General features: G+C 45.9%; 49 protein-coding genes (2 of these 49 cut by a window edge). 25 read left to right on the top strand and 24 right to left on the bottom strand.

What is annotated here, in order from left to right; genetic code table 11:
* Nucleotides 1-1610: the 3' portion of an FAD-dependent 5-carboxymethylaminomethyl-2-thiouridine(34) oxidoreductase MnmC gene (gene mnmC / locus KO531_RS14400; RefSeq protein ID WP_219251518.1), read on the top strand. The gene continues 433 nt to the left of window position 1, outside the view; the window shows 1610 of its 2043 coding nt (coding positions 434-2043); its start codon lies off the left edge, out of view; the stop codon is at nt 1608-1610.
* A 96-nt stretch (nt 1611-1706) separates the two neighbouring features.
* Here mnmC and KO531_RS14405 read toward each other — a convergent pair whose 3' ends face one another.
* From KO531_RS14405 to prmB, 6 genes are all read right to left on the bottom strand, one after another.
* Entirely contained in the window at nt 1707-2465 is a 759-nt protein-coding gene (locus tag KO531_RS14405) for an RNA methyltransferase (protein WP_219251519.1), read from the bottom strand.
* Nucleotides 2455-2739, bottom strand: a complete 285-nt coding sequence (locus tag KO531_RS14410) for a YfcL family protein (protein ID WP_006085468.1) — start codon at nt 2737-2739, stop codon at nt 2455-2457. The genes KO531_RS14405 and KO531_RS14410 overlap by 11 nt, the downstream gene beginning before the upstream one ends.
* Nucleotides 2740-2743: 4 nt before the next feature.
* The gene (locus KO531_RS14415) at nt 2744-3922 is read right to left on the bottom strand and encodes an ATP-NAD kinase family protein (RefSeq protein ID WP_219251520.1); all 1179 of its coding nucleotides are present in this window, start codon (nt 3920-3922) and stop codon (nt 2744-2746) included.
* A 59-nt stretch (nt 3923-3981) separates the two neighbouring features.
* Nucleotides 3982-5157 (bottom strand): MFS transporter, encoded by a 1176-nt coding sequence (locus KO531_RS14420; protein WP_219251521.1) that lies wholly within the window; start codon nt 5155-5157, stop codon nt 3982-3984.
* 78 nt (nt 5158-5235) lie between these two features.
* Nucleotides 5236-6330: a chorismate synthase gene (gene aroC, locus KO531_RS14425; protein WP_028761043.1), complete on the bottom strand. Its 1095-nt coding sequence runs from the start codon at nt 6328-6330 to the stop codon at nt 5236-5238.
* 124 nt (nt 6331-6454) lie between these two features.
* Entirely contained in the window at nt 6455-7399 is a 945-nt protein-coding gene (prmB, locus tag KO531_RS14430; RefSeq protein WP_011788895.1) for a 50S ribosomal protein L3 N(5)-glutamine methyltransferase, read from the bottom strand.
* Nucleotides 7400-7479: 80 nt separating this feature from the next.
* Between prmB and smrB the strand changes: the two genes are divergently transcribed.
* The gene (smrB, locus tag KO531_RS14435; protein ID WP_105252090.1) at nt 7480-8010 is read left to right on the top strand and encodes an endonuclease SmrB; all 531 of its coding nucleotides are present in this window, start codon (nt 7480-7482) and stop codon (nt 8008-8010) included.
* Nucleotides 8011-8107: 97 nt separating this feature from the next.
* On the opposite strand, the gene sixA is transcribed toward smrB, so the two are convergent.
* The gene (gene sixA / locus KO531_RS14440; protein WP_219251522.1) at nt 8108-8578 is read right to left on the bottom strand and encodes a phosphohistidine phosphatase SixA; all 471 of its coding nucleotides are present in this window, start codon (nt 8576-8578) and stop codon (nt 8108-8110) included.
* A 169-nt stretch (nt 8579-8747) separates the two neighbouring features.
* Here sixA and KO531_RS14445 point away from each other — a divergent pair, with 169 nt between their 5' ends.
* From KO531_RS14445 to KO531_RS14455, 3 genes are all read left to right on the top strand, one after another.
* The gene (locus tag KO531_RS14445) at nt 8748-11537 is read left to right on the top strand and encodes an insulinase family protein (RefSeq protein ID WP_219251523.1); all 2790 of its coding nucleotides are present in this window, start codon (nt 8748-8750) and stop codon (nt 11535-11537) included.
* A gap of 284 nt (nt 11538-11821) precedes the next feature.
* Entirely contained in the window at nt 11822-16081 is a 4260-nt protein-coding gene (locus tag KO531_RS14450; RefSeq protein WP_219251524.1) for an EAL domain-containing protein, read from the top strand.
* 106 nt (nt 16082-16187) lie between these two features.
* Entirely contained in the window at nt 16188-16616 is a 429-nt protein-coding gene (locus tag KO531_RS14455; RefSeq protein WP_219251525.1) for a hypothetical protein, read from the top strand.
* A gap of 298 nt (nt 16617-16914) precedes the next feature.
* Here KO531_RS14455 and KO531_RS14460 read toward each other — a convergent pair whose 3' ends face one another.
* The 3 genes from KO531_RS14460 to fadI all read right to left on the bottom strand — a co-directional run bounded on the left by KO531_RS14460 (nt 16915) and on the right by fadI (nt 20912).
* Entirely contained in the window at nt 16915-17115 is a 201-nt protein-coding gene (locus KO531_RS14460; protein ID WP_219251526.1) for a hypothetical protein, read from the bottom strand.
* A 360-nt stretch (nt 17116-17475) separates the two neighbouring features.
* Nucleotides 17476-19596 carry a fatty acid oxidation complex subunit alpha FadJ gene (gene fadJ / locus KO531_RS14465; protein WP_219251527.1) on the bottom strand — a complete coding sequence of 707 codons (2121 nt, stop codon included), beginning with the start codon at nt 19594-19596 and terminating at the stop codon, nt 17476-17478.
* Between the two features lie 5 nt (nt 19597-19601).
* Nucleotides 19602-20912 (bottom strand): acetyl-CoA C-acyltransferase FadI, encoded by a 1311-nt coding sequence (fadI, locus tag KO531_RS14470; RefSeq protein ID WP_014610833.1) that lies wholly within the window; start codon nt 20910-20912, stop codon nt 19602-19604.
* Nucleotides 20913-21174: 262 nt separating this feature from the next.
* Here fadI and KO531_RS14475 point away from each other — a divergent pair, with 262 nt between their 5' ends.
* The 17 genes from KO531_RS14475 to KO531_RS14555 all read left to right on the top strand — a co-directional run bounded on the left by KO531_RS14475 (nt 21175) and on the right by KO531_RS14555 (nt 42910).
* Entirely contained in the window at nt 21175-22131 is a 957-nt protein-coding gene (locus KO531_RS14475) for a MoxR family ATPase (protein WP_028761051.1), read from the top strand.
* Between the two features lie 24 nt (nt 22132-22155).
* Nucleotides 22156-23109 (top strand): DUF58 domain-containing protein, encoded by a 954-nt coding sequence (locus KO531_RS14480; protein WP_219251528.1) that lies wholly within the window; start codon nt 22156-22158, stop codon nt 23107-23109.
* A 2-nt stretch (nt 23110-23111) separates the two neighbouring features.
* Complete coding sequence (locus KO531_RS14485; RefSeq protein WP_219251529.1) at nt 23112-23756, top strand: DUF4381 domain-containing protein; 645 nt, start codon at nt 23112-23114, stop codon at nt 23754-23756.
* The gene (locus tag KO531_RS14490) at nt 23750-24769 is read left to right on the top strand and encodes a VWA domain-containing protein (RefSeq protein WP_219251530.1); all 1020 of its coding nucleotides are present in this window, start codon (nt 23750-23752) and stop codon (nt 24767-24769) included. The genes KO531_RS14485 and KO531_RS14490 overlap by 7 nt, the downstream gene beginning before the upstream one ends.
* Nucleotides 24769-26793, top strand: coding sequence for a VWA domain-containing protein (locus tag KO531_RS14495; protein WP_219251531.1), 2025 nt, complete (start codon nt 24769-24771; stop codon nt 26791-26793). Before KO531_RS14490 ends, KO531_RS14495 begins: the two co-directional genes overlap by 1 nt.
* The gene (locus KO531_RS14500) at nt 26787-28508 is read left to right on the top strand and encodes a BatD family protein (protein ID WP_219251532.1); all 1722 of its coding nucleotides are present in this window, start codon (nt 26787-26789) and stop codon (nt 28506-28508) included. Before KO531_RS14495 ends, KO531_RS14500 begins: the two co-directional genes overlap by 7 nt.
* 72 nt (nt 28509-28580) lie before the next feature.
* Nucleotides 28581-29144: a sigma-70 family RNA polymerase sigma factor gene (locus tag KO531_RS14505; RefSeq protein ID WP_006085483.1), complete on the top strand. Its 564-nt coding sequence runs from the start codon at nt 28581-28583 to the stop codon at nt 29142-29144.
* Nucleotides 29137-29841 carry a DUF3379 domain-containing protein gene (locus tag KO531_RS14510; protein WP_131525286.1) on the top strand — a complete coding sequence of 235 codons (705 nt, stop codon included), beginning with the start codon at nt 29137-29139 and terminating at the stop codon, nt 29839-29841. The genes KO531_RS14505 and KO531_RS14510 overlap by 8 nt, the downstream gene beginning before the upstream one ends.
* Nucleotides 29842-29998: 157 nt before the next feature.
* Nucleotides 29999-31450 carry a sodium/proline symporter PutP gene (gene putP / locus KO531_RS14515; protein WP_028761059.1) on the top strand — a complete coding sequence of 484 codons (1452 nt, stop codon included), beginning with the start codon at nt 29999-30001 and terminating at the stop codon, nt 31448-31450.
* A 353-nt stretch (nt 31451-31803) separates the two neighbouring features.
* The gene (locus KO531_RS14520) at nt 31804-33120 is read left to right on the top strand and encodes an outer membrane protein transport protein (RefSeq protein ID WP_212601691.1); all 1317 of its coding nucleotides are present in this window, start codon (nt 31804-31806) and stop codon (nt 33118-33120) included.
* Between the two features lie 103 nt (nt 33121-33223).
* Complete coding sequence (locus tag KO531_RS14525; protein WP_131525289.1) at nt 33224-33610, top strand: VOC family protein; 387 nt, start codon at nt 33224-33226, stop codon at nt 33608-33610.
* A 144-nt stretch (nt 33611-33754) separates the two neighbouring features.
* On the top strand, nt 33755-34471 hold the full coding sequence (locus KO531_RS14530) for an SIMPL domain-containing protein (protein WP_113940700.1): 717 nt from the start codon (nt 33755-33757) through the stop codon (nt 34469-34471).
* A gap of 176 nt (nt 34472-34647) precedes the next feature.
* Nucleotides 34648-35661 (top strand): efflux RND transporter periplasmic adaptor subunit, encoded by a 1014-nt coding sequence (locus tag KO531_RS14535; RefSeq protein WP_219251533.1) that lies wholly within the window; start codon nt 34648-34650, stop codon nt 35659-35661.
* Nucleotides 35662-35697: 36 nt separating this feature from the next.
* Nucleotides 35698-38952: an efflux RND transporter permease subunit gene (locus KO531_RS14540; protein ID WP_219251534.1), complete on the top strand. Its 3255-nt coding sequence runs from the start codon at nt 35698-35700 to the stop codon at nt 38950-38952.
* 43 nt (nt 38953-38995) lie between these two features.
* The gene (locus KO531_RS14545; RefSeq protein ID WP_105252075.1) at nt 38996-39208 is read left to right on the top strand and encodes a DUF2892 domain-containing protein; all 213 of its coding nucleotides are present in this window, start codon (nt 38996-38998) and stop codon (nt 39206-39208) included.
* A gap of 108 nt (nt 39209-39316) precedes the next feature.
* Nucleotides 39317-39733, top strand: coding sequence for a rhodanese-like domain-containing protein (locus KO531_RS14550; RefSeq protein ID WP_219251535.1), 417 nt, complete (start codon nt 39317-39319; stop codon nt 39731-39733).
* A gap of 720 nt (nt 39734-40453) precedes the next feature.
* Nucleotides 40454-42910, top strand: a complete 2457-nt coding sequence (locus KO531_RS14555; RefSeq protein WP_219251536.1) for a S8 family serine peptidase — start codon at nt 40454-40456, stop codon at nt 42908-42910.
* A gap of 84 nt (nt 42911-42994) precedes the next feature.
* On the opposite strand, the gene KO531_RS14560 is transcribed toward KO531_RS14555, so the two are convergent.
* From KO531_RS14560 to KO531_RS14605, 10 genes are all read right to left on the bottom strand, one after another.
* Nucleotides 42995-43540: a YaeQ family protein gene (locus tag KO531_RS14560; protein WP_113941666.1), complete on the bottom strand. Its 546-nt coding sequence runs from the start codon at nt 43538-43540 to the stop codon at nt 42995-42997.
* Between the two features lie 176 nt (nt 43541-43716).
* Entirely contained in the window at nt 43717-44628 is a 912-nt protein-coding gene (locus KO531_RS14565; protein WP_219251537.1) for a bifunctional precorrin-2 dehydrogenase/sirohydrochlorin ferrochelatase, read from the bottom strand.
* A 19-nt stretch (nt 44629-44647) separates the two neighbouring features.
* Nucleotides 44648-45007 (bottom strand): rhodanese-like domain-containing protein, encoded by a 360-nt coding sequence (locus tag KO531_RS14570; RefSeq protein ID WP_219251538.1) that lies wholly within the window; start codon nt 45005-45007, stop codon nt 44648-44650.
* 128 nt (nt 45008-45135) lie between these two features.
* Complete coding sequence (locus KO531_RS14575; protein WP_028761071.1) at nt 45136-45453, bottom strand: DUF2007 domain-containing protein; 318 nt, start codon at nt 45451-45453, stop codon at nt 45136-45138.
* 234 nt (nt 45454-45687) lie between these two features.
* Nucleotides 45688-46635, bottom strand: a complete 948-nt coding sequence (secF, locus tag KO531_RS14580) for a protein translocase subunit SecF (protein WP_198572756.1) — start codon at nt 46633-46635, stop codon at nt 45688-45690.
* A gap of 12 nt (nt 46636-46647) precedes the next feature.
* Complete coding sequence (secD, locus tag KO531_RS14585) at nt 46648-48498, bottom strand: protein translocase subunit SecD (RefSeq protein ID WP_219251539.1); 1851 nt, start codon at nt 48496-48498, stop codon at nt 46648-46650.
* A 17-nt stretch (nt 48499-48515) separates the two neighbouring features.
* Nucleotides 48516-48848, bottom strand: a complete 333-nt coding sequence (gene yajC / locus KO531_RS14590; RefSeq protein WP_007649452.1) for a preprotein translocase subunit YajC — start codon at nt 48846-48848, stop codon at nt 48516-48518.
* A 27-nt stretch (nt 48849-48875) separates the two neighbouring features.
* On the bottom strand, nt 48876-50000 hold the full coding sequence (gene tgt, locus KO531_RS14595) for a tRNA guanosine(34) transglycosylase Tgt (protein WP_006082277.1): 1125 nt from the start codon (nt 49998-50000) through the stop codon (nt 48876-48878).
* Nucleotides 50001-50161: 161 nt separating this feature from the next.
* Nucleotides 50162-51199: a tRNA preQ1(34) S-adenosylmethionine ribosyltransferase-isomerase QueA gene (gene queA, locus KO531_RS14600; protein WP_219251540.1), complete on the bottom strand. Its 1038-nt coding sequence runs from the start codon at nt 51197-51199 to the stop codon at nt 50162-50164.
* 62 nt (nt 51200-51261) lie between these two features.
* Nucleotides 51262-51471, bottom strand: a complete 210-nt coding sequence (locus KO531_RS14605; protein ID WP_105252070.1) for a hypothetical protein — start codon at nt 51469-51471, stop codon at nt 51262-51264.
* A 208-nt stretch (nt 51472-51679) separates the two neighbouring features.
* On the opposite strand from KO531_RS14605, the gene KO531_RS14610 reads away from it, so the two are divergent.
* Together KO531_RS14610 and KO531_RS14615 are read left to right on the top strand one after the other, a co-directional pair.
* Complete coding sequence (locus tag KO531_RS14610; protein ID WP_219251541.1) at nt 51680-52303, top strand: acyl carrier protein phosphodiesterase; 624 nt, start codon at nt 51680-51682, stop codon at nt 52301-52303.
* A gap of 75 nt (nt 52304-52378) precedes the next feature.
* Complete coding sequence (locus KO531_RS14615) at nt 52379-53050, top strand: pseudouridine synthase (RefSeq protein WP_219251542.1); 672 nt, start codon at nt 52379-52381, stop codon at nt 53048-53050.
* Nucleotides 53051-53148: 98 nt separating this feature from the next.
* Here KO531_RS14615 and KO531_RS14620 read toward each other — a convergent pair whose 3' ends face one another.
* A complete protein-coding gene (locus KO531_RS14620; protein WP_131523165.1) occupies nt 53149-53589 on the bottom strand; it encodes a hypothetical protein in 441 nt (146 codons plus the stop codon).
* Nucleotides 53590-53940: 351 nt separating this feature from the next.
* On the opposite strand from KO531_RS14620, the gene KO531_RS14625 reads away from it, so the two are divergent.
* On the top strand, nt 53941-55320 hold the full coding sequence (locus KO531_RS14625; RefSeq protein ID WP_219251543.1) for a Gfo/Idh/MocA family oxidoreductase: 1380 nt from the start codon (nt 53941-53943) through the stop codon (nt 55318-55320).
* Between the two features lie 155 nt (nt 55321-55475).
* On the opposite strand, the gene KO531_RS14630 is transcribed toward KO531_RS14625, so the two are convergent.
* The 3 genes from KO531_RS14630 to KO531_RS14640 form a co-directional block, all read right to left on the bottom strand.
* The gene (locus KO531_RS14630; protein ID WP_219251544.1) at nt 55476-56000 is read right to left on the bottom strand and encodes a CIA30 family protein; all 525 of its coding nucleotides are present in this window, start codon (nt 55998-56000) and stop codon (nt 55476-55478) included.
* 75 nt (nt 56001-56075) lie between these two features.
* Nucleotides 56076-57302 (bottom strand): serine/threonine transporter SstT, encoded by a 1227-nt coding sequence (gene sstT, locus KO531_RS14635; protein ID WP_113941009.1) that lies wholly within the window; start codon nt 57300-57302, stop codon nt 56076-56078.
* Nucleotides 57303-57473: 171 nt separating this feature from the next.
* Nucleotides 57474-57671, bottom strand: the 3' end of a protein-coding gene (locus KO531_RS14640; RefSeq protein ID WP_028761082.1) for a chemotaxis protein CheV. The gene runs 702 nt beyond the window's last position; 198 of the gene's 900 nt are visible here — the last part of the coding sequence; the start codon falls outside the window, past its right edge; its stop codon occupies nt 57474-57476.

A 57671-nucleotide genomic window follows, 5' to 3' on the forward strand; every position in this document is an offset into this window, starting at 1 on the left:
TTGGTGATATTCAATCCCAGCTCAGTTCGCTCATCCATTCTCCGCTTCACCCCGTTCAGCACTGGCTGGTATTGCCCCATCTACAAAATGGGTTAAATCAGCAGATCCATTGGCAGATGGCAAAAATCAGTGACGATGGCGCCACTGTTGCAACTATTGGATTAAACGAATCAAGCGGACTAAGCGAAACTCCTGTGAGCCGTTTCCAAGCCTGCGGCTTTGAGGAGAGGGATTTTACCTGCGCTGCAATACAGACAAACCATCAGCCTGATGCCATTTTGTTACACGAGCGCCACGTCTTACGCCAGCAAGATGCTAAAGCCTATGCCTTTAATCCTATGGCTGCAATCTTACTCTCGGACGCGCCCAGCTCGATTGCCATCATAGGCGGCGGGTTAGCCTCGGCGCATTTGGCACTGTCTTTGGCGGAACGCGGCCAAAGCACGCAGATCTTTTGTAAAGATGCCAAGCTTGGCCAAGGCGCCTCGGGCAACCGCCAAGGAGCGATTTATCCGCTGCTGACACCGGAAAATGATGAATTAAGCCGCTTCTTCCAGCAGGCATTTTTATTTAGCCGCCGTAGAGTACAGGCGCTGACATCTGTCCCCGCCCCACATCAAACGCCGATTTCCCATGATTTTTGCGGGGTATTGCAAACTGCCCACGATGAACGCAGCCAATTACGACTCGATAAAATTATTCAAAGCCAGAACTGGCCAAGTGAAATAGCCTATCGAGTCGATGCGAAACTGGCCAATTCTCTTGCGAACATTAATATTGACAAATCAGGCTTTTTCTATCCGCTGGCTGGCTGGGTTTGTCCGTACGAATATGCCGAAGCCGCAATACAAAAAGCGCAGCAGCTTACCGAGGTCAAACTCCATTTGGAGACTGAGATCCTTGAAATTGAGCATCAAAGTGAAGGTTGGTATTTAATCACCGCTAAGCATCGCTTTGGCCCCTTTGCACAAGTTGTGCTCGCCAATGGCGCAGCGCTCACGCAATTTGATGCCAGCAACAAATTACAAATTAGCCCTTTTCGCGGCCAAGTCAGCCATGTGCCCGCTCAGTTTCAATTGAGTCAACTCGCGACTGTGCTGTGCGCCAACGGTTATTTAACCCCGAGTCACCAAGGACTCCACTGTCTTGGCGCGAGTTACGTTAAAGAACCTAAGCATTTAGATTTTTGCCCGCAGGAGCAGCAAGAAAATCTCGCCAAAATGCATGAAAGTTATCCTGACCAAGGCTGGCTTGATGATATCGACATGAGTGGCAACAATGCTCGCGTTGGCGTGCGTATGGTCACGCGGGATCATTTCCCTATGATGGGCTGCGCGCCCGATGTGCCTAAAATCCTTGAGGATTATGAGCAACATCAACTCACTAAAGAAAGTCGCCACTACTGGCAAACCACGCCAGCGCCGGTGCATCAAGGGCTGTATATTCTTGGTGGGTTAGGCTCACGGGGGTTAAGTTCTGGGCCACTGGCCGCCGAATGTCTCGCGGCGCAGCTTTGCGGCGAACCAATACCACTCGATAAAGCGACTCTGTGTAAACTCAACCCCAATCGCATGTGGCTGCGAAAATTGCTCAAGGGCAAAGCGCTCTAGACAATCAATCGCTAGAAAAATAACGTTTTTGAGCGCTATAAAAAAGGGATTAAGCCATGGCTTAATCCCTTTTTAAAAATATTATTTTTAAACCAATTAAGCTGCTGTGATGGCTATCGCGTTATCAATGCTGCTAGGTTCAAGGCTGCTAGACCCGACACTACTGGATTCAACATGTCGAGGTTTTCGCGGCGCTCTGGGCCCTTTCACCCGAGTACGATTGTTGTTATCACGACTCTGACGGATGAGCGCATCGCCGCTTAAGTTCGAAGGTAGACCAGATGCTAGGCTCGATGTCAGGCTTGCAGCCTCACGGTGGGATTTAGCCAATCTGTCGTATAGCAACACATTGACCGAAGCCGCAAGATTCATACACCCGACCGTAGGCACATACACTACGGCATCGGCTTTATCGATAATCTCTTGGCCAATGGTGCCATCTTCAGGACCAAACACATAAAAGGCTTTCGCGGGATGAACAAAATCCGGCAGCGGCGTCGCGCCCACCACCAAATCGACACAGATAAGCTGAGTGTCCGCCGGAACCGCGGCTAACAATGAAGTGACGCCCGTGAGCGGAATGCGCTCGCCAGCATCTTTAGTATCGACATGGTATTGCACAGCACCCGAACGCGCGGCTAACTCGTAGCGCCTGCCAGTGTAAAATACGCCATCGACGCCATAACAACCCGATGCGCGCATAATGCCACCGACGTTAACGGGCGTTTTAGGATTCACTAAGCCGATAAATACCGCGCTGGCATCGATAGCTTGCTCACTGGCTAATTCAGTGTTAGCCACTTCGGTATGAGTCACTTGCTCATCGTCAGTCATAGGCATAACGCTAGGCAACATCAAATTCGCCTACAATCCATGCATGCAGCTGTGCCCATGCCTGTTCAACCAAGGCATAATCGGCATCATTTAATTCTTGGCGCGCGAGCGCTAAACAGTCGGTCATTTTCAACATAAGGGCATCGAGGTCGGTTGCCCCCTGCGCTTCAAGTTGCGATAACACAACGGCGACATGGCCCTGTAAGTAGCCACAGGCAAACAAAGCATCGTCATCACCATGACTAACAACGCTGGCGATCCACTGTTCTAATGCGTCTTCGTAATGCTCTAACATGGGTCTAACTCTCCATTAATACTGGATTGGCCGACACATCTGCTGCGACCAATAAATCTGGATTGGCCACCTGATACATGACGTAATCATGGTAGCCCGTCGTCACTTTATAATAGCCGCCAAGCTCGCTATCTAATTTAGGGTCGCCACTATCCACAATTAGTGGTCGTCCATCAAGTGCTTTTAGCTTAGTTTTTGTGGCAAGGATAATAATATTGTCTTTTCCGATACGCCGAATGAGCTCGGGCGACAACTGTTGATTACCGCGCCCTAAGATATGGCCTTGGCCACCAATCAGAGTGATCATCAACTTCGTCGGCTTATCTTGGGTCAGTTCGAGTAATTTATTCGCGGTTAAGTCACTGCCAACAAGGTTTTTATCTTGAATGAGATCAACACCGAGCAGGGTATTATCGAGGCCTAACTCTTCCATCACAAAGGCAACCGTACTGCCAGAGCCCATGATGTACAGTTCATCTTCCATTTGATTGATCACATCGGCGGCGATATCGGCCAGCACGAGTTCATCGACTTCCTTGCCGCCCATCTTCACCGCTTGCACATAACGCGGCTCGGCGGGCACTAAGAGCTCACCAAATCGTTTAGCGCGCACTGTGCCTTGGCGAAAAGCCACTTCGTCAATATCCATCACATCGGCGGACATCAAACTGACAAGTTCGCCATCGAGTAACATCTTGACCACCATGCCAGACGCATGGGGCGTAATACCGTAAACGCCGGAATGAATTTTCACCCCAGCAGGCACGCCGAGCACAGGGAGTTTGTCGTCGATAGTGGCTTGTTCAAATACAGAGTAAACATCGCGGGCCGTGCCATCACCACCAGCAAAAAGCAGTAAATCCAGCGGTTCATCCAGCAGCGCACGCACAACGGCCTGCGTATCCAGCGCCTGGGTTTTATCCGGAGTTTGATACACCACTCGCGTGGTAAAACCGAGTGTTTTAGCGGCGTCTTCACCCATGATGCCTGAAGCGGTAATGACTTCAATGTCATCACTATAATCACGGATAACCTCGAGGGCCTGCATCATACGCAAGGCGGCTTTGGGTTCAGCGCCTAAGGCGAGCGCTTCTTCGGCAACGCCATCGCTGCCCTTAAGACCAACACTGCCACCTAAGCCAGCCAACGGATTGACAACTAACCCTAAACGAAACCGAATCACCCTTTACCTCACTTAACGCAATCTTTTGATTTTTTATATTTTTATCTTAATGGATATGACTAGGCCGTATGGGCTGCAACACTCGGTTTATCCTTAGGGATAAAGAATACCGCCAGCATAGCGGCAAAGGCGCATACTGCGGCAAATACCCAAGACCAAACCGCCCCACTACCATCGCCCCAAATATAGCCGCAAATCCAAGTACCGAGCGCGCCGCCAGCCCCAAAACTTAAACTGGCGTATAGGGCTTGACCTTGGCTTCTGTGACTCGCATCGAAATGTTTATGCACAAATTGAATCGATGCCGCATGGGTTAAGCCAAAGGTAAAGGCATGTAATAATTGGCTAAAACCAAGCCACAACACACTATCTACCCCAAAAGCAACCAATAACCAACGTAGACAAGTCATGCCGATGCTGACAATCAATAAGGTATTCACGCCATAGCGGCCGAGTAAACGCGGCGCGAACATAAACATCACGATCTCGGCCATTGCGCCAAGGGCGACAAATATGCCCGCCGAGGATTCGGAGTAACCCGCTTGCTTTAAATATAAAACGAAGAAGCCGTAGAAAGGTCCCGCGCTCATTTGCAGCAACATCGCCGAGACTAAGAACCAAATAATCGCCCGATTCCATTGCAATGGCGGCCGCACTTGGCTGGTGTCGCGCACTAAACGATTTGCTGGTAATGGCAACGCACTGGCTAACATGCCAATAAATAATGACAAACCAATATAAGGCAACACCTCAGTGCCCCACTGACCAATGGCAAAGCCCGCACCGACAACAAGACAAATATAACCGACACTGCCCCAACTGCGAATTTGACCGTAGCGGCTGGCATTCTCGCCTAAGGTTTCTAAGGTGATCACCTCAAGCTGGGCGAGGATCGCATTCCAAAAGAAAGTATAGAGAGCCAAACTCAGCGCCATATACACAAAACCACCATGGTAGAAGAAACTCAAATACGCCAGCGCGGCGGCTCCCGCGCCCATTTTGATCAGCTCGGCGCGCATCCCCGTTCGGTCAGCCACTTTAGCCCACACATTCGGCGCAACGATGCGCGTCGCCATCAGGATGGCGAGTAAAAAGCCAATTTCTTGAGGATTAAAACCGCGATTTTCGAAGAAGACCCCAAGATAAGGGACCATAGTGCCGAGAATAGAAAAGAAGAAAAAATAGCAGGCACAAAGCCAGCGCAATTGCCGGCTTGTGCTAGAAGAAGTTGACATTAACGCATTCCATTTATCTCATGCCACTCATTGTATCGTTATCGCATACCAGCTATTTCATGCGCCTATCTCATACCCCTATCTCATTCCGAGAACGGGCGTGTGACTACGCACATCCTGATTTTGCGCTCTGTGTCTTAATAAGTGATCCATCAACACAATGGCAAGCATAGCTTCGGCAATCGGTACCGCGCGGATCCCAACACAGGGATCGTGACGACCTTTAGTGACAACTTCGGCCATTTCACCCTGAGCCGTCATACTTTGACCCGGCACACTGATGCTTGATGTGGGTTTTAACGCAATATGGGCAATAATCGGCTGACCCGACGAAATCCCACCGAGCACACCGCCCGCATGGTTAGATTCAAAGCCTTGCGGCGACATTAAGTCACGCCCTTCGGAGCCCTTTTGCGTCACGACACCAAAACCATCACCAATCTCAACACCTTTGACGGCATTAATACCCATCAGCGCGTGGGCGATATCGGCATCGAGTCTATCAAATACTGGCTCACCTAACCCCACAGGCACACCTGTCGCGATGACGGAGATTTTAGCGCCAATCGAGTCACCGGATTTTTTCAGCTCACGCATGTATTCATCGAGCGCTTCCAGCTTGCTAGCATCGGGGAAGAAAAAGGCATTTTGCTCGATTTGGTCAAGATCAATGGTCTGCGCACAAATAGGACCCAGCTGCGACATATAGCCGTAGATCTCGATACCGTGAACTTGCTTTAAATACTTTTTAGCCACAGCACCCGCCGCAACCCGCATCGCAGTTTCACGGGCTGAAGAGCGGCCACCACCGCGGTAGTCACGCATACCGTACTTTTGCTGGTAGGTATAATCGGCGTGCCCAGGGCGAAATAAATCTTTGATATTAGAGTAATCTTGACTGCGTTGATCGGTATTTTCAATCAAGAGTCCAATCGAGGTGCCCGTGGTTTTACCTTCGAAGACGCCGGATAAAATCCGCACTTCATCGGGCTCACGGCGTGCCGTGGTATATCGGGATGTCCCAGGACGACGGCGGTCAAGATCGTGCTGCATATCGGCTTCGGTTAATTCAAGCCCTGGTGGGCAACCATCAATAATGCAACCCAGAGCAACACCGTGACTCTCACCAAACGTCGTCACTACAAAATTTTGACCAATACTGTTTCCAGACATCCGCTTTGTACACCTTAGGTTATTTGTTCATCGCTCCGCGCCCAGCGAGTACTGGACAATTTATTTTCCCGCTGCAAGCCTAACTGGCAGCGGGAAAAGTCTCAACCTAATTTGTTATCTTAGGCTATTGTGCGTCGCGATAAATACCAAATACCGACTGATTTTCAACCAGTTGATCGCGGGTCAGTACGAATACGCCATCGCCACCATTTTCAAAGTTAATCCAAGTGAATGGCACTTCTGGAAACTGCTCAATCAAATGCACCATAGAATTACCGACTTCGACAACGAGTAAACCCGTTGGCGTGAGGTATTGCGCTGCATTGGCGAGTATACGCTTGGTTAAATCTAACCCGTCGCGACCTGAGGCTAAACCAATGGCAGGCTCATGATGATATTCATCAGGCATGTCGCCAATGTCTTCGGCATCCACATAAGGTGGGTTTGAGACAATCAAATCATACTGAGGCCCTTCTGGGATGGCCGAGAACAGATCCGATTGCATCGGGAATACTCTGTCCATCACACCTAAGGTTTCGATATTGATTTGCGCTACATCTAAGGCATCCTCGCTGATATCCAGCGCATCGACTTCGGCGTCTTCAAATTCATAGGCACAGGCAATCGCGATACAAGCGCTGCCAGTACATAAATCTAAAATACGTGTGACTGGCTTGTTATATAACCAAGGGCTAAAACGGTTAGCGATCATTTCGGCAATCGGTGAACGTGGCACTAACACGCGCTCATCGACGTAAAATTCAAGCCCAGCAAAACGCGCTTTGTTGGTCAAGTAAGGCACAGGTAAGCGTTCTCTCACCCGACGAATGATCAACTCGACAATTTTATGCTTTTCACTGCTGGTCAAGTTGCTTAAAATCACTTGCTGACCGATTTCTTCGGGTAAGTGTAAGGCATGGAAAACTAAGGCGATGGCTTCATCCCACGCATTATCAGTACCATGACCATAATACACATTGGCATCGTTAAAACGGCTCACGGCCCAACGTAACATATCGCCAATAGTACGTAATTCTGTCACAGCTTCATCTACAAAGATCTTATCCAAAACGTGCTCCCGCTAGTTTGTTCGCAAACATTGTAACTGAACTCTATTCAGAAACCATAGGATTCAATAGAATACCCGCCATGAATAAAGACGACGACAAAGAAGGCTTGGCGATGTTCTCAGCGCTTATCGATGGTATTAAACCCATCACGCAAAATAAGCGACACTTTCGCATGCCCTTAAAAACCAAACAGGAAATAGAACTGAAAGAGCAGCAACTGCATGCTAACAGTTATTTCTCAGATACTTATCAACCACTACTGCCTGTACAAGGGCCGATGCGTTGGTTAGAAGAAGGTGTTGACAGTTTAGAACTCAAACGCCTCAGACGTGGCGATTACCAGCCAGATTTACTGCTGGATTTACACGGCTATCGCCAATCAGAAGCCAAACTTGAGCTAGCAGCATTGATTCAAGCCTGCGTCAAACAACAGAGTCTGTGCTGCTGCATTATGCATGGTTATGGCAGTGGCATATTGAAACAACAAGTTCCCATGTGGTTAGTGCAGCATCCTATGGTGAAAGCTTTTCATCAGGCGCCTAAAGAATGGGGGGGCGATGCGGCGTTATTAGTGCTGATTGATATTGGTGAGCAGCCGCATAGACGTTAGCTCGCTATCGGTTTAGGCTTTAACATTTACTATTTAGCGAAAAAAACGGCCCATTTAATGTGGGCCGTTTGTTTTGTAAAAGAGGTATAAACCTAGATTAGCTAATACTATGCGGGGCGTGCTGCCACACAATCGATGCTTGCTGGGCATGTTTATCAATGAGCGTAATGCCTGACGTCGCGAATAATGGCGGCTCAACGCCAGCCACTAACTCACTGACTAAATAGCCCAGTAACGGCATGTGAGCAATCACTAGTACTTTATCGGCTTTGTATAATTCAGCATAAGCCACAACCAAGGCGGCTACATTGGCGGGATCGCCAGAAGGCACAAGATCATCGGCGACTAGCCACTTACGCGGCTCAGGAAAATGCTGACTCAGTTCCTGCCACGTTTGCTGTGCTCGTAAGTAAGGACTAACTAAAACAAGATCGAAATCAGCCACACTACGAGCTAGCCAGTTGCTCATCAACACAGTATGGTGCCTTCCAACATCGGTCAGTGTTCTGTCTCTATCAGACTGAGCATTAAATCCGGCGTCACCATGTCTCATCAAAAATAGCTGCATACTTCTCTCGCGACTCAAACTTGTTTTTGTTTTATCCCAATTGTAGCCCTAAAATCCGTTTCAACAAACCTCACAAGACTTAATCTTTAGTCGATAAACACAAGAGATATTTGCTAAAAACCATTAAGACTATCAATATATAACAAGCTATCGTTACCGGAGTGTCTCTTTGCAAGCCTCTCAGTCCATATATAAAAGTCCAAATGATCACCGCCAGTATCGTTATCTTGTATTAGATAATGCACTCAGGGTGTTATTGGTTGAAGATCAAGATGCCAGCCAAGCTGCCGCATCTATGGCTGTAGGCGTGGGTCATTTTGATGATCCCGCAGATAGACCCGGCATGGCGCACTTTTTAGAGCATATGCTCTTTCTAGGTACTGAGAAATTCCCAGACTCAGGCGAGTATCACGCCTTTATCAACCAGCATGGCGGCAGCAATAACGCTTGGACAGGCACAGAGCACACTAACTTCTTTTTCACCATCAATGAAGAAGTGTTTGCCGACTCCTTAGACAGATTCAGCCAATTTTTTATCGCCCCAAAATTTGATTTAGATTTAGTCGATAGAGAACGCCAAGCTATTGAATCTGAATTTAGTTTAAAACTAAAAGATGATATCCGTCGAACCTATCAAGTACTCAAAGAGACAGTCAACCCACTGCATCCATTTTCGAAATTTTCCGTGGGTAACTTAGTCACCTTAGGCGGAGAACAGGCACAGGTACGTAGTGAATTACTCGATTTCTATCAAAGCCATTACAGCGCCAACTTAATGACCTTGTGCTTAGTCGCTCCGCTTTCCCTTGATGAATTACAAGATTTAGCCTGTCACTATTTTAGTGGGATCCGAAACTTGAACTTAGTGAAAAACTATCCTCAAGTACCACTATTTTCAGAAAAAGAACTGTTGAGGCAAATCGATATAGTGCCGCTTAAGGAGCAAAAACGCTTAAGCATCAGTTTTAATTTCCCAGGAATTGATCACTACTACAAACGTAAGCCTTTGACTTATATCAGCCATATTTTAGGCAATGAGAGTCATGGCAGTCTGTTGTCGTATCTAAAAGAACAAGGATTAGTGAACAACTTGTCTGCGGGCGGCGGTGTAAATGGTTATAACTTCAAGGATTACAGTATCGGTTTACAGTTAACCGATAAAGGGCTAGGTAATCTCGATGAAATTATCAGCTGCTGTTTTGAGTATATTGAACTTATCAAAACCCAAGGCTTAGATGAATGGCGTTATTTGGAGCGTGCAAACCTGCTCAAAATGGCGTTTCGTTATCAAGAGCAAGTTAAATCACTCGATTTAGCCAGCCATCTCAGCATTAATATGCATCACTATGAGGTCGAAGACTTGGTCTTTGGCGATTATCGGATGGATGGGCTGGATATCCCTGAAACCATTGAGCTACTTGAGCTCATGGTGCCACAGAATATGCGCCTGCAGCTTATAGCCCAGTCGGTTAAAACGGATCGTAAAGCTAACTGGTATCACACGCCATACAAAGTCTGCCCAATTGCGCCACAGTCCCTAGCTCGTTGGCAAGTGAACAATATTCGCCCTGAATTACAGCTACCAGCTGCAAATCCTTTTATTGTCGCCGACTCAATTGCCCGTCCGGATAAGAGCGATGTTGACGTGCCAGTGATAGTTGCTGAATCAACTGGATACCGCATTTGGCATAAGAAAGATGATGAGTTTAATGTGCCAAAAGGTCACATGTATTTATCGCTAGATTCAGAGCAGGCAAGTAAAACGCCAAGGCATGCCGCCCTCACCCGCTTATATGTTGAAATGCTACTCGATTATCTAACCGAGCCAACCTATCAGGCCGAAGTTGCTGGATTAAGCTATAACATTTATCCGCATCAAGGCGGAATTACACTGCATTTATCGGGCTTTACCGGCAATCAAGAAACGTTATTAGCGCTATTAATCCATAAAGCCAGAGAGCGCAATTTTACCGAAGAGCGCTTTGCCCTCATAAAATCTCAGCTACTGCGCAGTTGGCAGAATCAGACACAGGCTAAACCGATTTCACAATTATTTACTAGCCTGACTGTTACTCTGCAAAAAAGCAGTTATGAACCAGCACGCATGGCACAAATGTTGGAAGATATTAGCCTAGAAGATTTACATAACCATGTACGCGCCTTCTACGAAAAGATCTACCTTGAAGGGTTAGTCTATGGGGATTGGTTAGTCTCTGAAGCACAAGCTCTCGGCAAACGTTTAGAGCACATTTTATCTTTAGTTTCGACGCCGAGTGCAGAGTCCACCAGAGAATTAGTGAATTTAACAGGCCAAGGCACGTTACTGAGAGAGCTCGCAATAGATCATCAAGATAGCGCAATTATTGTGTATTACCAATCTGCCGTGGCAACACCTGAAAAAATGGCGCTATTTAGCTTACTGAATCACACTATGTCGTCCACCTTCTTCCATGAGCTGCGTACTGAAAAACAGTTGGGCTATATGGTAGGCACAGGTTACCTGCCGCTCAATCGTCATCCTGGACTTATTTTCTATATTCAGTCACCTACAACTGGGCCACTGCATTTATTAGAGGCCATCGACGAGTTTATTGCCGACTTTAATTATGCAGTGATGCAAATCACCAACGAAGAATGGGAAAGCACAAAGGTAGGTCTGATTAATCAAATCATGGAGCACGACGCGAACCTCAAAACTCGCAGTCAACGTTATTGGGTCAGTGTCGGCAATAGAGATTATCAATTTAACCAAAGAGAACTCGTCGTAGACGAAATCACTAAGCTCACCCGCACTGATTTACTCAAATTCATGATGCGTAAAATGCGTACTAAGCACAGCGATCGCTTAGTGTTATTTAGCACAGGTGAACAACACAGAACCCAAGCCGCGCTGATGTCAGACAAAATGATCACGGATCTTAAAGTTTTTAAGCAAACGGCAGAAAAGTTTAATTTCTAAACAAAAAACACTTTTGCTCACACATTTGTGAGCAAAGTTAGGTAAACAAACAGAACCGCTACAAATCAGTCCAACTATAGTCGTATCTTTCAGTGTTGGACGTAATCCTGATGTAAAACATGGCTAGCCCATGTTCTACCACTTCAGCACCGAACAATTTTACTGCATCTACATGCTGTTAAAAGGATTTTCTGCAGACTCCACTTTGACAAACCGCTCACTTTCTGGAAAAGTGATGTAACACAATTGTTTCATGGCATCCTCGGATAATAAGAACAAACACTATGCCTAAAGCACTCTTTAAAATCGTCTTGCTCGCTTTTTTTAGCTTGCATGCATTCGAAGACGTAAACGCATCTCCCTTTTCTGATAAATCTCCTATTATTCTCCAATCACAATCTTTTGGTGTCCCAGAAGGACTTTCCCAAAGCACTGTTACGTCTATCGTTCAAGACAATGATGGTTATATATGGATAGGAACATTTAATGGATTAAATCGATTTGATGGGAAAAACTTTAAGCATTTTTATGCTAATGATACCAGAACAGGCCTTCCCAGCTCTTTTATTAGAAGTTTACTTATTGATGATAAAGGCATTTTATATGTTGGAACCGATAGTGGCTTAGTCGTATATGATAAACTTCAAGAATCCTTTTCTCAGTATGGACTGTCGGTAAAAAGCTCTCCTGTTTGGAGCCTCAACTCAAGTGATAAGAGTTTAATTGTTGGAACTAACAAAGCAATTATAGATATAAATAACAAAGAAAAAACATACGAACTTTCAAATAAAGGCCTAAGTGAAATCAAAAAAACGATAAAAGTAGGCGACGATTATTACATAAGAGATTATGCAGGTACGTTATTTAAGCTCACCCAGAATGAATTAAAAGAGATAGCTAAAAAAACAATTGATTTCGAGCAAGAAGATCACTCAACACTACTTATATCATTAAGTGATGGACTATATAAGTATAAGGACAATAAAATAGTAAAAATTGATCCACGAGTATTTTCTCAACTCTCGAAACACAAAAACACTATTTATGGTATCACTAATAAAAATATAGTTAATATTTCTAAAAATAGCATTGTAGGACTTCTAGCCACAGATAGCACAGATAAAACATCTTCATTTTTTGCAACCGAAGATATGTTTATACTTGGCAGTATTGATCAAGGTGTTATTTTTATAAAAAAAGTAAAAAATTTAGTACAACAAACTAATTTAATAAAAGATAACACTTGGCATCTTACAAAAAATCCACAGGGTTTTCTAGTATCATCTGAATCTGAAATGATAGAACTTTTTGACGAAAACTTTAATTTAATCGAAAGTTTCAACACTCAAAGCCAAGGATATAAATACGCTATATTGAATGATGACGGGCTCTATTTTGGCACTAGCACTGGGCTATTTCTGAAGACTGCTGGAACTGTAAAGTTGATTAGTGAAAAATCAATATCATCACTATCTAGTAATAAAGACAACTCGTTAATAGCTGCTGGTACATCTGATGGAAAGGTATTGATTATCAGTAAAGGAGAAGTAATCCGTAGTGTTGATACTAAAAAAAATGAGCCTATTTTTGACATTGAATTAGAGTCGACAGATGTTATCTATACTGCTGGTCAGGGAGGCCTTAAAGAATATAAAAATGGGCTATTAAAAAATTTAAGTGAAGAAATAACATACAGCATAGTAAAAGATGATCATGGAATTTATTTTGGAACATCTACATCATTAATGTTCTACAATAAAAATAACAATAAAACTTCTGAAGTATTTTCTAACAAAAAAGAAATTTACTCCATAGTTAATAGCAATAACTTTTTGACTGCTGCATCATTAAGCGAAGTGATTATATATGAAAAGAAAAATAAGAAATCATACACTTTAAAAACGTCAAATGGAAGTCAGTATGAATATAACTCGCCGAGTGGAATAGATGTTAATGGTTATGTTTTACTTGCAGGTATCAATGGAGTTAGCTTGGTATCTCCTATTAATGTAGTAAACTACATTAATAATAGAAAAATAAACAAAACGGAAATATCAGAGTTCTTAGTCTTTAATATCATACAAGAAAATGAAAGTAACTTTGTTAACAAAAAAAAACCAACTAAAAACGAAATAACCTTAAAGTATTCAGATTATCCATTCTCATTTAATTTTATATCGCCTATGTCAGACGACTCATCTACCAACTACCATTATAGGATGTATGGCCTTTCTGATACATGGATATCAGCAAATGGAACGAACTCTGCTACATATACAAACTTATCACCTGGAAAATATACTTTTCAAGTTTATGCCGTTGATTCACTTTCCGGTGAAAAATCTGTAACAAAAGAGCTTGATGTCATTATAACGCCTCCTTGGTGGTCATCATTTCAAGCAAAATCGATATATGTAGTAATTACAATATTTATTTCATTTATAATAGTAAAAGCCATTTTACGTCGTAGAGAAACGCAAAGACAAATTGTCCTCAGCGAAGAAAGATTAAAACTTTCCCTTTGGGGAAGTGGTGATGAAATGTGGGACTGGGACATAGAAACTGGCAATATTTTTCGCTCCAATATCTGGGGAGCTCTTGAATTTCCCCGTGATGGGCATCGTTCTGGAAAATCGGATGAAGAGAGTAATATACATCCTATGGATCAGGAACGTGTTCGTGAAGCGCTTAATAAGCATTTTTATGGTGAAACAGATCATTTTGAAGCCGCATATAGGGTAAAAGGCAAAGACGACAATTGGGTATGGATTTTAGACCGCGCCAAAATTGTAGAGCGGGATGACAAAGATAATGCCCTGCGAATGACTGGAACGATTAAAAATATTAGTCAGTTTAAACAAAAGGAAGAACAACTAAAACTCTTTGAAAAAGCAATTGAAAACATTTCGGAAGGCATGTTTATCCTCGACAACGAATATCGTTTTGTCGAAGTCAACGAAGCTTGCTGTAAAATTTCATTACGTAACCGAACCGATTTTATTGGCAACTTACTCACATTTGATTTATATCCAGAAACCTTCTCCACCCAAATTAGAACTATGTTAAAACAGCAAGGTCGCTGGGCAAATGAAGTCGAAGCAGCCAGAGGTGATAACAGTCACTTCCATATGGAACTCACTATCGATGCTATCTATGATGAGTTAGGCGAATTATCACACTATGTCGGTGTTTTTTCTGATATATCAAGACGTAAGCAGCAAGAAGAAGAACTTAGAAAATTAACCAATAACGATCTCTTAACCGGACTACCTAATCGCTCCAACTTACAAGTGACCTTAAATAACCTAGTGAATCGAGAAATAGCTCATGCGCTTATGGTGCTTGATCTTGATAATTTTAAACGTATTAATGATTCCCTAGGCCATCAAATTGGGGATACATTATTAAAGCTCGTTGCTACCCGCATTAAGTCCTTACTTCCTAAAAATACCAGTATTTATCGTCTAGGTGGAGATGAATTCGCCATTGTATTAGACAAAGGTTCAGATATAAGCGCCAGTGCAGCAATAGCTAACCGTATTATTGAAGGGCTAAAACCTGCATTTGACGTTAGCAATGAACAGCTAGTCCTAGGATTAAGTATTGGTATAGTGCTGTTCCCAGAAGATGAACAAAGCGAGCAAGCATTACTGAGAAAGGCTGACATTGCTATGTACCATGCTAAGTCTGCGGGAGGTAATTGCTACCAGTTTTATTCTGAGTCCTTGAACCAACATGCAATTAGGCAATTAGAAATAGAAAATCTTATCCGTGAAGGCTTAAAAGATGATCTATTTGAAGTTTATTATCAACCTAAGGTTGATCTTAAAAGCGGTAAAATTGCAGGTATGGAGGCTTTAGTCAGATTAAATCATCCAATACATGGTTTAATTCCCCCCAATGACTTTATTCCACTTGCTGAAGAAAACGGTTTGATTGTTGAAATTGGTGAAATTGTCTTACGCAAGGCCTGTTTCGCAGCGCAGAAATGGCGTGAACAAGGCATATTCAGCGGCAGAGTCGCCGTCAATTTATCGTCACGTCAATTTGCACTGCCTGATATTCAACAGCGAATAGAGTCAATATTAAGACTCACTAAACTCCCCGCATGTCATCTTGAATTAGAAATAACTGAGGGAACCGTCATTAAACAGCCGGAAACAGCGATTATCGTCATGCAGCAATTGGCTAAAATGGGCGTCAGTTTAGCACTCGATGATTTCGGCACAGGGTACTCGTCCCTTTCATACTTAAAACGCTTTCCTATTCATACTTTAAAAATTGACAAAGCCTTTGTTGACGATATAGATAAATCTGATCGCGATCTCAAAATGGTCGATTCTATTATCACCATCGCCCATAACATGGGGCTTTCTGTTGTGGGTGAAGGGGTAGAACAAACAGCACAATTGAACATTTTACGGGCACTAAACTGTGAAGAAATTCAAGGCTATATTTTTAGTAAGGCCATAAAGGAGACCGAATTTACCCTGCTACTCCAAGAAGACATGGCAAAGCCAAACACTAGGAGTAACATTACTTAATCATTTACTCTCAATTTGATTCGGATTTATAACATTGGCACAACAAGTGCAATAGCACTATCAGTGTCAATAATAAATCAATATCAACTACCCTGAGAGAATTAGAATGATTAAAGGAATCCTAGTAACAGTTACTCTATTATCTTCAATTGGCTTTGTAGCAAATTCTGCAGCACTTGAAGCGACTTCCAATTCTGGACAAACATCGCTTGAAGCTACTGGTCATCCTGCGGTCAAATTCAAACCACTCGAAGTTGCTGGCCATCCTGCTGTGAAGTTCAAATCACTTGAGGTCGCTGGTCATCCTGCAGTCAAATTCAAACCATTCGAAGTTGCAGGTCATCCAGCTGTGAAGTTCAAATCACTTGAAGTTGCTGGCCATCCTGCTGTGAAGTTCAAATCACTTGAGGTTGCTGGTCATCCTGCTGTGAAGTTCAAATCACTTGAGGTTGCTGGTCATCCTGCAGTGAAATTCAAATCACTTGAAGTTGCAGGTCATCCATGCGTGAAGTTCATTAACTCTGAAGTTGCATAACATTAATCAGGTTAAGGAGAGTGACTATGTTAAATTCTATCAAAAAAGCACTCGGTTTATCCAAGCCAGCGCGTAAAAAAGTTAAGTTGCCTGAAGGCTTGAATCACCTTGAAGTGATTTCAGCAAAAGGTTGGTGGAACTAATTTAAGTTCTGTAGCCATGAGTCTAACTCATGTACAGTGATAGTTAATTAAGTTAGCGCAGCTTAGAAACAATAAAGGGAGCATTGACTCCCTTTAGTTTTAAGTGAATATAAAAGTACTAAATAGTCATGGAAATTACCTAACAAATTAATAAATTAGCTATTTAATATCCCTTCCTCACTATAACGGATTTTCCTCAAGGCTAAATGACTATGTGTCGTAAAGAGTGGATAAGCCAGAGGCCCGAGCACAAAACCCAGCAGCACCCAATGCTTAACAGTAAAACCTGCGGTAAATGCAGCTAAGCCGAAGTACCAAGCCGAGATTAATGCGATAAAGATAACCAGCAAAACCACAAACCACCTCTTTAAAAACAACTAAATAAATCATAAAGGTAGAGAAATTAATTCCTCATTAAAATGCGGATGCTACTCGCGTAGTCTTGGTGATTGATGCACATGTTAAATACGTCATTTTAACGGCAGGATAAAAAGTTTTCCGCACTATGCATAAACGAGCAACACTCATTCATCGCTACGCTCTCAGTACAGAACACGTAACACCGAACTCTCGATAAAGGGCTCGGGTTATACAAGATCCACATCCAATATGAACATTTTTTAGGCAAAAACATGCCTTGTGGCAATAAAAAAGCGGCAACAAACTGCCGCTTTTTTGTTCAATTTTGATTAACTATGACTTAGATTCACTGAAACTTAGAAAAAGTTCGCGTTTTCTTGCGCCATGGTTTTTAAGCGCTCACAAGGTTCGAATCTGTTACCGAATTGACTTTGATAACCTTCAAGGATCTTCACTAAGTTCGCGGCGCCTAAAGTGTCAATATAATGGAATGGGCCACCGAGGAATGGCGGGAAGCCAATACCAAAAATGGCGCCAATATCACCGTCTCTTGGCGATGCAATAATACCATCATCTAAACAACGCACCGCTTCATTGAGCATTTGTACGACACAACGCTCGGCAACCGCTTTTGCGTCTTTATTGGTGCCAGGCTTAATGCCTAACACGCCATAAACACTCTCATCGACAGCTTTAGCTTTCTTGCTCGATGCGCCGTATTGATAGAAACCTTTGCCATTTTTACGGCCTTTACGATCGTCACCTAAAAGCTTGTCAAATGCCGCTGGCGCTTTAAAACGTTCACCCAATTCTTTCTCAAGGATCGGTGAAATTTTTGCGCCCACGTCGATACCCACTTCGTCGAGTAAAGTAATCGGTCCCACAGGGAAACCAAACTTCACTAAGGCTTTATCCAGATGTTCAACACTTTGGCCTTCAAGTAATAATTGCGCAGCCTCGTTCATATACAGCGCCAGAATACGGTTCACGTAGAAACCCGCACCATCCTGCACCACTATCGGTGTTTTACCTTGCTTACGGGCAAATGCGACAGTAGTCGCAATGGTTTCTGGCGACGTTTTAGCATGGGCAATCACTTCCACCAGCGGCATTTTTTCTACTGGCGAAAAATAATGCAGACCAATCACATTTTCAGGACGCGTTGCCGCTTCGGCGATTTGGCTAATAGGTAAAGATGAGGTGTTTGACGCAAAAATAGTGTGCTCACCACACTCACGCTCAATGTCTTTCACCATTTGATGCTTAAGCGCTAAGTCTTCAAATACCGCTTCCACAACGATGTCGGCATCGTTAACGCCTTTATACTCAGTGGTTGTAGTCATCAGTGCCATTAAGTTGTCACGGGCAGCAGGCGTCATATGGCGGCGCTTTACCCCTTTATCCAACAACTTATAAGCGTAGGCTAATGCATTGCTTAAACCTTTTTCGCTGATGTCTTTGACCCTAACAGGGATTTTAGCCTTAGTGGTAGTCACAGAGGCGATGCCTCCGCCCATTAAACCACCACCTAAGATCACCGCTTTCTTCACTTTACGCGGAGTAGCACCCTCAGCGCCGGTTTCTTTCTTCATTTCTGTGGTGGCGAAGAAAATACTGCGCAGCGCTTCAGATTCTTTTGATACCACTAATTCGGCAAAGTGACTCGCTTCGACTTCTAGCCCTTTTTGCATCCCCTTCGCAATCCCTTGACGCACGCAGTCAATAATTTTGGCTGGTGCTGGATAATTACCTTGGGTTTTCTTTTCGACTTGTTTAGTCGCTTGATCGAAAATAATGTTACGGCCAAAGCTCGTGCCTTCAAGCACTTGATTAACGAGTGACTTTTTAACAGGTTTCGGTGCACGTTTACCAGCAAGCGCCATCTCAACTGCGGTTTGCAGCAAAATGGTCTGCGGTACAACATCATTCACTAAGCCCATTTTCAAGGCTTGTTTAGGACGAATTTGTTTGCCGGTTAGCATCATATCTAAGGCGATGGTAATACCGACTAAACGAGGCAAACGTTGAGTCCCACCACCGCCAGGTAATAAGCCAAGTTGAACTTCCGGTACGCCGAGCATGGTTTTACCATCGTCGCTACATATCCTTTGATGACAAGCTAAGGCTAACTCTAAACCACCGCCTAAACAGGCACCATGGATTGCCGCCACTACAGGAATTTTTAAAGCTTCTAATTCATTAAAAACCACATGCCCTTGCTGGGATAAGGCTTTGGCATCGGCCGCCGTTTTACAGGCATCGAGCATGGAAATATCCGCGCCCGCGACAAAAGAATCTTTCTTGCCAGAGATCAGCACGAGTCCACGAATATGAGGATCGCTTTTAATCTCAGCCAGAATCTGACTGATTTCAGGGCCAAACTGTGCTTTTAGGGTGTTCATGGTTTCGCCAGGAACATCCATAGTCAAAATGGCAATGCCGTCGTCGCGGCGGGTTAAATTAAAGGTCTTTTCCATGCCGATTACTCCACTTCCACTATCATAGCCACACCCAAACCACCGGCCGCACAGGCAGTCGTTAAGCCAGTTCCACCACCACGGCGCTTAAGCTCACGACACACTTGGGTGATTAAACGGGTTCCCGTTGCCGCAAAAGGATGACCATATGCGAGCGAGCCACCGAGCACGTTAAACTTGCTCATGTCGATTTCGCCAATCGCGCGGTTGCGGCCGAGTTTTTCTTCGGCAAATTTTTTCGAAGCAAACATCTGCATATTCGCTAATGTCTGCGCCGCAAAGGCTTCGTGCATTTCAATCAGGGTAAGATCTTCTAATTCCATTCCAGCACGTTTTAACGCCAGTGGCGTCGCGTAGGATGGCCCCATCAGCATATCTTGCCAGACATCAATGGCGCTAAAGGCGTAACTCTTAATGTAACCAATAGGTTGATAACCTAAGGCTTTGGCTCGACCTTCACTCATCAGGATAATCGCTGAGGCACCGTCAGTCAGTGGCGTACTATTGGCCGCCGTCACAGTACCATGTTGTTTGTCGAATGCAGGACGCAACTTAGCATATGACTCCAGTACCGAGTTTTCGCGGATATTGTTATCACGATCGATAAACTGCTTATACGGCGGTATATGCGCGACCATAACTTCGTCACGCAAATGGCCAGAAGCCCAAGTTTCACTCGCTAAGGTATGTGAGCGGTGCGCTAAGGCATCTTGATCGGCACGGCTAATATTGTAAGTTTTTGCCATCTGCTCGGCGGTTTGTCCCATAGACAAGCCCGTTGAGTACTCTGCCACCGCAGGCGGCACAGGTAATAAATCCTTTAAACCTAAACGGCGGAAAATTTGTAACTTTTGCCCAAAGCTACGGGCTTTATTCAGATCGACTAACGCATGGGCTAATTTTTTCGATACACCGATAGGCAATACAGAGGAAGAGTCGGCGCCGCCCGCAATACCGATTTCGATATTACCCGTCATGATAGATTCAGCCACGTTTACGGCAGATTGAAAGCTAGTTGCACAGGCGCGAGTGACACTATAGGCATCGGTCGACACATTCATGCCAGTACCGAGTACGATTTCACGGGCAATGTTAGGTGCAGCCGGCATTTGCACGACTTGTCCATAGACTAATTGCTCAATCAGCTTAGGATCGAGTTCTGAGCGCGCCAATAATTCATTGACCACCATTTTGCCCATATCGAGCGCCGATACGCCGTGGAATGCCGTGGCTTGCTTTGCAAAGGGCGTTCTTAAACCCGCTACAATGGCGATACGTTCACCCTTGGCGTTCGTAACCTGTTGTCTATCACTCATTTGTCACCCTCTTTATGTGCGCAATCGCTGAGAGATTTCAGGCGGCGCTATCGATTTCCGTGTTTGACCCATTGTTTTACGGCGAAAAACGCCCAATAACAGGTCTGACCATTAAAGTGTGATCTGATTCTAACTTCTTGTCAGCAAGTTTTAAACACCTGTTTGTTTTTTTAACACTAGCCAAACCCTAAGGGAATTCTTTACCATAGCTGTTGTCTATAGCCCACACACGTATTTTCAACATAATAAAACGAGTAGCATCATGCCTTTGAGTCGCTTCCACGCATTACGCACTTACCTAAATAAGGTTGTTTTAGGGCAGCCAGTATTGACCGAAAATCTGCTCATTGCCTTAATTGCCAATGGCCACTTATTAGTTGAAGGACCACCGGGGCTGGCCAAGACCCGTGCGGTGAAAGCCTTATGTGACGGGGTTGAGGGCGATTTCCACCGCATTCAATTTACCCCAGATCTACTGCCCGCCGACTTAACTGGTACAGATATCTATCGCTCGCAAACTGGCACCTTCGAATTTGAAGCCGGACCGATTTTCCACAATTTAATCTTGGCGGACGAAATTAACCGTGCCCCAGCCAAAGTTCAGTCAGCCTTATTAGAAGCCATGGCCGAAGGCCAAGTCACAGTTGGTAAGCACAGCTATAAGCTACCGCCGCTGTTTTTAGTGATGGCCACCCAAAATCCATTAGAGAACGAAGGCACGTATCCGCTGCCCGAAGCACAGCTTGACCGTTTTCTGATGCACTTAAACCTTGATTACCCAAGCGGTGAGACTGAAATCGAAATTCTGCGTCAATCCCGCAAAGAAGCACTGACCCACGAATTGCCAACCACTGAGCCGATTGCTCAGGCGGATGTGTTTGCCGCCCGTGACGAAGCCATGGAAATCTATCTTGCCGAGCCGCTCGAAAAGTACATAGTCGAAATCGTGATGGCGACCCGTGAGCCTTTACGTTACAGCGAAGACTTAGCTAAGTGGCTTGAGTACGGCGTCAGCCCGCGCGCAACCATTTCATTAGAACGCTGCGCCCGCGCCCGTGCTTGGCTGCACGAGCGAGACTTTGTTTCACCGGAAGACATTCAAGCCGTCGCGCCAAATGTATTACGCCATAGACTCCTACTCAGCTACCAAGCACAGGCCGAAGGTGTCAGCCGCGATCACGTGATCAACCACATCTTAAGTCAAGTTGCAGTACCTTAACGGTGAAGATAAAGGTGAAATAAGATGAGTGACACAGCGCGACTCTCAGCCTCGGTCGATGGCTTGCCGCTTTTTGCCGATGGCTTGCATTTAACCGAGCAAGAGCTGCTGGCGTGCCAAAATATCGCCCGAGCTATGCCTGAGCGTTATAGCCGTGCCCGCGCTAATTTAGCGGGCCATCGCAGCAGCTTAATCAAAGGCCGCGGTATGGAGTTTGCCGAGGTGCGCCACTACCAACAGGGCGACGATGTGCGCACCATTGATTGGCGCGTTACCGCTCGTACGGGCACAACTCACACTAAGTTATTTGTCGAAGAACGTGAGCGCCCTATTTTATTGTTAATCGACTTGAGCCAAAGCCTCTATTTTGGTTCGAGTTTATTGCTGCAATCGGTGCAAGCAGGACACCTTGCGACCACCTTAGGTTGGAATGCGATTAACCATGGCGATCGGCTCGGCGCCTTGATCGCCTGCGAATCTGAGCATTTAGAGCTCAAACCCCGCAGCCGTCGTCAGGGCATATTGCAATTGATCTCAGGCCTGCGCCGTGTGCACGAAAATCAGCTCAATCATGTTGGCACTGGCCAGCGCGATCCTGACCATATCCTGCGTGCCTGTCAGCGATTACAACGTATCGCCAAACCTGGCTCCTTAGTTTGGATAGTGACAGATGGCAGCCATTTTAGTCCCCAATGTATCGCGCCTCTCACCGAGCTTAAGCGTCATTGCGATGTGGGTGCCTATCTTATTACCGATCCTCTGCGTCAAGGTACACTGCCGTTACCGCACAACTTTAATTTGCCGGTACGGGATGGGGATGAGGACTTAGTGCTTACCCGCCACAGTTATCAGGCTTGGCTCGACATTCAGTTGCGTCAGCAAAAGGACTTTATCGCCATGATGCAGCAACTGCGCGTACGCACCCAGCTCATAGATGCGGGTGCTCCCCTAGCCCACCAATTGGAATTATTGCGTTAACTATGGATCCAGCAACAGTGAATTCAGAAATAGCAAATCCACAGGCAGCAGTACCTATGCCTTCTACGGCGTCAAACCCAGCCCTTGCACAACTGCAGGATATTATTCATCCCGATCCGATCGGCGCTTGGCCTTGGGCAATCGGTTATTGGCTGGTTTTAGCACTTGTGATTGCCCTCATCACACTCTTAGTTATCTGGCTAAGAAAACGCGCCCGTGACTTTGCGCCGAAAAAAGCCGCTAAACAGTTACTCAATCAGCTCGATAGACAAGCGACGTCCTATGCCTCTGACGTCAACAGCCTATTAAAGCGCACCGCCATGAGTTACCTCAGCAGAGAAGCAATAGCCTCCTTAGATGGCGAAGCTTGGGCGGCTTGGTTAGACAGCTATTTACCCGAGCATAAACGCCAACATATCGGCCCCTTATTAGCCAAACGCCATCAGGCAACGCCATTGACCTTAGCTGAAGCCAATGAATTGCATCAACTCACACAGGCTTGGTTGGCATCGAAAGCAAAACTGAGTGCGCCTGAGTCGACTCTTGTTTTAGCTAAGGGCTACGTTCAAGCTAGTGGCGACGCTCAAGCTAAAAGCCAAGCGCCAATCCAGCCAGCTGACACCAAACAACCGGAGGCACAATGTTAACAATTGCATGGCCTTGGCTATTGATATTATTGCCTTTACCTTTGATTTTTTGGCGCCAACACACAGTACAAGTGGATGGTGGCCGGCTGCAATTACCCGGAATAAGCCAAACGGGTAAACAAAGCTTAATGGCCAATACGCGTCAGAGCCGCAAACGCTACTGGCTGATGTGGTGCCTGTTAGTGCTCGCTATTGCTCGTCCTCAATGGCTTGGTGAACCTATCGAACTGCCAAGCCAAGGCCGTGATTTGATGATGGCGGTGGATTTATCCGGCAGTATGCAGATTGAAGACATGGTGGTGAATGGCAAAACCGTTGATCGTTTCACTTTAATTCAGCACGTCGTCAGTGACTTTATCGAGCGCCGCAAGGGTGATCGTATCGGCTTGATCCTCTTTGCCGATCACGCCTATTTACAGGCGCCGCTGACCCAAGACAGACGTTCAGTGGCGCAATTTTTAAAAGAAGCACAAATTGGCTTAGTCGGTAAGCAAACCGCCATAGGTGAAGCTATCGCTCTAGCGGTAAAACGCTTCGATAAAATGGACGAGAGTAATAGAGTATTGATTTTATTGACCGACGGCTCTAACAACGCGGGCAATATAGAACCAGAGCAAGCAGCGCAAATTGCCGCTAATCGTAAAGTTACTATTTATACGGTTGGTGTGGGCGCAGATGTAATGGAGCGCCGTACACTCTTTGGCCGCGAGCGGGTTAATCCCTCAATGGATCTGGATGAAAACCAACTTAAGCATATCGCCGACGTCACCCACGGCCGTTATTTTCGCGCCCGTAACAGCCAAGAGCTAGACCAGATTTACCAAGAAATCGATAAACTCGAACCTGTGAGTCGCGACCAGTTAAGCTATCGTCCGCAGGCAGATCTGTTCTATTGGCCGCTGGCACTGACATTACTGACGAGTCTGTGGATTGCCTTAGGTCAATTGCCACTCTTTGCATCGCGCCGCGTTAAACCCTCTGTCGCAACCACTTCACAGGGGAACATCAAATAATGAGCCTACATTTTATTCGTCCCGAATGGCTACTCGCCCTAGTGCCGCTAGCCTTAGCCTTGTTGAGTTTATGGCGGCAACACGAGAGCCACAGCGCTTGGAATCGTTATATTGCGCCGCACTTAGCCAAGATATTGGTCACCCAAGGCAATAAGAAATCCCGCCGTCCGTTGCATTTATTAGCCTTAACTTGGTTGATTGCGACCTTGGCACTCGCCGGACCTGCCGTGAATAAACAATCCTTACCTGTGTTTGCCGCAGAGCAAGGCCGCGTACTGGTGATGGACATGTCCGTATCTATGTTCGCCACCGATCTTGCGCCGAATCGGTTAACCCAAGCCAAATTTAGGGCAACGGATCTCCTGCGTAATCTTAAAGAAGGTGAAACAGGTTTAGTCGCCTTTGCAGGCGATGCCTTTACTATCAGCCCATTAACCCGTGATACCGGCACATTACTCAATTTACTGCCGACTTTAAGTCCTGAGATTATGCCCGTTCGTGGTTCAAACTTAGCGGCAGGCTTGACCCAAGCCAAAACGCTACTGGCTCAGGGTGGCCATATTCGCGGTGATATTATCCTGATGACAGATGGCATCACAACAGCCCAGTTTGATGAGGCTAACTCGGCATTAAATGGCACGCAATATCGCCTCGCCGTCGTCACTTTTGGCACCAGCCAAGGCGCGCCAATCCGTCTACCCGATGGACAATTACAACGCGACAGCAGCAACGAAGTCGTTGTGGCCAGCACTGATTTCGCTCTGCTGCAAAAACTGGCCGCGAATAACAAAGGCGTTCTGATCCAGAATCGCACCGACGGTAATGATCTCGCCCAATTACAGCAATGGTTAAGCGATGCTGGCGATGCGAAAGCCACAGATCTTGATGGTGAAACTTGGCAGGATCTCGGTCCTTACCTCGCCTTATTATTACTGCTACCCGCCCTTTTCAGCTTTAGACAAGGAATCGTGGCCAGTGTTGGATTTGTCACTCTTGCTGGCAGCTTACTGCTCGCGGCTGTGCCTCAGCCAGCCCATGCCAGTGTGTGGGACAATGTGTGGAAAACCACAGATCAACAAGCGATGCAGGCCTATCAATCCCAAGATTACGCAAACGCCGCTAAGCAGTTTGAGTCGCCCCAATGGCGAGGCAGCGCCCAATACAAAGCCGGTGATTACCAGCAAGCACTAAAAACCTTCGAGCAAGATAGCTCAGCCCAAGGCCTCTACAATCAAGGCAATGCGTTGATGCAACTCGGTAAACCCGATAAGGCCAAGGAGCGCTATCAAGCCGCGCTTGAGAAACAAGCTGATTTCCCTGCGGCGAAGGCCAACCTTGAACTTGCTGAAAAGTTATTGCAGGAACAGCAACAACAGCAAGGTAAAAACGAGCAACAGGATAAGAACCAAGATCAACAAGGGGATCAGCAGTCCGGTGATCCCAAATCAGGTGATCAGCAGTCTGGCGACCAACAATCCGGTGACCAAAAATCGCAGGATAAACAGCAATCTGACCAAGATACCGCTCAGAAAAATAAACAAGATCAAGCAGGGCAAGAGCCTCAGGATCAACAGGACAATGCCGACGCGGATCAAAGCCCTGAACAGCAAAAAACGGATGAGCAACAATCTGAGCAAGATAAGCAAAATGGCAATGCTCAGGACAAGCAGAATGAAGCTCAGCAGGAAAATGAGCAGGTAGACAATTCACCTGTAGAAAATGAAGCTAAGATGCAAGCGCAGGCTAAAGCAGATGCTGAAGAGCAAAAGTCAGCTGAGCAAGAAAAGCAAAGCGTTGCCGCCAAAGAAGCTCCAGAGCAAAATGCGCAAGATAAGCAAGAGGCTGCTATGAGTGAATCGGTCGAGGCACCGCCAACCAATAGCGAGCCACTGCCCGCAGAAATGCAGCGAGCACTGAGGGGCGTGAGTGAAGACCCGCAAGTGTTACTGCGCAACAAGATGCAGTTGGAATATCAAAAACGCCGTCAAAATGGCCAAATATCAAAGGATAACGAACAGTGGTGACGAGACAATTTTTTATCCTGCTACTCCTTGCCATCGGAGTGGCCCATCCCGCCTTTGCACTTAGCAAAATTGAGGCCTCGGTCGATCGCAACCCTGTGATGGAGGGCGAATACTTTGTGCTCAACATCAGTGTCGATGACGAAGTCGATACCGGTAAGCTAGACACATCCGCCCTACTGAAAGATTTTATTGTCGGCCGTACTAGCGTGAGTCGCAGCACGCAAATCATGAACTTCGATGCGGTCAAAGAAACCCGCTGGCAAGTACTGCTCGCGCCAAAACAACAAGGCCAGTTAACCATTCCAGCCTTTAGTATTGACGGCGTCAGCTCATCGCCTATTCCACTCAAAGTGGTCGAAACCGGTAGCCAGCCCGCGCAAATGAACAATCTGTTCATTGATGCCAAAGTCTCGACCGACGAAGCCTATGTTGGGCAGCTCATTACCTACAAGGTGAAACTCTATCTGGCGGTGGAATTACAAAGGGGGGTATTGAGTGCACCTGTGATAGAAGGCGCACAGATCAAACAAATCGGTGAAGATAGGGATGGTTCAGAGATAGTCGATGGTCGACGTTACCGCGTGATTGAACGCACCTATGGCATCATTCCCGATTTGCCCGGCCAAGTGAATATCAAAGGTGCAACCTTTGCTGGCGATGTGCTGGTAGAATCCCAACGCCGCGGCGGCATGTTTGGCTTTAATGAAAGCCGCCCAATGCAAGCAGGCGCGCCCTCACTGACAGTTCAAGTGAATCCCGCACCAGCAAGCTTCCAAGGCCAATGGCTGGTTGCCGATTTAGTGGCGCTAAAAGAAAACTTCCCTGAGGATATTAAAAAGTTTACCGTCGGTAGCCCTATCACCCGCACTATTACACTGTTGGCTTCCAATGCCGATGAAAATAGTCTGCCTGATATAGTGCAAACTCTGCCCGATGAACTCAAGTCATACCCAGAAAAACCCCAGCGGCAGACCTTTGTGCGCGATGCACAAATTGTTTCGCAGTACAGTATTACTTCGGCAATCGTTCCCAGCAAAGCGGGCACCTTTACCTTGCCCGAAATCAAAGTGCCTTGGTGGAATCCGCGCCTTAAACGTCAAGAAACTGCAACGCTGCCCGCGCGTACCATAGTCGTTGAAGGCGTTGCTGTCAGCGATACGCCTGCTCAACCAACATGGGAAACCAACTCCGCGGCCGATAAGGGCTGGTCTTGGCTAACCACGGTTTTTGCTACGCTATGGCTGGTCACTCTAGTCGCTTGGATTATCACCTTAGTCGCTTGGCGCCGCGCCTTAAAAAATCAAACGGCCGCCCCAATTGCAGTAAACTCTTCAATCAGTTCAGCACAATCAGTGACTGCCTCCGGCTTGAAAGGATTAGAGCAAGCCTGCGCCAGTGGCGATGTGAGTCGAATTATGTTGCAATTGCAGCGATATTTCAGTGAGTTACAGCAAACGCCTATGACATTAGATAAGATTGCTGAGCAGTCACCGCAACTGGCTGCAGCGATACAGCAACTGCAAATCAAAGCCTACAGTGCGAAGGCCGATAAGAGCCACCATACTGACAGTGCTAATACGAGCAGTGCGAATTCTAACAATACAAATAGCCACTTAAGCGCCGAATGTACCGCCTTACTTAACGCGGTTAAGGCCTGTGAGCATAAACATTCAAACCCAAAATCAGCGCCATTAAGCCCACTGAATCCTAAATAAATGATGGGGTTAATGACAAAGAAGCGAGTGCTACTATGCTAAATATTCCGCCAAAAAGCCCAAAGATAAAAAATGTTTGCTAACTGGCGCAAGAAATCCGTCGAGCCCGCGGTCTCTTCTGACATGCTAAGCAAACAACGACGATACAACAGCCTAGTCAAGGCGCTACATGCAGACATTTTCCGCTACGCCTATTGGTTATGCGGCGATAAGCACGTGGCTGAAGACATTACCCAAGAAACCTTCTTGCGGGCGTGGCGCTCTTTGGATTCCCTCAAGGATGATAAAGCGGCGAAAGCTTGGCTGATCACGATTCTTAGGCGTGAAAATGCGCGGCGTTTCGAGCGTAAACAGTTCGATTATTCCGACGTTGAGCAAGATACCTTAGAGGACAATATCTCCAATAGCAGTGAAGAGCAGACCGAGCAATATCTGATCCGTCGACAAATTGGCAAGCTGGATATCGAATACCGTGAACCACTCTTACTCCAGCTCATTGGTGGCTTTAGCGGCGATGAAATCGCCGAACTGATGGAGCTCAATCGCAACACCGTAATGACGCGTTTATTTCGGGCGAGGAGCCAATTGAAAGAATTACTTGAGAAGAATGATGTGAGAGGTCAATCCAATGGATGAGCTTAAATTTAGACGTCAAGCTTATGAAGATCCTCATAATCAAGATGCTGACTTTCTGGCGCAGATCAATGCCAAGCCAGAAAACCAAGCCCTAATCAATGAGCTTAAAAACCTTGATGCCAAACTGAGCAACGCATTGAAAGTAGATGTGGCTGAGGATCTCGCCGACAAACTCATTTTGCGTCAGCAGTTACAACAGCACCATAAACAGCGCCGGCAAACGTTTTTTTTAGTGGCCATGGCAGCCTCGGTTGCGTTTGTGGTAGGGATCAGCTTCAGCCTATTACGCTTAGGGCCTATTGATTTGGCTGAACATGCACTGGCCCATGTCTACCATGAAGATATTGCCTTGCATGTCGATCAAAATGTCAATTTTAGTCAAGTCAATGCCCAGCTTGCGTCGATAAAAGACTTTGGCAATGCCAAATTTACCCAACAACCGGGCAAAGTGTATTACACCTCTTATTGCGATTTTCAAGGGGTAAAAAGCCTGCACTTAGTACTTCAGGGCGAACAAAGTAAGGTGACACTCTTTATCGTGCCACTCGAGAAACGTATGGTGTTGGATAAAACCTTCGCCGACGGTAAATATCAAGGGATGGGCTTTGAAACGCCCGATGCATTTATTTTGCTCATAGGTGAGGATCAAGCTGACCTTAGCTATATAAAAGACGAAATCAAGAATATATTTATTTAAGCTATTGTTATAATTTGCATTTAAAAATCAATCTCCGATATTTTCATGTTATCGGAGGTTAGATTTCAATCACACTTACATCTGCTAATGGGCGCACGTTCAAACATCTGGTAGCATGCTTGCCACTTTTAATAATAAAAAGATGGGAAAAGGCAAGATGACGATTGAAACCCCGATTTTAATCACATTTGTTGGTTACTTAGTATTGATGATGGGCATAGGTTTTTGGGCTTACCGTGCTACCGATACTGTTGATGATTATATTTTAGGTGGCCGCAAAATGGGCCCCGCAGTGACCGCACTCAGCGTGGGTGCATCTGACATGTCAGGTTGGCTGTTACTGGGGTTACCCGGCGCAGTTTACTTAAGCGGCTTAGGTGCAGCCTGGATTGGCGTAGGATTAATTATTGGTGCTTGGCTAAACTGGTTATTTGTTGCCAAGCGACTGCGCATTTATACCCAACTCGCCGATAACGCCCTCACTTTACCGGATTTTTTCGAGAAACGTTTCCACGATACCCAAGGCTATCTCAAGCTCGTTTCCGCAATCACTATTCTGGTGTTTTTTACTTTCTATGCCTCCTCTGGCATGGTCGGTGGCGCGATTTTGTTTGAGAAGGTCTTTGGGCTTGATTACACCGCAGCCCTCGTGATTGGCTCGGCCATCATAGTCGGTTACACCTTTATTGGCGGTTTCTTTGCCGTGTGTTGGACTGACTTTTTCCAAGGCAGTTTAATGCTCATCGCCCTATTGATTGTCCCTTTCGCCGTTTTCGCTCACCCCGAAAGCCATGCAGGTATTGAAACGATCGATCCCGCGATGTTGGCATTGGTCAATGACAAAACCACTGCCATCGGCATGTTATCTTTGCTCGCATGGGGCCTAGGTTATTTTGGTCAGCCACATATTTTGTCGCGTTTTATGGCGATAGGCAGTGCCGATGCCCTGCCCTTGTCACGCCGTATTGCCATGAGCTGGATGGTGTTATCTCTCATTGGCGCATTAGCCACAGGTATCGCAGGCTCGCTCTATTTCGCCAAAGAGCCATTAGCCAATTCTGAAACAGTGTTTATCCATTTAGCTCAAGCGGCGTTTAACCCATGGATTGGTGGGCTATTAATCGCCGCTATTTTATCGGCAATCATGAGTACTATCGACTCACAGCTCTTAGTCTGCTCAAGTGTCATCACCGAAGATTTCTACCGTAAATGGTTGCGCCCAAAGGCCGATGATCGCGAGCTAATGATGGTAGGTCGTTTAGGCGTACTCGCTATCGCTGTGATTGCAGGTGTGATTGCCCTCAATCCTGAAAGTAGCGTGCTCAGCCTAGTAAGTTATGCTTGGGCTGGCTTTGGTGCGGCCTTTGGTCCCGTAGTCTTGTTATCCCTGTTTTGGAAGCAATATAGCCGTAATGGCGCTATCGCCACTATTATTGTCGGTGCATTAACCGTGGTGATTTGGAAGCAACTCACTGGTGGCATTTTTGAAGTATATGAAATCCTTCCTGGATTTATATTCGCGACTATTGCGGGTATTTTAGTCAGTAAATTCTCTGCTCCAAGTGAAAAAGTAACGATAGAGTTCGAACAATTTAAGTCTGCACTCTAATCTAGATATGCTTCCATATGTTTAAAAGCGCACAAGTGTGCGCTTTTTACATTTTGTATCCTTTTAAATACCCTACACACCATTACAAACCGTTAACTTTAATTGAAACCCATAGCAGCACCCAAAGCCCTTCATATCAAGCATCTGGCCAGACCATTCAAGCATACTAAAGTATCACTCTTGTTTTAAAGACTTTTAATTAACTGAAAATTAACATTTTTCACTTCTGGTCGGACTTGTTGAGGGTACATTGAATCCATAAGATGCCGGAGACTAATAAATGGATTTAAATACTTTCGGCGGACTAGGACCGAATAAAAATCCAATACTTATAAAAAATAGAGAGAATAATAATGAAAACATTCAACAAGACACTCATTGCCGTTTCTGTCGCATTAGCAAGCACACAAACCTTAGCTTCAGGTTTTCAACTAAACAGCCAATCAGCAACAGGTATGGGCCGTGCATTTGCGGGTGATGCGGTTATTGCCGATAACGCTTCTGTGTTATCACGTAACCCTGCTGCTATGGCATTATTCGATAAAGATGCGATCTCCTTCGGCTTAACTTATGCCGATATTACTGTTGATGTTAAAGATGTTAACTTTGCCGGTGGTGCCGTTGACTTAGGCAGCATCGATGACGCGGGTAGCTCTAAAATTATCCCTAATATTTTCTACATCCACCCCATCGACGATAAGTTCGCCGTAGGTTTTGCCGCTTTCTCTAACTTTGGTACCGGTACCGATGCCAGCTCACTTTCAAAGAGTTTACCAGCAGGCTCACCAGCACCTTATGATCTGCTTGGCGAAACTGAAGTAACAACGGTTAATTTTAACACTAGCCTTTCATACCGCATTAATGACATGTTCAGTATCGGTGCTGGTATTGATGCCATTTACGGTGAAGGCCGTTTAACCCGTAACATGGGCGCGACACCTCTGGTTGACGTCGACGCTGACGGTTGGGCGTTTGGTGGTATTGTGGGTGCCACAATTGAGTTAGATAAAGACAATCGTTTCGGTATCAGCTACCGTTTCAGCCCAACAGTGAATGTTAAAGGTGATATCAACACGATCAGCACTAAAGATCTATCTGCCGTTGGTTTAGGTTCAAAAACAGCACTAGCGACAAGCTTTGACAGCTTAGACGTACCCCTTGCAGATATTTTCCAAGTTGCTGGTTTCCATCAGCTCACACCTAAGTTTGCAGTGCACTACACTGCGCAGTACACCCAGTGGAGCAACTTTGAACAAATCACGGCTAAAGATGGCGTAGCCACTATTATTCCAGGTCAAGCGGGTGCAGGTACTCAACTGCAAGCTGGCGACGTTGCGCTGAAAGAATACCAATGGAAAGATTCATGGTTATTCAGCCTAGGTGGTACTTACACAATCAACGAACAATTCACCGTTCGTGCAGGTTATATGCATGACCAAGGCGTTGTGGACGAAATCAGCTCTATTTCATTCCCAGACTCTGACCGTAACTGGTACACAGCGGGTATGAGCTACCATATCAACCTACAAAACACTGTTGACTTTGGTATCGCTTATATTAAAGGTGAAGAAGTTCACCTGATCGAAAACAGCGCAATCGCAGGCCCTGTTAATGCTATTACTGAATCAAGTGGTATGTACTACTCAGTTCAATACAGCTACCAGTTCTAAGATAAATTCCTAACACCAAAAGCCGCATTTTTTGCGGCTTTTTTGTATCTTAAGCATTTATTGCCTAAAGTTAATTCATACTCCTGTAAATGCAGCTACGGCTATGGCTAAAGTCATTGGACTCGGTGGAATTTTCTTTAAAAGTGTCGATCCCGTTGCCTTGGCAACTTGGTACAAAACCCATCTTCAAGTCCCCATTGAAAACTGGGGCGGCGCCGCATTTTATCACACAGATAAATCAACGCTTGGCTACCATGTTTGGACCCCTTTCGCCCATAGCACGGACTATTTCGCCCCCTCAGATAAAGGGTTTATGTTCAACTTTGTCGTTGACGATCTAGAGCAAGCCCTAGTACAAGTAGAGCAAGGTGGCGGTCAACCGATTGGTGGTATCGAAAATTCAGAATTTGGCCGCTTTGGCTGGTTTATTGACCCTGATGGCAATAAAGTCGAATTATGGCAGCCAAGCGCCATCCCTCCTGAAAAATAAAATGCTTTAAACAGATATTTCAAAACTCATCTCTCAACATAATCTCCTATGCCTTAAGCGGCATCTATTCCGAATAAACCCAGTGCATGACTGAGGTTTATTCGGTATCGTAGACTGAGTTCATCTAATCAAGAGATTCTTTTTATGGAAAAAAGTAACATCCTTCCTGCCCTGCTGTTAGGTGGTTTCCTTTGCGCTGGACTTGTTTATGTAGGCCAGACAGCAAGCTCAGCACTATTGCAAATGAAAGCCATGGAACGCACGGTCACGGTAAAGGGCTTAGCGGAAAAAGAAGTCAAAGCCAATGTGGCAATTTGGCCTATCAATTTCACTGAGGTCGATAACAATCTGCCTAAACTCTACGAGACGGTTCAGCAAAAAACCGATCGTGTTGTGGCGTTTTTAAAGGAACAAGGCTTTAGCGACAGCGAAATTACCGTCTCTTTGCCTTCAATTGAAGATCGCCAAGCCCAAGGTTATGTCGATCCTAACGTCAGATACCGTTACTCGGCAAAAGTGAACCTATCGGTTTATACGCCACAGATTGATCTCATGCTGAACACCCGTAAGCAAATGATTAACTTAGTAAAAGAAGGTATAGCGATCGCCAGCCAAGATTATGATAATCGCACTGAGTTTCTGTTTACCGATCTCAACTCCGTCAAACCTGTCATGGTGCAAGAAGCGACTCAAAATGCCCGCGAAGTGGCTGAAAAGTTTGCTAAGGATTCGGATTCTCGCCTCGGAAAAATTAAAAGTGCGAGTCAAGGCCAGTTCACCATTTCAGACCGCGATAGCAGCACACCTTACATTAAACAAATTCGCATCGTTTCCACACTAACCTATTATTTAAATGACTAAATTTTAGGCTTAATTTGAAGCTCTGAAGCATGAGGAATAAGGCGCTATAGGCCTTATTCCTTATCCCTAAATTAGGTAAAAACACTACATTAAATTTTTCTAATAAATATTGATTGCCTATTGAAAATAACTCCATTAGAATTTTCTCATAAATTACATCTGGGGTGATATAAGTTATGACATCAATTTCTCGTGCTTTTTTCTTACTGCTGGCACTTTCCAGTACTCAAGCTCAGGCTGCCTCAGTCGAAACCATCGAAGTCTTAAATAAACCCTATCCGAATTGGGTCACCTTAGACGCCACCATTGAAGCAGTAAAAGCAGCGACGGTATCGGCGCAAACCTCTGGTCGTATTGTTAAACTCAACTACGATGTTAACGATGTCGTCCCCGAAGGAGCCGCCCTACTGGAAATTACCAGTAAAGAGCAAGGCGCTGAACTGGCAAGCTTTGAGGCTGATCTAGCCAAAGCGAAGGCTTTAAATGTCGAAGCTCAGGCACAATACAAACGTTATAAAGAGCTATTTCCCCAAGGCGCGATTTCTAAGGGCGCGATGGATGAAGCCACCGCCAATGCTAAAGCAACAGAACAAGCCGTCAGTGCAGCACAAGCCCGTGTCATCAAAGCCAACGAATCCTTAAAATACACTGTCGTTTCAGCGCCTTTTAGTGGCATAGTCACTGAGCGTTTTGTCGAACTTGGCGAAACCGTAAGCCCAGGACAAGCACTACTTTCAGGGTTTTCCGCGAGTCAAATGCGCGCCATTACCCAAGTGCCACAGCGTTACATTAACCAACTTAAAAATTCCCCTGAATTTCTCGTCCGTTTAAGTGATGGCCACGAGTTCACCTCAACTGACCTCACGATTTTCAGTTTCGCCGATCCCGTCAGCCACAGTTATCAAGTGCGAATTAATCTGCCAGAAAATGAAGCCAATCTTCAACCTGGTACTTGGGCAAAAGCTTCCTTTAAAAATGGCGATCGGGAAAAAATCCAACTGCCCGCCTCTGCACTACTCACAATGAACGAACTGAGCAGTGTTTACCTTAAGCAAGGCGAAGCCTTTGTGCTGACCCAAGTCCGTGTCACTGAGCCCTTAGATGGCGAGGTAGAAGTGCTTGCGGGCCTTAAGTCGGGTGACAAGGTGGCCGTTGATGCCTACCAAGTGTTGCTCAGCAAGAAGCAATAAATTCCCTAGCGACTTAAGCTTTGTCGAGGTTGTTTTATGAAACATGCCCCAGTACCACAAACCACACTTGGGATTTCCGGACGAATTGCCGCTGCCTTTCAAAATAGCGCCATCACGCCACTATTAGCACTTCTCGGGCTCTTACTTGGCTTATTCGCCATTTTGGTGACACCAAAAGAAGAAGAGCCACAAATTGATGTCACCTTTGCCGATGTGTTTATCCCTTTTCCCGGTGCGACACCCACGGAAGTTGAAAACTTAGTTACTCTGCCAGCGGAACAAGTAATCTCCGAAATCAAAGGCATAGATACTCTGTACTCGTTCTCCCAACCCGATGGCGCGCTGATCATCGTCATCTTTAAGGTCGGCGTTGCGCGCAATGATGCCATCGTCAGCTTATACAACCAGATTTATTCCAATATGGATAAATTGCCAAGGGGCGCTGGCGTGGGCGATCCGCTAATTAAACCCCGCGGCATCGATGATGTGCCCATTGTCAGTTTGACCTTGTGGTCTAAGGACAGGCAAGTGTCTGCTGAGCAGCTAACCCATGTCGCCCTTGGATTAGAAACCGAAATTAAGCGTATTCCAGGCACTCGCGAAATCGATACCGTTGGCCAGCACGATATGGTGGCCAACATACGTATCGATCCCGCCAAGATGAACAGCTTTAATCTGACCTACGATAAGTTAAGACAAAGTCTGAATGACAATAATATGGTCTCTATGCCTGCATCCTTAGTGCAAGGCAATCAAGAGATTAAAGTTCAGGCTGGGCAGTTTTTACAATCCATCGACGATCTCAAGCAATTAGTCGTCAGTGTCTATCAAGATAAACAAGGCAAAAATATTCCGATTTATTTGGCGGATATTGCTGAAATCAGCTTAAAAAGTGATATCCCGAAACAGAGCGTTTGGCACGCAGATAAAACCGACATTTATCCCGCCGTCACAATCGCAATTGGTAAACAAGCAGGCCAAAATGCCGTCGACATCGCCGACAGTGTGATTGAGCGGATAGCTAAAGTCGACAATGTGTTGATCCCGGCAAATGTCGAAGTCACAGTGTCACGTAACTATGGCGAAACCGCGGCGGATAAATCTAACACCCTTATTTTAAAACTGATTTTTGCCACCAGCGCCGTAGTCGTACTGGTCTTTTTAACCATGGGCGCACGCGAATCCTTAGTCGTGGGTGTAGCCATTATTATCACACTAGCGATCACCCTTTTCGCCTCTTGGGCGTGGGGATTTACCTTAAACCGCGTGTCCTTGTTCGCCTTGATTTTCTCCATCGGCATCTTGGTCGACGATGCCATAGTCGTAGTAGAAAACATCCACCGGCATATGGCGCTCGGCAAAAAGTCCTTCAGCGAGCTTATCCCAGTGGCGGTCGATGAAGTCGGTGGCCCGACGATTCTGGCGACATTTACAGTTATCGCAGCCTTGCTGCCGATGGCTTTTGTATCGGGCTTAATGGGGCCTTACATGAGCCCGATCCCCATCAACGCCAGTATGGGCATGTTAATTTCCCTCGTTGTGGCATTTGTGGTCACTCCTTGGCTCAGTCGTAAACTGCTGAAACATAATGACCAACACGATACTGCCCAAGCCTCGCACGAGGATGAAGCTGAAACTAAGATGGTGCGCCTCTTTACTCACTTAATTGGTCCTTTCCTGCTGGGTAAAAATGCCCGTAAGGCAAGAGTGGGACTGGCTGCCGGCGTATTTGTGTTAATCGGCATCGCCGTCGCGCTCCCTGTCGGTCAGCTCGTGGTGCTTAAAATGCTGCCCTTCGATAATAAGTCCGAGTTTCAAGTGATGGTGGACATGCCAGAAGGCACTCCCGTAGAGCAAACACAAAGAGTATTGCAGGATTTGAGTCGCTACCTAACAACCGTCCCTGAGGTCGAGCATCTGCAATTGTATGCGGGCACTAACGCGCCAATGAACTTTAACGGCTTAGTGCGCCACTATTTCCTGCGTCACAGCCAAGAGCTTGGCGACATCCAAGTGAACCTAGTGGATAAGAAACACCGCAAGCGCGACAGCCACAGCATAGCGGTATCGGTGCGAGACGAACTGCAGCAAATTGGCGAGCAATATCAAGCCAATATCAAAGTGGTTGAAGTGCCACCAGGACCACCAGTGTGGTCGCCGCTGGTTGCAGAAGTGTATGGCCCAAGTCCCGCTATTCGCGAGCAAGCCGCATATGAGATGCAGGCGCTGTTCCATGAAACCAAAGATGTGGTCGATATCGATATTTTCTTGCCCGCCGCCCAGCAAAAATGGCAAGTGATGATCGACCGCAGTAAAGCCAGCCTGATGGCCGTGCCCTACAGCAATATTGTCGACTTGATTGCCACCTCAGTTGGCGGCAAAGATGTGAGCTATTTACATCAAGCCCAGCAAAAACAACCGATACCGATCCGCCTGCAATTAAACGAAGGCGCGAAAGTCGATTTAGAGCAAGTGCTGAATATGAAGTTACTGAGCCAAACGGGGCAATCTGTGCCTGTCTCTGAGCTGGTGACCATCAAACGCGGCAAAATCGATGCACCAATTATCCATAAGAATATGATCCCTATGATCATGGTTGTCGCCGATATGTCGGGACCACTGGACAGCCCGCTCTACGGTATGTTCGATATGGCAGGCAAAATTGATGGCGTCGATGGTTTAGGGTTTGATCAGCATTATATTCACCAACCCACAGGGTTAGACTCAGTCGCCGTGCTCTGGGATGGCGAATGGAAAATCACCTACGAAACCTTTAGAGACATGGGTATCGCCTATGCGGTCGGCATGATTGCGATTTATTTATTGGTAGTCGCGCAGTTTAGATCGTATCTGGTGCCGCTTATTATCATGGCACCAATTCCACTGACTGTGATTGGCGTAATGCCTGGACATGCCCTGCTCGGTGCCCAATTCACGGCAACGTCCATGATAGGCATGATAGCGCTGGCGGGGATTATTGTGCGTAACTCGATATTATTGGTCGATTTTATTAATCAAGAAACCGCATCCGGCGTGCCCTTTGAGCGGGCAGTGATCCACTCTGGTGCCGTGCGAGCTAAACCTATCATGCTGACTGCATTTGCAGCCATGATAGGAGCATTGTTTATTCTTGATGATCCGATTTTCAATGGCTTAGCGATCAGTCTGATCTTTGGTATTTTTATCTCGACCATACTGACCTTAGTTGTCATCCCTGTGCTGTACTACACGGCCATGAAAAACCGTATGAATACTGTTCAGATACAAACACAAACACAAACACAAAACTAACCACAACAAAGGCCATCACCAAGATGGCTTCAAGGAGTAAGGTATGTCATTAGAACGCAGTATTATGGCTTTTGCCGGATTGATGGTGTTACTGTCACTGGTGTTAACCGCCTATGTGCACCACAACTTTCTGTGGTTAACCGCATTTGTTGGCGCTAACCTATTCCAAAGTGCTTTTACCGGTTTTTGCCCTGCCGCCATGGTTTTACGCAAATTGGGTGTAAAATCAGAGGCTGAAATTGCTAAGCAAAGCTAAGCCACATAAAGTCACTACTTAAGAGTTAAGATAAGAGTTAAGAGTTAGGTGAGCAAGTACACGCTTGGCTAATACAAGCGTGCCGAAAAGCCGTCAAGGAGAGATAAAGTGACCCACAACCTCGAAACCCGTGGCCAAAGTCTAATGCGCTTAGCCCGATTAAGCTTGCAAGCACTGGTACTCATGCCACTGCTGCTAATGCCCATGATAGCCAGCGCCGCCGACCAAGATCCTGCAATCGCATGGGATAAAATTGCCGCAGGCGCTATGGTGCTCGATGTTAGAACGCCTGAAGAATTTGCCGAAAGGCATTTAGCGAATGCGGTCAATATTCCCTTTGAGCAAGTGACAGAGGAGTTTGCTAAGCGCGGCATAGCCAAAGATGTTCCCGTAGTCTTGTATTGCCGCAGTGGTCGTCGTAGCAGTATTGCGACCGAAGCCTTAGTCGCTGCCGGATACACCCAAACCTATAATGGTGGCGGTTACTCCACCTTAGTTGAGGCGCAAAAAACACCCGCTAAGTAATTTACTATCATCAAATTGGCTCTAGTGTGGGGAAGTAAGGATAAATCACTTAAATACTGTCACCTCGCTCTAGTCATTCAAGGTTTAACGGCTAAAAGCGCCCTAGGGCGCTTTTTTATTGTCTAAATAGAATATCGAAATTAAGCAGGGGTGGATTAATAGGTTCTTACCAGATTCATTGTGGACGAAAGAGCACAGGATTTTTTAGTAGTTCTATAAAATAAGTAACACCCGTATTCCCAAAAGCCTAAGTAAAGTCAATCCATTGGCAACTGCCACCCTATTGACAGCCTGTTGCAACAATTTCGCATAATCAATCACTTGATGAAATATCATCATTATGATGAAAACTTAAAGTTTGTTTTTGTTATTTTTAATTACAAAAAAATATATATATAAATTTCAATGCATTGCTAACAGCAAAATCAATCAAAAACCCGTATATGGAGTCGTAAATTCGTATTCACTTATTCACGTTTATCACATAAAAAAACAAATATTGTAATAAAATTTGGTTACAACTCGTTACAAGTTGAATTTATATGCACTATAAATGCCTATTAAATCTAAACACTTACCAACCGCCATACCGTTAACAAATTATTTACAAATACTGTGGTCGCAGATAAATTCACTAACCGAGTAGCATCTGAGTCGTAGTTATTCTTATGAAACATAAAATAATAATGATTAACACTAAATTGACCATGGAAGAAGAACATGACAATCAACAGAACCACTAAAATAGCGTTAAGCCTTTCAAGCTTAGCTATTGCGATCTCAGCCGGTGTACAAGCAGCACCACAAGCCCCAGGTTTTGCCGCAGCATTACAAGCACAAACCTCCCCACTGCCAAAGCGTTACATTGTGAAGTTTAAAAACACTGATGCCGCGGCCATCATGTCAGCCAATAGTGTGCAATCAACGAGTGATCTGCAGTCACTCAATGACGCGGCAACAGATACGCTACCAACCACAATGAATTATCAGCCACAAATGGCTGAAATCAGTGCCCAACATACCGCATTAAATAAAGTACAAGCGAAGGAAATGAAGCGTATCGGCCGCAGTAACAGTTACTCGGTGAAACTCGATGCCAAAGGGATCAATGCCTTAAAAACCCGTGCTGATGTGGAATATGTCGAAGAAGATATGCCACGCCGCTTTCTAAGTGAAAGTACGCCTTGGGGCCAAACTTTTGTGGGAGCAACCCAGCTAAGCGATAGCCAAGCGGGCAACCGCACTATTTGTATTATCGACTCAGGCTACGACCGTAGTCACAGCGACTTAGGTGGCAACAATGTCACAGGGACCAATAACTCAGGCACGGGTAACTGGTTTGAGCCGGGCAATAATAACGCCCACGGTACCCACGTTGCGGGGACGATTGCGGCGATTGCCAACAATGATGGCGTGATCGGCGTTATGCCAAATCAAAATGCCAATATTCATGTGATCAAAGTGTTTAATGAATCTGGCTGGGGCTACTCTTCATCCTTAGTCGCTGCCGTAGACACTTGTGTCACCAACGGCGCCAATGTTGTCACTATGAGTTTAGGTGGTTCAGGTTCTAGCACCACTGAGCGTAACGCTCTGGCCGCCCACTATAATAATGGTGTTCTCCTGATTGCTGCTGCGGGTAACGATGGGAATAGCACTCACAGCTACCCAGCATCCTACGATGGCGTCATGTCTGTCGCCTCTGTGGATAACCATAAAGACCACTCAGCATTCTCCCAATACACCAACCAAGTGGAAATATCAGGCCCTGGTGAAGCCGTTCTATCGACTGTTACCCGTGGCGAAGGCCGTTTAGCCGATATCACTATCGGCAGTCAGTCTTACTTTGACTCAGGTGTCGTGCCGCACAATCGCCTGATATCCTCTGGTGGCAGCTATGTCCCCGCACCATTTAACGGTACCAGCACTGCAACTTTGGCAGAATGTACCGTTAGCGGCACAAGCTTCAACTGCGGCAACATGACCAATAAGATTTGTTTAGTGGAACGTGTTGGTAATCAAGGCACTAGCTACCCTGAAATTAACGCAGCTAAAGCCTGTAAGAATGCGGGTGCCAGTGCGACGATTGTTTACAGTAACGCGGCATTACCCGGCTTACAAAACCCCTTCCTTGTCGATGCTAACAACGAAATCAATATGGTTTCTGTATCTGTTGATCGTGCAACAGGCTTAGCATTGCGCAATCAACTGGGCGCCACAGTCACTGTCAGCAACCAAGGCAATAAAGATTACGAGTACTACAACGGTACATCAATGGCGACACCGCATGTGTCAGGTGTTGCGACCTTAGTGTGGAGCTACCACCCAGAATGTAGTGCGGCGCAAGTCCGTAACGCATTGAAAATGACCGCCGAAGATCTTGGTACTGCGGGTCGTGACAACTACTATGGCTATGGTTTAGTTAATGCAGTTGCAGCAAAAGCCTTCCTAGATGCATCTTGTACTGGTCCAACGGGTCCTGTCGATCCAACCGAACCGGGCGATAGTGTTCTGGTGAACGGTGTGGCGAAAACAGGTTTAGCAGGCGCAACAGGTGAAGAATTACATTTTTCATTTGAGGTTCCTGCAGGTGCAACTAACCTAGGCTTTGTGATGAACGGTGGCACAGGTGATGCGGACTTGTATGTGCAATATGGCGCGGCGCCAACCACCACTAATTACGATTGCCGTCCGTATAAAAGTGGCAATAGTGAGTCTTGTCCAATCACCAACGTACAATCAGGCACTTACTATGCCATGGTGAAAGGCGATTCGGCTTTCACTGGTGTGTCGTTAACGGCGAACTACACAGCGTCTAATGGCGGCGGTACGCCAACGAGCTATAGCAATACTGATAACTATAATATTCCTGATAACAAAGCGGCGGGGATCACTAGCCCAATCACGGTTACTCGCACAGGTGATTCAGGTACTGTGACTGCAGTCGTGAACATAGTCCACCCTTACATTGGTGACTTAAAAGTGCAGCTGATCAGCCCTTCAGGAAAAACGGTTACCCTGCATAACAACACAGGTCTTGGTGCAGACAATATCAACAAGAGCTATACCGCAGATATGACAGGTGCGAATTCGAACGGTGTATGGAAGTTAAAAGCCGTAGACAGTGGCCGTGGTGATGTTGGTTATATCGATAGCTGGGAACTGAGCTTCAAATAAATCAAAATCGATACTCTTACTGATACTTAAAAGTAATAAACGGAAAGAGCCTGCAATTGCAGGCTCTTTTTTTTACAAAACATGTTATTCAATATCTTTGAGAATTTCAGGCTCAATCAACACGCTGGTTTCATTATCCGATAACCAAATTTGGCCTTCACTAATCGAAACTTGCAATGCCATATTACGCCCAACAAAGGCTTCCATCGCCGTGACGGACTCTTCGGCAATATTCCACACTTTTAAATTCTGATAACGCTCTAACGCTTGCTGATTCTGTTTCCACCAAATCGGTACACTGCGGCCACCATAGGTAAAGAGCTGCACGACTTTGGCACGGCCGCTGGCCTTTCGCAGCCATTTTTCATCGGCCTGACCAAACTCAACCCACAGATCAATTTCACCAGATAGGGTTTTGTCCCATAGCTCTGGCTCGTCATCGACGCACAGACCTTTACTAAAACTTAAGGTTTCGCTGGCATTCACAATAAACGCGAGTAAACGCACCATCATGCGGCCATCGGTTTCGGAAGGATGCTGGGCAAGCGTCAATTGATGGTCTTGGTAATAATTCCGATCCATATCGGCTATCTGTAAATTGACTTTAAACACGGTCGCCTTGAGGGCCATAGTCATCCTAAATGCAGAGTGAAATCCTGAAACAGCGAAATCCTAAAATAAGGCTGCCGAGTCTACCTGAGACTCGGCATTAGCTCAAACGAACAATAGAATACGCCCATGAAATCGAACATAAAGTGCAATCGAATAGAAGGTTAAATCGAACCCAAGGCTGAATCGGTAAGAAATTAAATCGCACCGGGTCGCAGATGTTTAGCCATGGGGAAATGGGCTTTCAACAAGCTGATTTTTTGCGTATCTGCTACCAGTAGCATGCGCGTACCCAGCTCATACTGTTGACTCAATTCACTGAAAGCGGGTAAAAAACCGCGATCTGCGTCGCGGCGAACAAGTTCAGTGAGTTCGACACTCAAATCCCCTTGGCTGTATATCCAATCGAGGCGCTGCAATAGCGGCATGGCGGCGAGCGGCAATAAGTCCACAGACGTTGCATCATCCAACAAAAGGATTTCGCCGCGGCTGACTAAGTTATTAAACGCATTATGGTAATGCTCGGTGGTACGACTATCGAAACGGTCGCCATTGGTATCGAAAAAACGCTCCCAAAATAAGCGGCGTTTCGAGGTTGAATCGAGTTTATCTTGCACTTCGACACGTTTATCGGCGACAAAATCGAATAACGGTTTGAGTGACTGCGGTAGACTAGATTCTAAACGCGAGCGAATCGTGCGTGCAAATACCGGTGCTGCGCCCGCAGTGCTGATCGCGACCACTAAACGACCTCGATCAACAATAGAAGGAGTGATAAAGCGGCAAAAGGCCGGATTATCAACGGCATTAACCCAGATACCACGCGCGGTAGCTAAGGTCGCTAACTCTGCATTAAGACTGTCGTTTGCCGTAGCTAAATACACTAAATCATAATTTTGAATGTCGGCATGGACAACTTCACGCTGGGATAACAAAATGCGGCCAGCATCTGCATAACGTTGCACTTCAGGGTTCACCTCTGGCGCTACCACGTGGATATTGGCTTCAGTACGTGTCAGCAGTGCTAACTTACGGCTCGCCACATCGCCCGCACCCACCAGTAGAACATTCAAATTAACCGTATCGACAAACAAGGGAAAATATTGCATTAGATGAGATCCTGAACGCTTAGTCCTGCACGACTGGCAGTTGACGCTGCACCCAGCCCTTATAGCCACCAATCATAGATGCAACGTGGGTGTAACCCATAAGTTGCAGATTATGGGCAGCCAAGGCGGAGCGCGCACCACCCGCGCAGTAGAGTAATATGGGTGTATTTTTATCGGGGAAACGCGCTTCGATATCACGCTCTAAAATACCCCGGCTTAAATGTTTCGCTTGGGGTAAATGATCTTGCAGCCACTCACGATCCTCACGCACATCAACAAGGTGCCAGCGGTCATCGGCCTGATAAGCTTCGATTGTCACTTCGGTGATATTAGGCAGAATAGCGTCAACAAGGGCGGGAAATGCATTGGGATGCTGCATCACTAACTCCTAGATAAGATATTGAATGACATGATGAATGTCAGCTTATCAGCAAAGTGTAATCTTCTCATCCTGCAGACGCAATCTTTCAGCCTCACCGCAAAGCTGAGAAAGTTGCCAGTGAAAGGCTAGTTGTGGCTTTCGCTGCGCTCTGAGCTACATTGCCAGCAAAGCTCAAAACTGCCTTCATTAGTCTCATGGCATTGCACACACTGCCATTGCGGACTTTCAACATCCAACGCATTCAATTGAACTTGTGCCGACGCGTATTGGGACTCACCTACCCATAACTCGACGTTTTGCATCCCAGTAGGGAGTTCACCAATGCCGCCTAATAACGCTTCACCTCTGAGCTCAACATGAATGCCACAGGCCTCCAATAAACCTTTCCATGTATGGGCCTGCAATAAATTACCACCAGCAACTAACACTTTACGTTCTTCCATGCGACATCCTACGGCTACAACTCTCTAGAATATGGGGTGCCGACATCCTACTGCTAAATAGCCGAGGCTGTCGAGCGCTGATTTTTACATCAGTTGTTAAATAAATTAACATTCACTTTTTACAGCATAACTGACTATAACTTTGTGAGTTTGCTAGCAGAATGTCAGATACGCCTCAAAATTGATGCAAAAAAAAGCCACCTCGTCGGTGGCTTTTTAACTCCAAATTAACCTTTAAGGCATCATAGGAGGTTGGTCTGCGCCTTCTTTCTCAATCTCAACTGGCATCATGTGTTCACGATTGATACCCAGTTTAACGGCCAAGAAGCTAGCCACATAGATAGAGGAATAAGTACCCACAAAAATCCCTAACAGCAATGCAGTCGCAAAGCCATGGATCATAGTGCCGCCCTTAAGGAACAAGGCCACAACAGTCACCAAAGTCGTGCCCGTTGTAATAATGGTACGGCTCATAGTTTGAGTGATTGAAATGTTAACTATTTCTTCAGGATCGCTCTTACGCAGCTTAAGGAAGTTCTCACGGATACGGTCAAATACCACAATAGTATCGTTAAGTGAGTAACCCACCACCGTCAACAAGCCCGCCAATACGGTCAAGTCAAATTCCAATTGGAATAACGAAAACACCCCTAATGTCACGATGACATCGTGCGCCAGTGCCGCTACAGAACCAAACGCTAAGCGCCATTCGAAACGAAACGACACATAGATCATGATACAAATCAGCGCGACTAATACCGCTAATGCACCTTGCTCTGCCAGTTCTTTACCCACTTGTGGGCCAACAAACTCAACACGCTTCTGCTGCACTTGTGGGTCAACTTTCTGCGCGGCTTCCATGACAGACTTAACCTGCACATCGCTCTTAACGCCTTCTTTCACCTGTAAACGTACAAGTACGTCACGGCTAGAACCGAAGTTTTGCACGATCGCACCTTCGGAATCTGGCGTCGTCAGTTGCACACGTAGCGCATTCAAATCAACCGGCTGAGTAAACTCCATTTCAACAACAGTACCGCCAGTGAAATCAAGACCCCAGTTAACGCCATTAGTTGCGAGCGATACCAGCGAGCCCAGCACTAAAACTGCCGACATAATGCTAATAGGCAGTGCATGGCGGAGGAAGTTTACTGTATGTTTTAAGGATAAAACTTCAATCATTGTCACTTCCCCTTAGATAGACAGAGTCTTCACGCGCTTACCACCCCAAATCGCGTTAACGATTGAGCGAGTACCCACGATGGCGGTAAACATAGAAGTCGCAATACCTATCATTAAGGTCACAGCGAAGCCTTTAATCGCACCAGTACCTACGGCAAACAAAATGAGCGCAGTGATGAAGGTGGTGATGTTCGCATCGGCGATAGTTGAGAAAGCATTACCATAACCTTCATGGATTGCCTGCTGTACGCTACGTCCTGCACGAAGCTCTTCACGAATACGCTCATAAATCAGCACGTTGCCGTCAACCGCCATACCGACCGTCAACACCATACCGGCAATACCGGGTAGGGTTAACACAGCGCCAGGGATCATAGACATAACGCCCACAACCATGACTAAGTTTGCGGTTAAAGCCAGGTTAGCAATAAGCCCAAAGCTACGGTAGTAAACCAACATAAAGAGTAAGACAACTGCCATACCCCATACCATAGCTTGTACACCGCTTTGAATGTTTTCAGCACCTAAGCTTGGACCAATGGTACGTTCTTCAACAATTGATACAGGAGCAATCAAGGCACCCGCACGCAGTAATAGCGCAAGGTTTTGTGCTTCACCATGACTTAAGCCAGTGATCACAAAGTTACGGCCTAAACGGGCTTGAATGGTCGCGACAGAAATCACTTCTTGGATTTTCTGCATCTTAACGCTGCCATCGGCATTGCGATCACCACTGTCTTTATATTCGATGAACAAAGTCGCCATAGGCTTGCCTATGTTGTCTTTGGTCACGTCAGAGAAAATGGTACCGCCTTTAGCGTCGAGGTTGATACTGACCTGAGGACGACTGTACTGGTCAAAGCTAGGTTGTGCGCCAGTGATATGGTCACCCGTCAACATCACTTCTTTCTTCAATATCACAATGCCACCTTCGCGGCGCTGATACACTTCAGAACCCGCAGGTACACGGCCTGATTGCGCAGCATTCGGATCGGCTTTGTCATCCACCATGTGGAATTCAATTGATGCGGTTGCACCTAAGATTTCCTTAGCGCGAGCCGTATCTTGCACACCTGGCAGCTCAACGATAATGCGCTCGGCGCCTTGACGTTGTACTACAGGCTCAGCCACACCTAACTCGTTAACACGGTTACGAATGGTAGTAATATTTTGTTGCAGTGCTTCTTCTTTAATCTGCTTTAGATAAGCTTCACTCATCACAGCTTGCAGCGCGAAATCTTCGCCACGGCTAGCGTCGGTGAACACCATATCTTTATTGCGAGTCTTAAGGAAACGCTCGGCAGTCGCTAAGTTTTCAGCATCACGGAACTTGATTTCAATTCCAGTAGCATTAACACGAATACCAGCATAACGAATGGTTTCTTCACGTAATTGTGAACGGAAATCAGCAACTTTAGCTTCTTCCATCTTACGAATCGCTTCGCCCATGTCCACTTCCATTAAGAAATGCACACCACCGCGAAGGTCAAGACCGAGCTTCATTGGGCTACCACCTATGGACTCAAGCCACTTAGGCGTCGCAGGCGCTAAGTTAAGTGCCACAGTAAACTTGTCACCTAAGCTGTCAGCAATCAGTTCTTTCGCCAGTAGCTGTTGATCCGCATTTTGCAAACGGACCAACAACTGACCTTTTTCAAGCTCAGAGCGCTTTACCGCAATGCTCTTACTGGCTAACAGCTCGTTCACACTGGCTTGGGTAGATGCTGTTACTTCAGCACCTCGAGTCGCCACCACTTGCACCGCATGATCTTCACCAAAAAGGTTAGGTACGGCATAGAAACAACCTATGGCGATGACGAGCATCACCATAATGTTTTTCCACATTGGGTATTTATTTAACACGCCTGAGCCCTCTTGGCTTACAACGACTGGATAGAGCCCTTAGGCAATACAGCTGCAATATAGTCTTTTTTGATCGTGATTTGTGTTGTGTCGTTCAAGCTCAGTAACACGTAATCGCTTTCGTCGCTGATTTTTGCAATCTTGCCTAAAATCCCACCACTGGTTAACACTTCATCGCCTTTGCCTAATGAAGACATCAGATTTTTGTGCTCTTTAACGCGTTTTGATTGCGGACGGAAAATCATGAAATAGAAAATCAGGCCGAAAATCGCCAGCATGAAAATCAGTTCCATCGTGCCGCCACCTTGTGGTGCGCCGGCAGCGCTTGCATATGCATTTGAAATAAACATAGTTTTTCTCTTCTTATTAGCAAAAAATCAATCGACTAACTCTGGTACTTCGCGACCTTGACTGGTATAGAAGTCCGCCACAAAGGCGTCTAATGTACCCGTCTCAATCGCACCGCGCAAACCTTCCATTAACATTTGATAGTATCTCAAGTTGTGAATGGTGTTTAAACGCGCACCCAGAATCTCATTACAACGATCTAAGTGGTAAAGATACGCCCGTGAATAATTTTTACAGGTATAACAATCACACTTAGTATCAAGTGGTGACGTGTCATCTCTATGGCGCGCATTGCGTATTTTGATCACACCTTCACTCGTAAACAGATGACCGTTGCGGGCATTACGGGTTGGCATCACACAGTCAAACATGTCAACACCACGACGTACACCTTCAACTAAATCTTCTGGTTTACCGACCCCCATCAGATAGCGAGGTTTGTCTGCAGGAATTTGCGGGCAAATATGCTCAAGAATGCGATGCATATCTGCTTTAGGCTCACCTACGGCCAAACCACCGACGGCATAACCGTCAAAACCAATATCGACTAAGCCTTTTAAGCTTTCGTCGCGTAAATCTTCATACACACCGCCCTGAATAATACCGAAGAGTGAGTTAGGGTTCTCTAAACGGTCAAATTCATCACGCGAACGTCTTGCCCAACGCAAAGACATCTGCATTGACTTACGCGCTTCATCTTCAGTGGCAGGATACGGGGTACATTCGTCAAAAATCATCACCACATCACTGCCCAATGCATCTTGAATTTGCATTGATTTTTCAGGATCTAAGAAGATTTTCTCACCATTTATGGGCGAACGGAAATGCACACCTTCTTCGGTGATCTTACGGATATCGCCAAGACTAAACACTTGGAAACCGCCCGAGTCAGTTAAAATAGGACGCTGCCAGTTCATAAAGTCATGCAAGTCACCGTGCTTACGCATGATCTCTTCGCCTGGGCGCAACCATAAATGGAAAGTGTTACCGAGCAAAATATCCGCGCCAGTGGCACGTACTTCTTCCGGTGTCATGCCTTTCACTGTGCCGTAGGTTCCTACCGGCATAAAAGCGGGGGTTTCTACTGTGCCACGATCAAAAATTAACCGACCACGGCGCGCACGCCCGTCGGTAGTGTCTAATTCAAATTTCATAATTCACCTCGCCAGATAAACAGTCTGACTACATTTTTAATGGCTAATGCCATTTTGATTAACAATAGAGATGGGGACAGCGTTAAAAGGTTCAATCTTTTAACGAAAAAAATTGCCGCACAATCTCACTTTGGGCGGCTATTTTAAAACAAAATCTTGGTCTAGTGGGCTTTTTTCGTCACAAACATCGCATCGCCATAGCTAAAGAAGCGATATTTTTGCGTGATAGCATGTTGATACGCCGCCATAACATGATCAAAACCGGCAAAAGCACTCACTAACATGATCAAAGTTGATTCAGGTAGATGAAAATTTGTCACCATAGCATCGACCACTTGGAATTCATAACCAGGGTAAATAAAGATGTCGGTATCGCCGCTAAAAGCTTTGAGCTCGCCAAGACTTGCGCGTGCCGCACTTTCTAAGGAGCGCACTGACGTCGTCCCTACGGCCACCACACGTTTACCCGCAGCTTTGGTTTGCGCGATTAAATCAACCACATCCTGCGGCACATTCGCCCACTCGGAATGCATCTTGTGTTCAAGAATGGTATCGACACGCACTGGCTGAAATGTTCCCGCGCCCACATGCAAGGTCACAAACGCGACATTCACGCCCTTGGCTTTTAATGCATCGAGCATGGCATCGTCAAAATGCAAACCCGCCGTTGGCGCGGCAACTGCGCCAGGATTTTGGTTATACACGGTTTGATAGCGCTCTTTGTCGGCATCTTCATCGGGTCTATCGATATAAGGAGGCAAAGGCATGTGCCCTACTGCTTCAAGCACTTCTAAGATGGTTAACTCGGATAACAACTCAAGTTCAAACAAAGTATCGTGACGGGCGACCATCTTCATCTGATAGCGACCGTCGAGATGGATTAACGAATCCACTTTAGGGGATTTAGAGCTGCGAACATGGGCGAGGATACGCTTATCATCAAGCATACGCTCGACTAAAATTTCTAACTTACCGCCACTGGCCTTTTGACCAAACATGCGCGCGGGGATCACTCGGGTATTGTTGAACACCATTAAATCGCCGGAATTAATCATCCCCAGCAGATCGGTAAACTGCTTATCGCCTAACGCACCAGAGTTGCCGTCTAAGGTTAACAGACGGGATGCATTACGCTGCGCCATAGGATAACGAGCGATCAGCTCATCGGGGAGATCGAAAGAAAAGTCTGCAACGCGCATATTGGCCTCTAGATAGCTTAGAACGGCGGCTAGTCTATGGTTAGAGGCCAATAAGATCAAGATTACTTATTGCCAGTGTCCACTTCTTGCTCGGGTTCCACTGGATTGATGCCATCTTGGGGCTGATTGTCATCGGCATCGAATTTTAGCCGCGAGCGACTAAAGTCATCCATGCTGAAACGGTGTTGTTCAAAGGGGATTTCTATTAGCACTTTTTTGCGCTTCTGCTGCTCGTCTTTACCAAGCATTTTGGTGAACCAGTTCCACATCATCCATGATCCTAAAAAAGGTTATTGATTTTATTTCACTTTTCCCATATCGATTACTATATCAACGTTTAAGTAAGCCATAATTATTCACGGCGAATCAAATGTCATTATCAATAAAAAGTGAAAAAATACTGCATTTTTAGCTTCGGCGCTTTCCTAAGCGCGCTTGTGCATGATACCGTGAACCGACGTGGTTAACCAAGCACAAATAATGAACTTTCTTACACACTTACATCTCGCCGACATCAGTAAAACCCACCTTGCTGCCAACGTAGCAGGTAACTATATTCAAGCGCCAATTGCACAAGCCCCAATGGAGTTACGCCAAGCTTTATGGCTAAACCAAGAGATTAATACCCTCTGCGCCAGCCATGAATTGACGATTGAATTAATGGAAGCTTTCCCTGCGCCCTTAAGAAGCATAGCAGCAGAACTCATGGCGGTGAGTTTCGATCACTATTTAGCTTACTATTGGGAAGAATATCACCACCAACCCTTGGATGAATTCAGCAGCAAGGCCTATGACGCGCTAGATGCTTTCGCCACGCAAGGTGTTGATCCATACCATCCAGAGGCATTATTTACACTCTTGCCCACAATGCGCAGCGCCGATTGGCTAGGCAGCTACACCACCGATAAAGGATTACAACACGCCTTAGCACAAGTGGCCAAACAGCATCCGCAAGCCGCACTGTTTAAAGATGCCCATAAAGTCGTCAATAAAATGCAGATAGAAATCGAAACCGCGTTCCGCACTTTTTATCCGCAGCTGATGGCTTATACCCGTATTTGGAGCCGTAAGACACCTACAGAATATTTGCCCTCCCCCCTCTAAGAATAAGCAAGCATGAGATTATGCTGTGTGCCTGCGTAAATTTTGCTAGTATGGCCGCGCAAAAATGAGGACAAGATGCAGATATTTGATTACCAGCCCCCAGCAGTTCCTTGGCTAGACATACGCTATAAAGATAGAGATCTGATTATCATCAATAAACCTTCGGGATTATTATCTAATCCGGGTCGAGCGGCTCACACCTTCGATTGCGCGTTAACCCGCTTACAAGCCCTTTATCCAGAAACGATTTTAGTGCATAGGCTCGACTGCGCGACCTCGGGCATTATGGTGTTCGCCCGTAATAAAAAAGCGGAGTCGCATTTAAAAACACAGTTTCAAGATAGACAGAGTAAGAAAGTCTATATTGCCGAAGTGATGGGACATGTGCTGCAAGATCAGGGGATTATTGACCTCGCGATAGTGCCAGACACTGAACATCCGCCCTATCAAAAAACGCTACAGGCGGGAGAGACTGGCGGCAAAAGCGCCCTCACTCACTACCGTGTATTAGAGCGCCGAGAAAACAGCACCTTAGTCGAGCTTTCGCCAGAAACAGGCCGCACCCATCAATTGCGTGTGCATATGCTTGCCCTAGGCCATGCGATTTTGGGTGATGAGTTTTATGGTGATGCCGAGGTTATCAAGGCCAAACCGCGTTTATGTTTACATGCACAAAGCTTAAGTTTGACCCATCCCTATTCGGGTAAATCGCTGTTTTTTAGCAGCAAACATCCATTTACTGAATAACTTAAGCCACTCGTTACAATTCCATAAAAGCAAAAGGTCGCGACTTAGCTCTTAGCTATCGTGCGACCTTAGTTATTTACTGATTCGACTGTCGTCGTTTAAGCGACGCGTATACCTTGACCAAAATCGACATCAGCCGCTAATTTTTCCGCTTGGAAATAGCAGCCCTGCTCATTACAAAATTGTAATTGCTGCGACGATGTCACGATAAAGAATTCACCAAAGAAATTGCCACCAACATCCTCTAGCTTATGGCCCTCAGGGGTTTGCGTCATATAGACTTCATCTAAACTATGGCAGCCATCGCTAAACCAAGTTTCTAAAAAATATTTATCGTCTTCTTTATAGAGGGTAATTTTGTCACCCAATAAAGGACGCCCATCTAACCAACGACCTATAATTTCACGATTTTGCATATCTGTCTCCCGCCAATGAAGGCGACGGCGTTTTTCAATCCCAGACATCCTGATATCCTTATGCAATACCCAATCACCTAAAGTGAATGTCAGTTGTGGTAGTACATTAAGCATAGAACCCATTTAACTCTTTACTCCCCACAGCAGCAAATTACTTCAAATTGCCCGTCAAATGTAATTTTTTGGTTAATTCAAATTTGCTAAATATTTAAAATATAAAAGATAAATACCTTTGACTAATTAATCGGCAGTGTAGCTCAATCTAAAAATAAAAACGCGATCTTTATCACTATTTACTTATCGCTAAAGTAAAGGCAGCTAAAAGACTTATCCTCCTAGATGAATGAGTTTGTTACATCTTTTATTGCCAATTTTAATAGGGTTTCTGATATAACCCATAAGTGAATTACCGCACAAATAAGACCAAGTGATATTTCAATATCCCTACAAAACAAAAATAAAGCAGGAAGCACTATGCATAACATTCATCGTCGTCACTTTCTTAAAGCAGCGGGTGCCGCTACCGCCGGACTCGTCACAGCCAATATTGCCCTCAACGCCTACGCCAGTAGTGTCGCCCCTAAACCACAAACGGGTAAATCCGTTATCGGACTCATAGCACCCAAGATGGACGTGGTTCGAGTTGGCTTTATCGGTGTTGGCGAGCGTGGCTTTAGCCATGTCGAGCAATTCTGTCATTTAGAAGGCGTTGAACTTAAAGCCATTTGTGATACTCACCCAGCGGTGCTGGACAGAGCCGTGGATCATATCGTTAAACTGAATCGGCCAAAACCGGCAGTCTATACTGGTAATGACCTGAGCTATCGCGATCTGTTAAGCCGCGATGATATTGATATTGTGATCATTTCTACTCCATGGGAATGGCACGCACCTATGGCGATAGAGACGATGGAAAGCGGTAAACATGCCTTTGTCGAAGTACCGTTAGCACTCACAGTAGAGGAATGCTGGCAAATTGTGGATACCGCCGAACGCACTCAGAAAAACTGCATGATGATGGAAAACGTCAACTACGGCCGTGAAGAACTTATGGTACTCAACATGGTACGCCAAGGCGTGTTTGGTGAGTTGCTCCACGGTGAAGCCGCTTATATCCACGAGCTACGTTGGCAGATGAAGGAAATAGACCATAAGACGGGCTCATGGCGAACTTATTGGCATACCAAGCGCAACGGTAACTTGTACCCGACCCACGGTTTAGGGCCAGTATCCCAGTATATGAACATCAACCGCGGTGATAGATTTGATTATCTAACCTCGATGAGTTCACCCGCTCTTGGCCGTGCGCTCTATGCTAAACGTGAATTCCCCGCCGATCATGAGCGTAATCAGCTCAAGTACATCAATGGCGATATCAATACCAGCCTGATTAAAACCGTTAAGGGCCGGACCATCATGGTGCAGCATGACACGACGAGCCCAAGACCTTACAGTCGCCACAATTTGATCCAAGGGACAAATGGCGTGTTTGCCGGCTTCCCGAATCGTATCGCCGTCGAAAATGGTGGCTTTGGTCAGAGTTACCACGAGTGGGATATGGACATGCAAAAGTGGTATGACAAATATGATCACCCTCTTTGGCAACGCATAGGCAAAGAAGCTGAAGTTAACGGCGGCCACGGCGGCATGGACTTTGTAATGTTATGGCGCATGATTTATTGCCTACGCAATGGCGAGGCCTTAGATCAGGATGTGTACGATGGTGCGTCTTGGTCGGTGGTGAATATCTTAAGTGAACATTCAGTCAATGACCGCAGTAATTCAGTCACCTTCCCAGATTTTACCCGCGGCGCGTGGCAAACGGCCAAACCCTTAGGGATTGTCGGCGCTTAAGCAGCGGCTTTCGCCAAACTCATTATGATGGGTTCACCATAAGGATAAGTGCCTCGGCCTTATCCTTTTTCTTAAATGAAGCCTAGAGATGCCCGCACTATCAATAGCAAGCAATTAGGGGCAACAAACTCATGATAAGAAACCAACTATAAACGCTAATAGTAGCCAATTTCTTTGATTTTCAAAGAAAAATCACCACTCTGCAGGGCACCAATCACTAGCCCTAGACTACAGACTTGGCTTAAATCTATTGCCACTCGGGAAATCGGTTTACCCCGACATTGGGGCAAGAAGTCACTGAAGGGAATTTCTATCCGCTGCCAATTCAAGACTCTAGCGCCACTCACGCCAAACGTTTGATGACTGGGCGCGGGCATAGGCGCTTGATAAACCGTGCTTTGGGGTGTGTCGACATCCTTTAAATTCACTTTATAGTCTTTAGGTCGGTCGCCATCGAGTTCGACATAGATCCCAGTAAATCCACTGACATCAATAGGGTTAAACTCACAACGCACTGAAGCAAACCCGCCGCCATTGGCCAGCGATACATGGCCACTAAACTCACCATAGCCTAAAGGTGACACCGTCATCTTACTGCGAGACAAACCGCCCATCACAGTGTCATTTATCCCATACCAGGGCTTTGCAGCATCTAGCACTCTAAAATCAAAAAAGATCATAACGACTCCCATAAAAAAAGCAGCCACCTAAGTGACTGCTTCCATAATACTTTTCAATACGAATAACAGCACTCGTTAACTCAGTTTAGCTTTATTCTCAGCGGCTTCACAAGCGGCAGCGGTAAAGATAACGTCAGTAGAGCTGTTCAATGCGGTTTCGGCTGCATCTTGAACCACACCAATAATAAAGCCGACAGCGACCACTTGCATGGCGACATCATTAGAAATACCAAACAAGCTACAAGCAAGTGGGATCAACAGTAATGAACCACCCGCTACACCCGAGGCGCCGCAAGCCGAAATAGCGGCTACAACGCTCAATAGCAATGCGGTGAGTAAATCGACTTGAATGCCCAAGGTATGCGCGGCAGCTAAGGTCAATACCGTAATAGTGATCGCCGCGCCGCCCATATTGATGGTGGCACCTAAGGGAATAGAGACTGAGTAAGTGTCTTCATGCAGATTTAATTTTTCACACAGCGCCATATTCACCGGAATATTCGCCGCACTCGAGCGGGTAAAAAATGCCGTCACGCCACTTTCACGCAGACAACGAAATACCAACGGATAGGGATTACGTTTAATCTTCACGTAAACAATTAAAGGATTAACGATTAAGGCAATAATGGCCATCGCACCTAATAATACTGCCAATAACTGCGCGTAACCCGCAATTGCGGCAAAACCGGTTTCAGCAAACGTCGCAGCAACTAAACCAAAAATACCAATAGGTGCTAAACGAATAATGAAATGCACCATTTGCGAAATGCCGTGGCTCATGTCGGCAAATACTTGCTTAGTCGAATCGCTAGCATGATGTAAGGCTAAACCTAAACCCACACCCCAAGCAAGAATACCAATATAGTTGCCCGTCATTAACGCATTCACAGGATTATCAACCAGTTTAAATAATAAGGTATGGATCACTTCACCAATACCTTGTGGAGGGCTTGTACCTTCCACACCAGCAACCAAAACTAAAGTCGTGGGGAAAATAGAGCTTAAAATCACAGCAGTTAACGCAGCGGCAAAGGTCCCCAATAAATACAGGATCACAATTGGGCGCATATTGGTTTGCGTATTTTTCTTTTGATTGGCAATCGACGATGCTACTAAGATAAATACCAGTATTGGAGCAATCGCTTTTAGTGCTCCAACGAATAAACTGCCTAAGAAGGCGATATCTTTTGCGCTATCGGGTGAAAAACTCGCTAACACCACACCAGCGATAATCCCTAATAAGATTTGTAATACGAGACTGCCATTAGCCAACTTAGCTAATAATGATGATTCTTGTTTCATGGTTTAACCTGTCGTTATTATATTTCGGTTGAGATCCCCAACGCGCACCTTCGGAAATGAGGCCAATAAGGTTTTTATAGGATGTGACTAGACTTGTCTAGTTTTGCGGGGAAATAAGCTAACTAAATTACCCTTGTCCCGCAAAAAGCATACAAAAAACTAACAAGCGCCTTATTGGCGCTGCTTCATGGCTAAATCGGCACCACGCAACATAGCATCAATCAACTCGTGGGCATCGAACTTAGTCAGCGCTTCATTTGCCCCCACTTGGTGGGCCTGACTCACGCTTATTTCGCTGGATAAAGACGTGTGTAAAATGATGTATGCCTTGGCAGTCAGTGGATTATCACGCACCTCAAACGCCAGTTC

It is taken from the genome of Shewanella sp. NKUCC06_TVS, assembly GCF_019345515.1.
Taxonomy (GTDB): domain Bacteria; phylum Pseudomonadota; class Gammaproteobacteria; order Enterobacterales; family Shewanellaceae; genus Shewanella; species Shewanella oncorhynchi.

What these genes read in the sequence shown, in the direction of transcription:
- KO531_RS14405 (WP_219251519.1), bottom strand. Translation starts at nt 2,465, where the DNA reads ATGTTGCCTAGCGTTATGCCTATGACTGACGATGAGCAAGTGACTCAT.
- KO531_RS14410 (WP_006085468.1), bottom strand. Translation starts at nt 2,739, where the DNA reads ATGTTAGAGCATTACGAAGACGCATTAGAACAGTGGATCGCCAGCGTT.
- KO531_RS14420 (WP_219251521.1), bottom strand. Translation starts at nt 5,157, where the DNA reads ATGTCAACTTCTTCTAGCACAAGCCGGCAATTGCGCTGGCTTTGTGCC.
- aroC (WP_028761043.1), bottom strand. Translation starts at nt 6,330, where the DNA reads ATGTCTGGAAACAGTATTGGTCAAAATTTTGTAGTGACGACGTTTGGT.
- smrB (WP_105252090.1), top strand. Translation starts at nt 7,480, where the DNA reads ATGAATAAAGACGACGACAAAGAAGGCTTGGCGATGTTCTCAGCGCTT.
- sixA (WP_219251522.1), bottom strand. Translation starts at nt 8,578, where the DNA reads ATGCAGCTATTTTTGATGAGACATGGTGACGCCGGATTTAATGCTCAG.
- KO531_RS14450 (WP_219251524.1), top strand. Translation starts at nt 11,822, where the DNA reads ATGCCTAAAGCACTCTTTAAAATCGTCTTGCTCGCTTTTTTTAGCTTG.
- KO531_RS14455 (WP_219251525.1), top strand. Translation starts at nt 16,188, where the DNA reads ATGATTAAAGGAATCCTAGTAACAGTTACTCTATTATCTTCAATTGGC.
- fadJ (WP_219251527.1), bottom strand. Translation starts at nt 19,596, where the DNA reads ATGGAAAAGACCTTTAATTTAACCCGCCGCGACGACGGCATTGCCATT.
- fadI (WP_014610833.1), bottom strand. Translation starts at nt 20,912, where the DNA reads ATGAGTGATAGACAACAGGTTACGAACGCCAAGGGTGAACGTATCGCC.
- KO531_RS14475 (WP_028761051.1), top strand. Translation starts at nt 21,175, where the DNA reads ATGCCTTTGAGTCGCTTCCACGCATTACGCACTTACCTAAATAAGGTT.
- KO531_RS14480 (WP_219251528.1), top strand. Translation starts at nt 22,156, where the DNA reads ATGAGTGACACAGCGCGACTCTCAGCCTCGGTCGATGGCTTGCCGCTT.
- KO531_RS14485 (WP_219251529.1), top strand. Translation starts at nt 23,112, where the DNA reads ATGGATCCAGCAACAGTGAATTCAGAAATAGCAAATCCACAGGCAGCA.
- KO531_RS14490 (WP_219251530.1), top strand. Translation starts at nt 23,750, where the DNA reads ATGTTAACAATTGCATGGCCTTGGCTATTGATATTATTGCCTTTACCT.
- KO531_RS14495 (WP_219251531.1), top strand. Translation starts at nt 24,769, where the DNA reads ATGAGCCTACATTTTATTCGTCCCGAATGGCTACTCGCCCTAGTGCCG.
- KO531_RS14505 (WP_006085483.1), top strand. Translation starts at nt 28,581, where the DNA reads ATGTTTGCTAACTGGCGCAAGAAATCCGTCGAGCCCGCGGTCTCTTCT.
- KO531_RS14510 (WP_131525286.1), top strand. Translation starts at nt 29,137, where the DNA reads ATGGATGAGCTTAAATTTAGACGTCAAGCTTATGAAGATCCTCATAAT.
- putP (WP_028761059.1), top strand. Translation starts at nt 29,999, where the DNA reads ATGACGATTGAAACCCCGATTTTAATCACATTTGTTGGTTACTTAGTA.
- KO531_RS14520 (WP_212601691.1), top strand. Translation starts at nt 31,804, where the DNA reads ATGAAAACATTCAACAAGACACTCATTGCCGTTTCTGTCGCATTAGCA.
- KO531_RS14525 (WP_131525289.1), top strand. Translation starts at nt 33,224, where the DNA reads ATGGCTAAAGTCATTGGACTCGGTGGAATTTTCTTTAAAAGTGTCGAT.
- KO531_RS14530 (WP_113940700.1), top strand. Translation starts at nt 33,755, where the DNA reads ATGGAAAAAAGTAACATCCTTCCTGCCCTGCTGTTAGGTGGTTTCCTT.
- KO531_RS14535 (WP_219251533.1), top strand. Translation starts at nt 34,648, where the DNA reads ATGACATCAATTTCTCGTGCTTTTTTCTTACTGCTGGCACTTTCCAGT.
- KO531_RS14540 (WP_219251534.1), top strand. Translation starts at nt 35,698, where the DNA reads ATGAAACATGCCCCAGTACCACAAACCACACTTGGGATTTCCGGACGA.
- KO531_RS14545 (WP_105252075.1), top strand. Translation starts at nt 38,996, where the DNA reads ATGTCATTAGAACGCAGTATTATGGCTTTTGCCGGATTGATGGTGTTA.
- KO531_RS14555 (WP_219251536.1), top strand. Translation starts at nt 40,454, where the DNA reads ATGACAATCAACAGAACCACTAAAATAGCGTTAAGCCTTTCAAGCTTA.
- KO531_RS14560 (WP_113941666.1), bottom strand. Translation starts at nt 43,540, where the DNA reads ATGGCCCTCAAGGCGACCGTGTTTAAAGTCAATTTACAGATAGCCGAT.
- KO531_RS14565 (WP_219251537.1), bottom strand. Translation starts at nt 44,628, where the DNA reads ATGCAATATTTTCCCTTGTTTGTCGATACGGTTAATTTGAATGTTCTA.
- KO531_RS14570 (WP_219251538.1), bottom strand. Translation starts at nt 45,007, where the DNA reads ATGCAGCATCCCAATGCATTTCCCGCCCTTGTTGACGCTATTCTGCCT.
- KO531_RS14575 (WP_028761071.1), bottom strand. Translation starts at nt 45,453, where the DNA reads ATGGAAGAACGTAAAGTGTTAGTTGCTGGTGGTAATTTATTGCAGGCC.
- secF (WP_198572756.1), bottom strand. Translation starts at nt 46,635, where the DNA reads ATGATTGAAGTTTTATCCTTAAAACATACAGTAAACTTCCTCCGCCAT.
- yajC (WP_007649452.1), bottom strand. Translation starts at nt 48,848, where the DNA reads ATGTTTATTTCAAATGCATATGCAAGCGCTGCCGGCGCACCACAAGGT.
- tgt (WP_006082277.1), bottom strand. Translation starts at nt 50,000, where the DNA reads ATGAAATTTGAATTAGACACTACCGACGGGCGTGCGCGCCGTGGTCGG.
- queA (WP_219251540.1), bottom strand. Translation starts at nt 51,199, where the DNA reads ATGCGCGTTGCAGACTTTTCTTTCGATCTCCCCGATGAGCTGATCGCT.
- KO531_RS14605 (WP_105252070.1), bottom strand. Translation starts at nt 51,471, where the DNA reads ATGATGTGGAACTGGTTCACCAAAATGCTTGGTAAAGACGAGCAGCAG.
- KO531_RS14610 (WP_219251541.1), top strand. Translation starts at nt 51,680, where the DNA reads ATGAACTTTCTTACACACTTACATCTCGCCGACATCAGTAAAACCCAC.
- KO531_RS14615 (WP_219251542.1), top strand. Translation starts at nt 52,379, where the DNA reads ATGCAGATATTTGATTACCAGCCCCCAGCAGTTCCTTGGCTAGACATA.
- KO531_RS14620 (WP_131523165.1), bottom strand. Translation starts at nt 53,589, where the DNA reads ATGGGTTCTATGCTTAATGTACTACCACAACTGACATTCACTTTAGGT.
- KO531_RS14625 (WP_219251543.1), top strand. Translation starts at nt 53,941, where the DNA reads ATGCATAACATTCATCGTCGTCACTTTCTTAAAGCAGCGGGTGCCGCT.
- KO531_RS14630 (WP_219251544.1), bottom strand. Translation starts at nt 56,000, where the DNA reads ATGATCTTTTTTGATTTTAGAGTGCTAGATGCTGCAAAGCCCTGGTAT.
- sstT (WP_113941009.1), bottom strand. Translation starts at nt 57,302, where the DNA reads ATGAAACAAGAATCATCATTATTAGCTAAGTTGGCTAATGGCAGTCTC.